This is a genomic window from Verrucosispora sp. CNZ293, from assembly GCF_002754655.1.
The window spans coordinates 3,549,293-3,605,114 of sequence record NZ_PEFR01000001.1 but is presented as its reverse complement, the minus strand read 5'-3'; the positions used below and the strand labels follow the sequence as shown (position 1 = coordinate 3,605,114).

Below are 55,822 nucleotides of genomic sequence, written 5' to 3'. Positions count from 1 at the left end.
GTCTATGGCGTTGCCTCGCGGCGGTGTTCGTGTGGTGCGCGCAGTCAGTCCAGGCCGAGGTCGCGGCGCAGCTTGGCGACGTGACCGGTGGCCTTGACGTTGTAGAGCGCCCGCTCGATCCGGCCCTCCTCGTCGATGACGAAGGTGGAGCGGATCACGCCGGTGACGGTGCGGCCGTACATCTGCTTCTCGCCGTACGCGCCGTAGGCGGTGAGCACCGCCTTGTCGGTGTCGGCGACGAGCGGGAAGGTGATCGCGTCGCGCTCGCGGAACTTCGCCAGCTTCTCCGGCTTGTCCGGTGAGATGCCCACCACCTCGTATCCGGCGGCCTGCAACGAGGCCAACGAGTCGCGGAAGTCGCAGGCCTGCTTGGTGCATCCCGGGGTCATCGCGGCCGGGTAGGCGTACAGGACGACCTTGCGGCCGCGCAGGTCGGCCAGGGTGAGCTGCCCGTCGGTGTCGGTGGGCAGGCTGAACCCGGGCGCCGGGTCACCGGGGGAGAGGCGAGCGGGTGCGGTCATGGCACGACCCTACCGTCGCGCTGCGCCGGCTCGGTCGCACGGCACGGGAGCGAGGCGTACGGCACTGTTGCCAGCTATTGGCAACAGCCTCGTATGGGAAATACGCTCACCCTGCCGGTGGGCACGGGCCCGCCGACACGTGGGAGGTCACGTGGAAACCCTGGCGATGCACATATCCAACGGCATCATCAACGGTCCGGTCGCCGCGGTCTTCGCGGTGATCGCGCTGGCGGCGATGGCGTACTGCGTCATGCGTGGCCGGCAGGACCTGGACGACCGGCTGGCGCCGATGGCCGGCCTGGTCGCGGCGTTCATCTTCGCCGTGCAGATGCTCAACTTTCCGATCTTCACCGCCGGGGTCAGTGGTCACCTGCTCGGCGGTGCGCTCGCCGCCATGCTCGTTGGGCCCTGGGTCGGCGCGCTCTGCGTCGCGGTGGTCCTCGTGGTGCAGGCCCTCGTCTTCGGTGACGGCGGCGTGGCCATGCTCGGGCTCAACATCACGAACATGGCCGTCATCGGCATCGCGGTGGCGTACCTGCTGATCGCGCTGCTGCTGCGGGTGCTGCCGCGCACCCCGGCCGGGTTGGCGGTCACCGCCTTCGTCTCCGCGCTGGTGAGCGTGGTCGTCGCGGCAATGGGCTTCGTGTTGCAGTACCAGCTCGGCGGCACCACCGATCTCGGCGGCAACCTGGCCGGCCTGGCCGGCACCATGGCCGTGTCCCACCTGTTCATCGGCATCGGTGAAGGGCTGATCACGGCCACCACGGTGGTCACCGTGGCGAAGGTCCGCCCCGACCTGGTGTACGCGCTGCGCGCCCTGAAGCCGGCCGCGCCGGTGACCGTGCCGACCGTCGGAGGTGTCCGGTGAGGAAGTGGAGCTTCATCGTCGGCGGGCTCCTCGTCGCCCTGCTGCTGGCCGGCGTGGTCAGCAACTTCGCCTCGTCGCACCCGGACGGGCTGGACTCGTCGCTGCGGGAGGGCTGCACCTTCGACGCCGACGACGAGATCACCGGCGGCAGTTGCCCGGCGCAGCAGGAGCGGGAGCACGAGATCGGTGGACCGCTCGCCGACTACGGCATCGCGGGCCTGAACAACGACTTCCTCTCCACCGGGCTCTCCGGCGTGCTGGGCGTACTGCTGACCTTCGCCGTGGCCGGTGGCGCCTTCTGGCTGGTCCGCCGGCGGGACCGGGCGCCGCAGGACGCGACCGGGGCGGAGCGCACCGACCCGGCCACCACGAGCGGCGGCTGACCCGAGGTGGGAGCCGGTCACGCCCACGTGCTCTACCGGGAGGCCGACTCGCCGGTGCACCGGCTGCCACCCGAGGTCAAGATCGCGGCGATGGTGGCGTTCACCATCGCCGTGGTCGCCACCCCCCGCGAGGCGCTCTGGGCCTTCGGCGCGTACGCCCTGCTGGTCGCGGTCGTCGCGGCGCTGGCCCGGGTGAACGCGCGCTGGCTGCTGCTGCGGTCGACCATCGAGCTGCCGTTCGTGCTCTTCGCAGTGGCTCTGCCGTTCCTCGGCGCGGGCGAACGGGTGGAGGTGGCCGGGCTGCACCTGTCGGTCGACGGTCTCTACGGGGCGTGGAACATCATCGCCAAGGGCACTCTCGGCGTGTGGGCGTCGCTGCTGCTGGCGGCGACCACGAACACCCGTGACCTGATCGTGGGGTTGGACCGGCTGCGCTGCCCGCAGATCCTCACCCAGATCGCCACCTTCATGCTGCGCTACCTCGACGTGCTTGTCGGCGAGGCCCGGCGGATGCGCGTAGCCCGGATCTCGCGCGGCGACGACCCGCGTTTCGTGTGGCAGCTACGCGGCTTCGCCGCCGGCATCGGAGCGCTGTTCCTGCGCGCCTTCGAACGTGGCGAACGGGTCTACCTGGCGATGCTGTCGCGCGGCTACACCGGTCGGATGCCGACGGTGTGGCAGGGCACCGCGGTGGCGACGACCGGGCAGTGGCTGATCGCGGCCACCGTACCGGTCCTGGCCGGCACCGTCGCCGCCACCGCCGCCGTCCTGACATGATCGAAGCGTGCAGTCCACCCCACCCAGTCTGGACGTCCGTGGCGTCCGGTACGCCTATCCCGACGGCCATGTCGCGCTGGACGGCGTCGACCTGACGGTGGGGCGCGGCGAGCGGGTCGCGCTGCTCGGCCCCAACGGTGCCGGCAAGACCACACTTGTGCTGCACCTCAACGGCATCCTGACGGCCACCGAGGGGCAGATCTCGGTCGGTGGCCTGAGCGTCGACCGGGACCGGGCGACGCTTGCGGAGATCCGCCGCCGGGTGGGCATCGTCTTCCAGGATCCGGACGACCAGCTCTTCCTGCCCACCGTCGCCGAGGATGTCGCCTTCGGGCCGGCCAACCTCGGGCTGCGCGGGCCGGAACTGGCCGCCCGGGTGGACGAGGCGCTGGCCGCGGTGGGCATGTCCGAGCACCGTGACCGGACCCCGCACCATCTCTCCTTCGGCCAGCGTCGCCGGGTGGCGGTGGCCACAGTGCTCGCGATGCGTCCGGAGATCCTGGTGCTCGACGAGCCGTCGTCGAACCTCGACCCGGCGGCCCGGCGGGAACTGGCCGGCATCCTGCGTGCCCTGCCGGTGACCCTGCTGATGGTCACCCACGACCTGCCGTACGCGTTCGAACTCTGCGACCGCTCGGTCATCCTCGACGGCGGACGGATCGTGGCCGACGGGCCGACCCCCGAGTTGCTCGACGATGCGGAACTGCTCGCGCGGCACCGCCTCGAACTGCCCTACCCGTTCCGTCCCACCCCGGGCCGCGCGAGGATCAGGGAGTAGCGGCGGCCGGTGCGCGGCGGGCGGCGGCGTGCAGGCGCAGCAACGCGGCGGCCAACCCACCGGCACCGGCCACCAGCACCAGGACCACCAGGACCCGGGCGACAGTCGGCGGCCACGGCACCGGCAGCACGGCCCGGGCGAACCCGGCGGCGTTCGTCAGCCCGGCGAACAGGGCCAGGCAGACGCCGGCCAGCGCCACCACGAAGTCGACGTCGGAGCGGAAGGCCGACGCCTGCCGGCCGGTCCCGGTCGACGCCTGCCGCCCGGCGGACGTCCGTGCACCGATCCCGGCGGGTCCACCTCCGGCACGCACCGTGCGCGCTCCGGCGGCGATCGCACCCAGGCCGGTCAGCAGCGCCCAGACCGGACCGGTCAGCAGGCCCGTCAGCACGCCGCCGAGACCCTGTGACCCGGCGTCCAGGGTCCGCCCGAGGGCGAGCGCGACAGCCGCGACCCCGCCGACGATCAGCAGCCCGCCGAGGGCGACAAGCGCCCGCCGGCCGGGGCCGGAGGCCGCCGGCAGCACCCCGAGGGCACCGACCGCCAGCGCGCCGACGGTGGCCACCACCCACCAGGTGTACGCGTCCGGCGGCGGTACCCAGTCCAGGGTGCCGCGGATCTCCGACGGCCCGTTCGCGTCGCGCAGTGGGACCACCCAGTCGCGTACCCGGTGCTCACGGTCGGGCGCGGCGCGGACCTGGGCGGGCGGTTGCGCCTCGCGCCACAGGGCCCGCTGGTCGTGCCACCGGGCCGTCGTCCCGCCGTCGAGGCGACGCCAGCGCGGCTCGGCGGCCGGGTCGGCCTCGACCGGCAGGGCGGTGTCCCCGACGATCGTGCGGTTGAGGTACGTCGCGGGCGAGCGGGAGTTCTCGTACACGCCGTCCGGTCCGACCCGCAGGTACGGCTCACCCGAGTAGCCGATCACCTCGACCGGAGTGTCGCCGGTGTTCGTCAGCTCCAGCCGGGCACCCGCCTCGATCACCCGTACCCGCAGCTCCGCCCGGCCGGCGGTGACCTCGGTGACGGACACCCGGTAGTCGGTGCCGTTCGGCGCGTCCGCGCCGTGGGCGAGCGCGGGGGCGGCGGTCGCGAGGATCGCGGTGACCGTGGCGGCGAGCAGCAGCCCGGCCCGGGCGAGCACTGTCACCGGCCGGCCGCCTCCACCGCTGCGGTGATGTTCTCCGGCGTCCACTCCCGCACCGGCTCCCCGTCGACCAGGATGCTCGGCGTGCCGGTGATGCCGGCGCGGTTCGCCTCGTCGGTGACGTGTTCCGTCCACGGCTCGTACTTCCCGTCGCGGACACAGCTGCCGAACGCGTCGCGATCCAGCCCGACCTCGGCCCCGATGTCGATCAGCTCGTCGTCGCTCAGTCCGGCACCGCCCTCCGGCGGCTGCCGCTCGAACAGCGCCTTGCTGAACTCGGTGAACCTGCCGCCCTCGGCGGCACAGCCGGACGCGGCCGAGGACCGGGTCGAGTACTCGGTGCTGGAGTAGCGGTTGAGGTAGGCCACCGGGTGGTACACCACCCGCACCTTGCCGTCGGCGGTCAGCTGCTCGATGGTGGCGCCGCTGGTCTGCTCGAACTGCTTGCAGGCCGGGCAGAGGTAGTCCTCGTAGATGTCGATGGTCACCGGCCCGGATCCGACAACGATGCCGGTGCCCGTGTCGTTGGCGCCCGGGGGCGCGGTGAACTCGTCGGACTGCTGGCTCGACCAGACGCTCCAGCCGATCAGGCCGGCGACGGCCAGCACCAGCACCGCGCCCAGCGAGATCCACAGGGATCGCTTGCGGCGCCGCTCCTGGGCCAGTTGTTCCCGGACCACTCGGGCCGCGTCCTTGCGCCCCTTGCGACTACTCATCGTCGTCCTCCACCGGTTCGCCCGTCAGCGCGCCGTCAGCGGAGACGGCGGTGCGGGGCCAGATCAGCAGGAACCCGGCCAGCGCCAGGAAGCCGATGTCCCGGAGGATCTCCGGGAGATAGCTGGGGCTCTCCCCGGCCGGCAGCTCGCCGCCCACCCCGAAACAGCCGCAGTCGATGGCCAACCCACGCGACCAGGCCGAGACGATGCCGGCGATGAAGACCAGCAGCAGCGCCGCGGAGACTCCGGCGGCCAGCCTGGTGGCCAGCCCGAGCAGCAGTAGCAGGCCCAACGCCAGCTCGACGAAGGGCAGTGCCGCGCCTACCACGGTCGCCACGTCGTACGGCAGCACCTGGTAGGCGTTCACCGCGCGACCGGAGGCGGCCAGGTCGCCGACCTTCGACCAACCGGCCCACAGCCAGACGGCGGCCAGGCCGAGCCGGACGGCCAGCCCGAGCCAGGGACGCCAGGTGCGCATCGTGCTGCTCATCCGGCCAACGCCTCGCCGACCGCGTCGACAAGTTCGGCCCGCGCCCGCGCCACCCGGGAGCGGATGGTGCCCACCGGCACCCCCTCCACCGTGGCGGCCTCGGCGTAGGAGAGGCCGAGCAACTGGGTCAGCACGAATGCCCCGCGCCGCTCGGCGGTCAACCGGCGGACCAGGTCGGTCGCGCCGAGCTGGCCGGCCGGGTCGGGGTGCGGCACGTCGGTGTGCGCGTGCGCGCTGAGCCGTTGATCGAGTCGCCGCCGCCGGACCACGGTGCGCAGGTGGTCGGCGCAGGCCCGCCGGGCGATGCCGAGCAGCCAGGTGCGGGCACTGGACCGGCCGGCGAAGGCGGGCAGCGCACGGAACGCCCGCAGGTAGGTCTCCTGGGTGAGATCGTCGGCGCTGTCCGGATCGACGAGCGCCGCGGCGAACCGCCACACCTCGGCCTGGGTGGCGCGCACGAAAGCGGCCTGGGCGACCGGGTCGCCGCCCCGGGCGGCCAGCGCCCACTCGGTGGTCGGGTCGACGGCCGGCTCAGACTCCCCGTCCTGCGGCATCCGGGCAGGTCGCCGAGGTTCGTCGGCGGCGCGGTCGGCGCCGACGATGCCGGTGTCGGCGGTGGCGGAGGCGTCGCGCGGGGCGGGGATCACGACAATTTAGGTTACGCGGCCCGACGGTGGGCAGCAGAGTCCTTCGGCCCTTCCATGGGGTGCGCCACTCCGGGAACTTTTCCGGCCCGGTGACCGACTATCCGCCTATGACGTCCGGTCCGGTTCCCGCGCGCCCGCGCCCGATCATGGGAAATCGGGATCAATCGATGGGTGTGGCTCGCCGGGAACGGGTGTCGTCGGCGACGATGGGCGTCATGACTGCCGCCCATCGTCGCCGGTTCGCCCGGCTGGCCGCGACCGCCGGCCTGTTGGTCACCGTCGTGGCTCTGCTGCTCGTCCCGGCCAGCCCGGCCAGTGCCCACGCCGTGCTGTCCAGCAGCAGCCCGGCCGCCTCGGCCGTGGTGCCCGCCCCGCCGGCCGAGGTGGTGCTCACCTTCAGCGAGACGGTACGCAAGGTGCCGGACCGGATCCGGGTGATCGCGCCGGACGGGTCCCGCGCGGATCAGGGCGAGCCCACCTTCGCCGGCAGCGTGGTCAACATCCCGGTCGACACCGGTCGCGGCAACGGCACCTACCTGGTCACCTACCGGGTCATCTCGGCGGACAGCCACCCGGTCTCCGGCGCGTTCACCTACTCGGTCGGGGCGCCCTCCGAGCCGCCGGTGGACAGCGGCGACGACGGCCGGGCCAACCCGGTGGTCGGCAACGCGGTGAAGGTCGCCAAGTTCGTCGGCTACGCCGGGCTGCTGCTGGTCATCGGGTCGTCGTTGGTGCTCGCCCTGCTCTGGCCGCGCCGGCTGTCCCGACGCGGCCCGGCCCGGCTCGCCTGGACCGGCCTCGGCCTGGTGGCGTTGGCCACGGTGGCGACGGTGCTGCTCCAGGTGCCCTACACGAACGGCGGCGGACTGTTCGACATCACCGGCGAAGGGCTGAGCCTGGTCCTCGGCAGCGCCTTCGGCGCCGCTCACCTGGTTCGTCTCGGGCTGCTGGCCGCCGCGGCGTTGCTGCTCCGTCCGCTGCTGGCCGGGTCGGTCGGCCGGGCCGACCTGGTGATCCTGGGTGTCCTCGCCGTCGGAGCCCTTGTCACCTGGCCGCTGTCCGGGCATCCGGCCGCCTCGCCCGCCCCGGCGGTGTCGGTGCTCGTCGACACGGTGCACCTGGGCGGCATGGCCGTCTGGCTGGGCGGGCTGGTGATGCTCGCCGTGTTCCTGCTGCCCCGGGCCGACGAGCGCGAACTGGGGGCGATCCTGCCGATCTGGTCACGGTGGGCCGCCCTGGCGGTCTCCGCGCTGCTGCTCGCCGGCACTGTCCAGGCCCTGATCGAGGTGGCCACCCCGGCGGCGTTGGTGAACACCACGTACGGGCGGCTGGTGTTGGCCAAGATCGGGCTCTTCGTCCTGGTGATCGCGGTGGCCGCCTACTCCCGTCACCTGGTACGCACCCGGGTCGCGGCCAGCCGGCCGGCCCCGGTACGCCGGGCGATCTGGGCGGAGCTGGCCATCACCGCGATCGTGCTGGGGGTGTCGGCCACCCTGGTCCAGACGACACCCGCCAGGAGCGTGGCCACCGACGTGGCCGCCTCCGACAGCGGATACTTCAGCACCACGGCGACCAGCTCGCTCTACTCGATGCAGATCGAGGTGTCGCCGGCCCGACGCGGCAACAACTCGGTGCACCTGTACGCGTACACGCCCGACAACCAGCCGCAGCCGGTCGCCGAGTGGCAGGTGACAGTCGCCCTGCCCGCAGCCGGGATCGAGCCGATCCAGGTGCCGCTGCTGCCGCTCACCGACAACCACGCCACAGGTGAGATCAGCCTGCCGGCCGCAGGCGAGTGGGAACTGCGGGTCACCGCCCGTACCACCGAGATCGACCAGGCCACGGTGACCGCCACCGTGCCCATCCGATAGAGAGGTTCCATCGATGCTCCGTCACCGGCGTTTCGCCGCCACAGCCGCCGCCCTGACGCTCGGCGCCGTCGCCACGGCCGTGTTCGGCTTCGTGGCCCCGGCGTCGGCGCACGTCACGGTCAATCCGAGCGAGGCAACCCAGGGTGGCTACGGCCGGCTCGCGTTCCGGGTACCGAACGAGAGCGACACCGCGTCGACGACCAAGCTGGAGATCTTCCTGCCGGAGAACGCGCCGGTCGGCTCGGTGTCCACGATGCCGGTGCCCGGCTGGACGGTGGCGGTGGAGAAGCGGAGGGTCGACCCACCGGTGCTGGTGCACGGCAGCGAGGTCACCGAGGTGGTGTCCAAGGTGACCTGGACGGCCGAGGAGGGAGCCGCCATCACCCCCGGCACCTTCCAGGAGTTCCCGGTGTCCATGGGCCCGCTGCCGGAGGCGGACCAGATGGTCTTCAAGGCGTTGCAGACCTACTCCGACGGCGCCGTGGTGCGCTGGATCGACGAGCCGCAGCCCGGTGGTGAGGAGCCGGCCGCCCCGGCGCCGGTGCTCACCCTCGCCGCCGCGACCGCCGACGCGCCGACGGCGGCACCGGCCGACTCACCCGCCGCCGCGCCGTCCGTCGACGACGACGAGGAGGGCGGCGACGGGCTGGCGGTCGGCCTCGGCGTCGCCGGGCTGATCGCCGGACTCGGCGGGCTGGTGCTCGGCGGGCTGGCCTTCGCCCGCACCCGGCGCTCCAGCGCTGCGGCCCCGGGCGACGAGGCGGCGACTCCTACCTCCTGAGCGTCACCGCTGGGCAGGCCCGTCGGGTGATCCCCGGCGGGCCTGCCCGCTTTCTGTGGCCGTGCCGTGGATATCCGCTGATCGGCGGGTCGGCGTAGGTAAGGTCGGCCGGGTATCTGGCTACAGAGGGGAACAGGGCGCATGCGTTTCGTGTGGACGCTGACCGGAATGCTGCTGCTGACCGTCGGCATCGCCGCGCTGATCGGTGCGGCCGCGCTCGGCCTGCTGACCGGTCACGCCGGCCCGGACGGGGCGTTCACCGCCCGGTTCGAGACCGTGCAGACCCCGGGACACGCCGTGGTGGTGACCGACCTCGACGCGCTGGTGCGACAGGAGGTCCCGTTCGCCCGGGGCGGGCAGGCCAGACTGCGGCTCGACGTGCGTACTCCCGACGGGCCGGCCTTCGTCGGGCTGGCCCCGACCGACGAGGCGCAGCGGTGGCTGGCCGGTGCGCCGCACGCCGTGGTCCTGCGGATGTCGCTGGCCCGGGGTCCGCTGCCGGTCCGGCTGGAGCAGGCCACCCCGGCGGCCGGGACCTCGCTCACCGTCCCGGCCGCGCCCGCCGCGCAGACCTTCTGGGTGCGGGCCGGGTACGGCGTGCTCGAATGGCGCCCCGGCGACCTGGCCGGGCAGCGGCTGAGTCTGGTACTGATGCGCCCCGACGGTGCCGCCGGGGTGACCCTCGACCTGCGGGCGGAACTCCGGGCCGGCTGGATCGCCCCGGCCACCTGGGGTTCCCTCACCGGTGGGACGCTCCTGGTGATTCTCGCCGCGCTTGTGCTGCTGCGGCCGGTCCGCCCCCGCGAGGTGGTGTTCGTGGTCGAGCCGGACCAGGTGCCGGTGCTCGCCGGGCGACTCGGGGTCAGCTCACTCACCGGCCTGGGCGCTCCGGCGCCGCCCGGCCCCCGCCGGCTGCCCGAGCGTCAACTCGTCTCGGTCACCGCCACGGTGCCCGCCACCACGAGTCGACAGGCGATCGGCCCCGTCCCGCGCCCAGCCACCCTCGCCGAACTCCCCGACCCCGCCACCCCAAACCGCCCCCTCCGCCCCCCAGCCCCCCCGCCCTAACCCACCCCACCCCACCCCACCCGCCCCGCGCCCCCGCCCTGTTCGGCGATCTTGCACTTATGGTCGCGACAAAAGGCACAAAAGTGTTGTATCGGCGACCACAATTGCAAGATCGTCGAGGGTGGGTGGGTCGAGGGTGGGGAGGGAGCGGGTGGGATGTGCGGGAAGGGGTGGGCGGCCCTCCGTGCTGCCGACGCGGAGGGCCGCCCTTCACCGGGGGATATCGGTGGCCGTGGGGGGTTTGGTAACCCGAGGTGTAGATTACCGATGAATGGGGGTCTCGGGAAGAGTGTCCGACTTTGCGGGCTGCCGCTTCGGCACCTGAGCCTCGCCACGGATCGGTAGGACGACGAGCAGCACCAGGCAGAGCCACACGTACCCGTTGCGGAGTACGAACTCCCACGGGCTGCCGGTGGGCGACGGGGTGATGCCCCAGTCGTAGAACGACACCACCCCGTACACGATGATCGCGGTGACCGCGACGGCGAGGATCACCAGCCGGCGGCGTCGGCGGGCCCCCGCCACGGTGCGCGGATCGGTGCCGAGCGCCGCATCGGCGAGGATCACCACCGCCGGGATGAACCAGTAGATGTGGTGCGTCCAGGTGATCGGGCTGATCAACGCCGCCACCAGGCCGGTGAGCGTCAGGCCGGTGAGCGCGTCCCCGGCCTGCGACGCCCGCACCGCCCGCCACAGCCCGTAACCGATGACCACCGCGACAAGCGCCAGCCAGACCAGCCGGCTCGGCTCCTCCGGGGCGGTGAGCCGGCTCAGCAACCCGAACAGCGACTGGTTGCCTGTGTAGTCGGTCCGGCCGACCCGGTCGGTGGCCCACAACTCGTGCGTCCAGAACCGCCACGAGTCGCCGGGCGCGACCGCCGCGGCGAGCAGGGTCGCCCCGGCCGCCGTCGCTCCGGCCACCACCGCCGCCCGCCACCGCCGGGTGGCCAGCAGGTAGATCACAAAGATGGCCGGGAACAGCTTGAGCGCCGCCGCCACGCCGATGCCCACACCGGCCCAGCGGCTGTCGCGGGGTACGGCGAACAGCAGGTCGGCCAGGATCAGTACCACCAGCAGCATGTTGATCTGCCCGAAGGTGATCGTCTCCCGGGTGCTCTCCACCGCGAGCACGAGCAGCACGCCCACCACGAGGGTGAACAGGTGGGGCAGGCGGTGTCGACGGATCACCGGGTCCAGCAGCCACTTCGTGGTGACCACCACGCCGAACAGGGTCAGCCCGGTGAAGATCGCCACGGTGGCGCCCAGCTTCAACCAGGAGAACGGCAGCAGCAGCAGCGCGGCGAACGGGGGATAGGTGAAGTACAGCTCGCCCTGCACCCGGTCCGGTTGCACGTAGTCGTACAGCGGGTTGCCGGCTGCCCACCAGTCCATGGCCGCCATGTAGATCTTCAGGTCGAAGAAGTTGTGAATGGTCCCGGGCAGGTAGAGGGCCGGAAGCACCGCCGCCAACGCCAACGCTCCCACGACCCGGCGAGCCGTACGGCTACCCGGGTCGTCCAGGTCGACGCTGGGTGGTGTGGCGGGTTCGGCGGGCACGGGGAAGACCCTAGCGGTCGGTGACGGTGACGGCGCGCAGCCACGAGAGTTGCGCTGCGCGTAGGCTGTCCCGGTGGCTGATCTTCTCGTCTGGATCGACTGTGAGATGACCGGGCTGGACCTCGGTGGCGACAAGCTGATCGAAGTCGCCGCACTGGTCACCGATCCCGACCTCAACGTGCTCGGTGACGGTGTCGACGTGGTGATCCACGCCGACGACGCGGCACTCGACGCGATGCCCGAGATCGTCCGGACGATGCACGGCAAGTCTGGGCTGACCGACGAGGTACGCCGCTCCACAGTCACCCTGGCCGAGGCGGAGGAGCGGGTGCTCGACTACGTCACCCGTCACGTCAAGGACCCGCGTACCGCCCCGCTCTGCGGCAACTCGATCGCCACCGACCGTGGCTTCATCGCCCGGGACATGCCCCGCCTCGACGCCCACCTGCACTACCGCATGATCGACGTGTCCTCGATCAAGGAACTGTGCCGGCGCTGGTACCCCCGCGTGTACTTCGGCCAGCCGCAGAAGGGCCTGGCCCACCGGGCCCTGGCGGACATCCGGGAAAGCATCCGGGAGCTGGAGTACTACCGGCGCACCATCTTCGTGCCCCTGCCCGGCCCGGACGTGGAGAGCGCCAAGGCGATAGCCGCCGAGCTCTGACCGCCGCGGTGCCTGCCCGTCCCGGCCCGGCGGCAACCCGCTGGACGTGGTCGGTCGTGGTGGGGGTATGATTTCACCGCACCCGCCCCGGGCGTTCGACCGGGCGCGGCGGCATGGTGGCTGTAGCTCAGTTGGCAGAGCACCGGGTTGTGGTCCCGGTTGTCGTGGGTTCAATTCCCATCAGTCACCCCAAAGGTCAGGCCCCCTCCGCGGAGGGGGCCTGACGCGTTCCTCTGGGTGTTCAGGCGATCGGGGTTTCGCTCGGCGCGACGTCCGGGTCGGTCACCTCGGGCTCCGCCGGCTCGTACGGCACGGCGCTGCCCTTGACGTACTCCTCCCAGCTCATGTTCCAGTCGGTCCAGCCGTTGCCGAGCTGGAGCTTGCGCTCGGTGCCCTTGACGACGATCGGGTCACCGACCTTCGTGTTGTTGAACAGCCAGGCACCGTTGGCCATCGAGACGTTCACGCAGCCGTGTGAGACGTTCGTCGTGCCCTGCTGCCCCTCCGACCAGGGTGCCGCGTGGATGAACTCGCCACCCCAGGTGAGCCGCTGCGCGTAGTCGATCTTCGTGCGGTATCCGTCGTCGGGGCCCAGCTCGTCAAACGTGTCGAAGACCGTCTTGCGCAGCTTCTCCATCACCACCATGGTGCCGCTGGAGGACGGGGTGCTCTTCTTGCCCAGGCTCACCGGGATCGTCTTGATCGTCTCGCCGTCCCGGGTGACCGTCATCCGCTTGGTCCGGTTGTCCACGGTCATGACCAGCTTCGGGCCGACCTTGATGTCCACGGTCAGGTCGGCGCGGCCGTACCAGCCGTCGCCCAGCGGCAGCCCGCCGGCCTGGACCCGGTACGACACCTTGCTGCCGGCCTGCCAGAACTCCTTCGGCCGGTACCGGACCTCGGTCGGGCTGACCCAGTGCCAGATGCCCTCCTGGGCCGGCTCCGAGGTCACAGTCATCCGGCGTTGCAGGTCAGCGCGGTACTTCTCCGGAATGTCCCGGCCGAACTTCACGATCAGCGGCATGGCCACCCCGACCGTCTGGTCGTCACCGAGAAAACTGCTGATCCGTACCTGCTTCTCCGGCTTCTCCATCACGGTGAAGGCGCTTGTCGCGGTCGCCGGCAGGCCGTCGTCCCCGGTCGCGGTGACGGTGGCGGTGTACGAGGCACCGTAGGTCAACGCCTTCGACGGCAGCCAACTGCGGCCGTCGGCGGTGAGGTCGCCCTCGACCGCCTCACCGTCGGCGTCCGTCAGCTTGACCGTGACGTCCTCGGCCTGCTCGGCGGCGAAGGCGATCGCCGCCGACGCCGGCACGTCCTTGGCGTCCGCCGCCGGCTCGCTGATGCTCACCGACGCCTTCGCGGCCGGCTGATCGGCGCCGTCCTGCCAGCCCGGCCCCTTGTCGCCGCCCTTCCCGCCGGTGCAGGCGGAGGTCAGTGCCAACGTCACGGCGAGCAAGCCCGCGGCGAGCACCCCCCGCCGCCGGTTGCGCTGGTCCCGAACTCGCATGGTGTCCTCACAGTCGTGGTCCGCTGCCCGTCCACATCACTGACGCACCAGTTCACCTACCCGTTGCGACAAGTGAACCGAAACACGTGGAAGCGGGATGTCCGGATAGTGACATATTTCGTCCGGTCACACGGCCGGACCGGCGCCACCATCCGGAACTGGCAGCGCACTGCCCTTGACGAACTCCGACCAGCTCAGGTTCCACGCGGTCCAACCATTACCCGACGCCAGCTTCCGTTCGGTGCCGGTGATGGTGATCGGATCGCCGATCTTCGTACGCTTGAAGAGCCAGCGGGCGTTCGCCATCGAGACGTTCACGCAGCCGTGAGAGACATTCTGCCGCCCCTGAACGTGCTCCGACCAGGGGGCCGCGTGGATGTACTCGCCACCCCAGGTGAGGCGCTGGGCGAACTGGATGTCGGTGACGTACCGGTTCTCCGGATCCGGGTCGTCCATCGTGTCGAAGACAGTGGCTTCCTTCTTCTCCATCACCACGAGGGTGCCGCTGGACGAGGGGGTCTTCTTCTTGCCCAGGCTGACCGGCAACGTCTTGATCAGCTGACCGTCCTCGTACACCCGCATCTGCTTGTCCGAGTTGGTCACCTTCATCTCGAAGGCCGAGCCGATCTTCGCGGTGGCGTTACGGTCGACGTTGCCGAACCGGCCGTTGCTCAGCGGAATGCCGGCCAGGGCGATGCGTACGGTCAGCTTGGTGCCGGCCTTCCAGTACTCCGGCGCGCGGTAGTACGCCTGCGTGCCGTTGCTCACCCAGTGCCAGGCACCCGGCTGCGGCGGGTCGGTCTGCACGAACATCCGCTTCTGCACCTTGGCCCGGTCCTTCTTCGGGATGCCCGGGTGGAACTCCGCCACCACCGGCATCGCCACCCCGTACGTCCGGTCGTCGAACAGGTACAACCCGGAGGTGATCATCGAGCCCGGCTTGGCCATCGTGGTGAACGTGCTGGTGCCCTCGCTGACCGCGCCGTCCGGCCCCTTCGCGGAGACCGTTGCGGTGTAGCGGGTGGACCACTTCAGCGGGGCCGACGGAACCCACGAGGACCCGTCCGTACGCAGCTTGCCCTTGACTGTCTTGCCGTCCTCGGTCTTGAGCGTGACCTGCGACACCTCGCCGCCGTCCGGCAGCTTCGCGCCGATCTCCACGCTCACCGGCCGGTCCTTCGCCCCGTCGGCCGGGCTCACCGCCAGCGGCGGGCCACTCGGCACCTCCGGTGCCCCCGGCGTCCCCGGCGTCTCCGTGCCGGTCGCCCCGGGTGTCTGACCAGGTACGAACTCAGCAGCCGCGCGTTCCTCGCCGCAGCCCGACAATGCCAGCGACGCCACCAGCCCCAAGGCGCTCAACAACGCCCCGGCCCGCGCGAACCTGCCCATCCCCACCCCTGTCCTAGCGCACCCTGGCGGACATCGTGCCGTATCGCTGCCGCCCGGCATCACCCCGGTCCCACACTTTGCGAGTGGTTTTTGTCAAATGTCCGGAAAGCTCGACCGAAGGGGGGACCCGGGGATCGGATTGGAACCCGGTTCAGGGTGCGTGCTAGTGTTTCCCCCGTTGTCAGCGAGCGCCGCTAGCTCAACTGGCAGAGCAGCGGACTCTTAATCCGCGGGTTCGGGGTTCGAGTCCCTGGCGGCGCACCAACGAGCAAGGCCCTGACCTGGTAGAACTCTGCCAGTCGGGGCCTTTTTCGCGTACGCGGGTACGGCAGCCCATCCGTCGGAGCTTGATCAACGCAGGGCTGGGATGTTGTCGAGCTGATCGGGGCGAAGGTTCTCCCTGATGATGCCGGGCGGTCGGGCCCGGTCAGGCGCGCACACGACGACCTCCTCAGGAGTGATCGCGTAGTCGACGCTGAAGTCGTGATCGGCGTGGGGAAGTTCCTCGTCAAGGAGTTGGCTCTGGTGAACGGTGGTGGCTATGGCGGTGTGCCTGGTGACCAACCCGGCCTCGGTCAGGAGCGCGATCTCGAGGTCGGAGTAGCCGGCGCCCTTGCCGACCCGTACGCCGTTGCGTCGGCTGATCGCGACGCTGCCGCACACGATCATGTCCACCGGCCGCATGTCGTCGGTGCCGACTGTGGGGGCGATCTCCGGTGCGCCTGTGCTCGTGGCGGCAGTCTCGAACGGGACTGTCAGCACCGCCGGGTCGAGCAGATAGAAGGGCTTCGGTGTGGCGAGTCGCGGGACCGCCATGTAGAGCAGCTTGCCCTCTTGGAGAGCGCGCACCCGGACAGGCAACTGGGCTCGGTCGGGGTTGCACTTGATGACCCGTGCCTGCTTCCAGATTTCCAGGTCCGTGAGCCGGGCTGCGGCGTCGTCCTTGCCGACGAAGTCTGGAATGTGGCCTCGAACCCCTGGCGGTGCCGCGCCTTCGCGTTCGAGGAAATCCCAGACGCGTCGGCGAACGGCCTGCTTGGCCTGGTCGGTGCTTGTCACGCTGTTGCTCCTATGGAGTCATGAGAGTGAGGAGTCGGTCGTTGACCTCCTGGACCGCGGGTCGATCGCTCCAGGGACGCAGTTCGCGGGCTGCAGCGAAGGCGAGGTTCAGTCCACCTCCCGCGCGGGTCCGCTCAATGACGTTTATGGCTTGATGTAGGTAGGAGATGGCGGTATCGAGGTCGCGATGACGGATGTTGGCGAGGGTGAGGTTGCCGAGGACGACGGCCGTCGACTTGCGGCGTGCGGCGACAAGTTGGTGCGCCTTCTCCAACGCCGTGATCGCGTCCGCCGACCTGTTCAACGACAACCAGCACGAGCCTGCGAGTCGGGCGTGGTGGCTGGGACAGTAGAGGACGGAGGCAGGGTCCTGCGGGCCCACCGAGGCGAAGGAGTCTTCAGCCGCTCCGAGCGCCTCAGCGCAGTCCCGAACCTCGCCGAGCATCGCGTGTGCCTCGGCGCGGTGTAGTTGGGCGAGGCCCGCAAGCACAGGGCTGATGCGAAGGCTCACCTCAGTGGCATGCGCGGTCAACGCGATGGCAGCGGTTGGCCGCCTGACGCCATAGAGCGCCAGGTAGCTCTTGCGGAGTAGCGCGTTGGCTTCGGCGACAGGATCGCGGGCTTCCTTCGCGGCGTTCATCGCCTGGTCGAAGTATGCGGCGCTGGCGGCGTGATCGTGTCGCTGCGTGGCGTCCCATACCAGTTGGCCCATCAGCGTGGCCGATTCGGCGATCGCGGCAGCCAGCTCGCGCTGAACTGAGCCGGCGTCGGCGTACTGACGGAGGAAGACCACTTGGCCATGCAACTGTGCCGCTTCAGCGAGCAGAAGGGTCGAGGGTGTCTGGTCGTAGCGTTCGTCAAGAAGCCGCACGCGCTCCCGTAGGTACGCCACCGCGATCAGGTCGACGCGACCGGGCTGTCGCAGCGCATGGTCGAGACGTTTGTCGGGCGTGGCGGGCGGCTGACGGGTGTCGGCCAACAAATCGGCCAGCTCCTCCATGGACACTTTGAGAGCCGTGGCCAGGTGCGGGCGGTGCCAGGGTTGAGGATCCGTCTCTGCCCGTTCCCACCGAACGACTGTGGAACGGTCCACGGCGACGATCTCGGCGAGGCGCTCCTGGCTGAGACCGATGGTCTTACGTCGCTGCGCCAGTCGATACCGGCGTGAGCCCGACGTGCGCCGCTCATTTCCGCCACCGTGCATCACAGAGCCATTCATTCAGCTCACGGCATACACCGCAATAGGGATGCATCGGTTTTGCGTCATTGCCGCACTGGGATCGGCCAGCGAACAGCGGTTGGGTGGAAGGCAGGTAACCAAAGTCTGACCTGCTGAGCCGGGGGTGCGAGGTGAGTTGTCCGAAGCGGAGTGATTCTCAGGGCTCGGCCAAATGGGCCGACCACGAGTATCAGCTGCGGCCACCGCATCCTTGCGCTCGCAGACGTAGGACTCCTCGCCTGCGTACCGCCATCGGGGCTGCGTGGGTGGGTGATCGGCGGCTTACCCCAAGCCGCCGTGCGGCGGCGGTGGGCTCGCCATTCCCCCGGCGAGCCCACCGTCGGCCTTTTCGAAAGGGTGCGCCGGCATGACCTTGTACCTCTCGCATAACACGATTGTCGGCCAGTCTCGGCAGCCCGGGCTCCAGCGAACGTCTTCGCAGTGGCTGACGCGGCCGACGGATTCGCCGTTGCTGACCTGCGTGTGGCGTCGGCTGTTCGGGCAGCAGGCGAGAGAGAACGATCGGTGGTGACCAGGCAGCCGCGCCGCTTGTCGGTGCGCCGGACCGTTGCCGTTGAGGGCGAGCATCTGCCGAAGCGTCCGCTGTGGCTGTGCCGCCGGTGTGGGCATCCGTGGCCGTGCGGGTCGGCAAAGCTGGCTCTGGTGGCCGAGTACCGGGACATGCCGGTCAGCCTGTTCCTCTACCTGGCCAGTTGCCTGCACGATGCCATCGATGACCTGCACCGGCTCAACCCCAGCGTGACCGGCAACCCGGCTGATATGTTCGATCGGTTTCTCGGCTGGCCCGGCCGTCGCGCCCGAGGCTATCAAGCCTCTATTGCGCCGCCGAGCATCGAATAAGCCTCGCTGTGAACGGCATCAGCCTGGTCAATCCCACCCTTCGAGCCGGCGATCGCGGGATGGTCACGTCGGTGGCGGGGCCGGCGGCGCAGACGAGCCGCCGGCCCTTGCCTCGGGTATCAGCGGTTCGTCGGCGCGCTGCTCGGGGCTGGCGGGACGTGCTCGAACCGTACCCGGCTCAGCCAGCCGGGCAGGTCGCTGAGCACGTACAGCTCGCCGTGCACGTCGGCGTCGATGGCTGTCGGCTGGATGGGGAAGTTGCCGATGATGGCGTTCTCGTAGCCACCCCTGGGGTTGGGGCGTACGGCGAAGGCGGTGGTCGAGCAGTAGTCGCTCGCGACGTAGGTGCCCCATGCCTCGGGGGTGGCGGAGCCTCGGTACACCACGCCGCCGGTCACCGAGCAGCTCTCGGTCATGTAGTGCTCGTACTCGAAGACCGGGTCGGTGTATTTCACGCCCGGCCGGCACTGCTCCGGGTCGAACACCGGGGTGCCTTCCCGGCAGGACCAGCCGAGGTTCGCCCCACCCTGCCAGGGGCGGATGTGGTTGATCTCCTCGACCAGGCCCTGGCCGACGTCACCGATCCAGAGTGAGTTGTCGACCTTGTCGACGGAGAACCGCCACGGGTTGCGCAGCCCGTAGAGCCAGATCTCCGGACGCGCGTCGCGCTTGCGGACGAAGGGGTTGTCGGCGGGTATGCAGTAGGGCTTGGCCCCGCAGCTGCGGTTGACGTCGATCCGCACGATCTTGCCGAGCAGGGTGCCGAGGTCCTGACCGGCCTTGTACGGGTCGTTGGCGTGGCCGCCGTCGCCGAGGGACCAGTAGAGGTAGCCGTCGCGGCCGAACGCCACCTGTCCGCCGTTGTGGTTGTTGTACTCGGCGTGCTCCTGGGTGAGCAGCACCTGTAGCCGATCGGGAGCGTTGATCGGCAGTCGCGCCAGGGTCAGTGCGCCGGCCGGGAGGCTCGTGTAGGCCACGTAGAGCATGCCGGTGCGCGCGAAGTTCGGCGCGGGGGTGATGCCGAGCAGGCCACGTTCGTTGCCCGAGGTGTCGACCCGGGCGGTCAGGTCGAGCACCGGGTCGGCCGCCAGGCCGGTGTCGGGGTGGTAGGAGCGGACGGTGCCGTTCTTCTCCGCGATGAGCATCCGGCCGTCCGGCAGCCCGGTGAGCGCGATCGGACGCTGTAGACCGAAGGCCACCTGTTCGTACGCCACGGTCAGCTCGGTGAGTGGCACTCTGCTGGGGCGGGGCGCGCCGGCCGTGGTGGTGCCGGCCGCCGACGACTGTGGCACCAGGAGTACGGACAGGACCAGAACGAGCAACCCGGCCAGGGTGGGGGCCGGGCGCCAACGCCGTCGCGACATGTTCTCAGCTCCTCGAGCAGGTAGGGTGGGGTACGCGGTCTGGGAGCGCTTCCACCTTACATCAACTCGCATCTATGTCTAATCTGGCGGCCCAGGGTCGGCGACAGAGGACCCTCGGCGGCGCGTGGTGTGGCGTTCGTACGATGACCGCCATGGACGTGGCGATCGTGACGAATGCGCTCGTGGCCGCGGTCTCGGTGATCACCGTCGGTGTCTCGGTGTTCTTCGCGCTGCGGCAACTGCGGCTGTCGCAGAGTGCGAACCACACTCTGGTCGCGATCGAGTTGCTCACCCGGGACCGGATGAGTGACGCCTTTCTGGACAGCCAGCAGTTCGTGCTCACCGAGCTGAGGGCGAGCTGTGCGCCGGAGCTGCGGGTGAGCGAGCTGCCGCCCGACGCCCGTAAGCACGTGAACCGGATCGCGTTGTACTACAACGGGCTGGGGCAGATGCTCGCCTTCAACGTGGTCGACCCGGCGTTGCTGCTCGGCACCGGTGGGTTCCGCGCCCGGGAGGCGTGGGCGGTGTTGGAGCCGTACATCCTCGCCGAGCGCGCGGCGCGCGGCGAGTCGTACCTGGCGAACTTCGAGCATCTCGTCGTGCTGGCCACCGAGACACCGTGGCCGGTCGCGGTACGCAAGCTGGGCCTGCGCCGGTTCGGCAGCTACCCGGCCGCCCTGGGCCTGGCGGGCGGGACAGGTGGGACCGACCCGGTGTCGTCGGTGCCGGCCGCTGATCGGGACGGCGAACGCGGCGGCGGCTCGGCGGGCACGGCGTCGCGGCCGAGTTGAGGTCGCGGGGTCGCAGCAGAGCCTGTTGCCGACACGGAGCCCGGGTCTGGCGGGACGGCGACCCACGGGTTCGGCCGGGCCGTCGGCGACAGCGTGGAGGCCGGCGGCCAGCGTCCGGGTGACGTCCCACGCGATGACTCTCCGAGGGGGCTGCGGGTGCCTCCGTGGCACCGTCCTGAGTGGTTGACGACCCCGTGATGTTCGCGTGCACATTGCGTGCGGAGGTCGGGGACGCCGTAGGTGGGTGAGCCGCCGCGGATCTCCCTGGCCGTGAGTCGTCCAGATCGACATCGCTCTGGGCGATCCGGGTAGGTGCGGCGTTGACCTTGGCAAACGTGGATTCTTTCAGGTCATCGGGCTGAACTTCTTGAGCGCTCCGTAACTTTGTGGCAATCTCACTTTCATCGATGCGTAGCGTTCTCTGGTGCCCTGTGGTCCGCCCGACGAGCGCCTGAACCGACCAGTGGTGTTAGCGCTAACTCGTCGACGTGACGCGACTCTGGAGGTGTTGGGACAGATGAAGAAGCTCGTACATCCGAGCGGTTCTCCGCGACGACGGTGGTCCACCGGAGCGTCGCTGCGTGGGCTGGCGGTCGGGTTGCTGGTGGCCAGCATGACGCTTGTGGTGCCCAGCGGCGCCGCCAACGCGGGCACCACGTTGGGCACCGCCGCGGCGGAGAAGGGCCGCTACTTCGGTGCCGCCGTCGGGACCTACAAGTTCAACGACAACACGTACATGACGGTGCTGAACCGCGAGTTCAACAGCCTCGTCGCCGAGAACGAGATGAAGTGGGACGCGACCGAGCCGCAGCGGGGCGTGTTCAACTACAGCGCCGGCGACCGCATCGTCAACCACGCCCGCTCGCGGGGGATGAAGGTGCGGGGGCACACCCTGCTGTGGCACGCCCAGCAGCCCGGCTGGGCACAGGGCCTCTCCGGCGGCGACCTGCGCAACGCCGCCATCAACCATGTCACCCAGGTGGCCAGCCACTTCCGGGGGCAGATCTACTCGTGGGACGTGGTGAACGAGGCGTTCGCCGACGGTGGCAGTGGCGCGCGGCGGGACTCGAACCTGCAGCGCACCGGCAACGACTGGATCGAGGCCGCGTTCCGGGCCGCCCGCGCGGCCGACCCCGGCGCCAAACTCTGCTACAACGACTACAACACCGACGGCATCAACGCGAAGTCGACAGGCATCTACAACATGGTGCGCGACTTCAAACAGCGCGGCGTACCCATCGACTGCGTCGGCTTCCAGTCCCACCTGGGCACCACGATCGCCGGTGACTACCAGGCCAACCTGCAACGCTTCGCCGACCTCGGCGTGGACGTGGAGATCACCGAGCTGGACGTCACCCAGGGTGGCAACCAGGCGAACATCTACGCCACCGTCACCCGGGCCTGCCTGGCGATCTCGCGCTGCACCGGCATCACGGTGTGGGGCGTACGGGACTGTGACTCCTGGCGCGGCGGCGACAACGCCCTGCTGTTCGACTGCGCGGGTAACAAGAAGCCCGCGTACACGGCGGTCCTCGACACCCTCAACGGCGGCAGCACCCCGACCCCGACCGGCAACAGGTTCCGTAACGAGGCATCCGGCCGGTGCCTGGACGTCAACGGGGCGAGTTCGGCAAACGGCGCACAGATGATCATCTGGGACTGCCACAGCAACGCCAACCAGCAGTTCACCCAGAACGGGCGAGCGTTGCAGGTGATGGGCAAGTGCCTGGACGTGCCGAACAACGCCGCCGCCGGAACCCGGGTGCAGATCTACGACTGCCACGGTGGGGCTAACCAGCAGTGGGTGATCAACAGCAACGCCACGATCAGCAACGCCCAGACCGGGTTGTGCCTGGACGTCAACGGCGCCGCCACCGCCAACGGCTCCGCGGTCATCGTGTGGGGCTGCCACGGCGGCGCCAACCAACGCTGGTCCCGAGCCTGAGCTGACGAACGCGACAGTCGGCACCGCACAGAAGGAGAACGAGAATGGCCCGTTCCCACTCACGTCGCCACCTGAGGCGGTTGCTCACAGGTGCCCTGGCCGTTTTCCTTGCGGTGCCGACCGTCGTGCTCGGTGGTGTCTCGCCCGCTGCTGCGGACACCACCCAGTTCCGGGGGGTCAACTGGGCCCGGCTGGGTGACAACTTCCACGGTGGGCCACTGGTGCTGCACGGCCTGAGCAGCTCCGACAGCTACGCCACAGTGGTGGCCAAGGCCAACGCGATCTACACCGGCTTCCAGAACAACCTGGGCGCCAACACGGTCCGGCTGCCGATCAACACCTACACCGTGGGTACGAGCTGGTGGAACGCGTACACCGGCACGATCGACGCGGCCACGGCGAAGGGCCTCAAGGTGGTCCTCTCCTACTGGGACGACGGCGTGGCCGCCAGCGGTGGCCGGATCGTCAACACCGCAGCCTTCAACACCATGTGGAACACGGTGGTCGCCAGGTACGGGGGCAACGACCTGGTGTACTTCGAGCCGATGAACGAGCCGGGCGGACACAGCGCCGCGGACTGGGCGAACGTGGTGAACAACTGGCTCACCGCCCGCCCGTCGATTCCCCGCCACCGGGTCTTCGTCAGCGGTGCCGGCCTGAACACCGACATCAAGTCGATGTGTGCCGACCGCCGGCTCGACGGGACGATCGTCTCGCTGCACCACTACACCTTCTTCAGCGGCGCGAAGACCTACGACCAGTGGGTGACGTTCCTGCGGGACGCGATCGGCTCCTGCGCCGCCCGTACCGTGATGGACGAGTTCGGCGCGCCGATGGACACCGGGCTCAACTACCTCGACGCCACGAGCACCGACAACTTCGTGCGCTACTTCCGCGCCACCGCCGACGTGCTGCGGGAACTGCGGATCGGCTCGGTCTACTGGCCGGGCCTGGGTGGCAAGGTCACCGCCGGTCAGGGCGACGACTGGTACGCCATGCAGAAACTGCACGGCACCGGCACCAACCTGACCCTCAGCACCCCGAACGCGAGCGGGCTCAACCGCCTCCGGTATGCCTGGGGACTGAACGACGGCGGCGTTCCGGACGAGGTCAGCCAGCTCCGCAACGTCGGCACCGGGCAGTGCCTGGACATCCCCGGCGCCACCACCGCCAACATCCAGGTCCAGGTGTACGCCTGCAACAACACCGCAGCCCAGCGGTGGACCGTGACGGCTGGTGGGCAGATCACCGCCCTCGCCGGACAGCGGTGCCTCGACGCGTACAACCGGGGGACCACGAACGGCACGGTCGTCGGCACGTACGCGTGCAACGGCGGCGACAACCAGCGCTGGACCGTTGGCGGCGACGGCACGATCCGCAGTGCGCAGTCCGGCCTCTGCCTGGACGTGAACACCAGCACGTCGAAGGTCCAACTCTGGGCCTGCTGGGGCGGCGACAACCAGAAGTGGCAGGTGCAGAAAGTCTGACTCGGCGCGTACGGCACCGCATTCATCAAGGCTGTTTCCGGTAGGCGAAAACCGTCCTGCCGATCAGCGTCTCCGGCCCGTTCTCCATACTGCGGCCGAAGTGTGTGTCACCGTGTCGTACTGCCGATTGAGCTGCGCATTCACCGCTGCGCGGAACCGTTTTCCCTGGTTGCATCGGGCATGCTCGACGCCTACGCTACAGGCAGACTTTCCTCATTGTGGAAGAAAGTCTGCAACCTGGCAGCGGAAGTTCCCTGTCGATCAGCATAAGTGTCGTTAATCCGGTGCCCGTCGCTCAATCGACGGGCGGCTTCGTGCTGTCCGTGGCCACCATTTGACGGCGCATCAGGTCAATGGCTTCCGGATGGCGACCCGACTGCCGCACGGGCAGGCGTAACGCCTCAGCGAGGGCGCGTTTCGTCGACGGGAGTGGAGGGAGCAGAGATGAAATCCTTTGTCCATGCCGGTAGAGGTTCCCTGGTGGCGTTGGCGGTGCTTGTCTCCGCCACGGTGCCGGCCGTGATCGCGGGCCAGACTCCGGCGCAGGCCGCCATCCAGGAGACGCTCTATGTCGCGCCCGGTGGAAACGACGCGAACCCGGGCACACTCGCATCACCGTTTCGCACCCTGCAGCGGGCCCGGGACGTGGTCCGCACGAAGACCGCGACGATGACCGGCGACATCCAGGTCCAGTTGCGCGGTGGAAGCTATCCGGTGACCAGCACCATCGAGTTCGGAGCGAGCGACTCCGGCACCAACGGCCACCGGGTGATCTACGCCGCGTACCCCGGCGAGACCCCGGTTCTCGAGGCCGGTGTTCAGGTGACCGGCTGGACCCAGCACAGCGGCAACATCTGGAAGGCACCGCTGGACCGGGCCAACAAACTGCGAGCGCTCTACGTCAACGGCCAGCGGGCCTACATGGCGGCCAAGACGATCACCTCGGCGGGCTGCCACGGCACGTACAACATCACCGCGGGACAGGCCGACTGGGCGTGGGAATCGGGCTCGCAGTGTGAGGGCGCGAGATACAACCCGGCCGACTTCCCGGCCATTCCACGGAACCAGGACGACATCGAGATCGAGACGGCCACCACCTGGACCACGGCCATCGTGGGAGTGCGGCAGGTGACCACGAGTGGTGACGGTCAGAGCCGCATCGCCCTGTTCCAGCAACCGGGGGCCGCCATCGCCCAGGGTGCGTTCAACGGCAACGCCCAGATCAACGGCAGCCACAAGGTCATGAACGCCTACGAGTTCCTGGACACGCCTGGCGAGTTCTACTTCGACAAGTCCAGCCGGACGGTCTACTACTACAAGGCCGGCGCCGACAACATGTCCACCGCGACGGTCTTCGCACCCAACAACGTGGCGACGGTGCTGCGGATCGCCGGCACCTCGACAAGCAACCACGCCCGCAACATCACGTTCTCCGGCCTCACCGTGCGGCACTCCGACTGGAACCTGTTCAACGTCGGCGGCTCGGTCTACAAGCAGGCCCAGCAGGGCAATCTCGGTGCGCAGGCGTACGCCCGGGGTAATTTCCACGTCTACTACTACCGCAATGTCGACGTCACGCCCGGAATCATCCACATGCAGAACGCCAGTGGAATCCGGTTGGAGCGGAACCGGATCGCGCACACCGGCGCCGACGGAATCAACATGATCAACGATGTGACGAACACGCAGTTGGTCGGCAACTACACAAACGACATCGCCGGCTCGGCGATAAGCGTGGGTCACCCGCAGCACGTCTACGTCGGCGATCACACGTCGAGCAACCGGGAGAAGTACCCACCGCAGGTGGAGGGACTTCCGAAGAACATCGAGATCAGGAACAACTACATCCACGACAGTGCGGTGCTGTTCAACGGGCACGGCGCGGTCGCGGCGTACTTCGCCGACACCCTCACGGTGCAGAACAACCGCATCGAGAAGGCCCCGTGGGCGGGCATCACGATGGGTTGGGGATGGTGGAACTTCGACGGATCCTCAGGATCGATCGCGCCCAACCGGCCGACCACCACCGCGAAGAACAACACAATCAGTCACAACCACATCATCGACACGGTGCAGCGGCTCAGCGACACGGCGCCCATCTACACGCTTGGCAGCCAGCCGGGCACCACGATCCACAACAACTATCTGCACGGTGTACCGGCCGGCCACAAGTACGGACTCCACCCGGACGAGGGCTCGGCGTTCATCACCTTCCGGGACAACGTCCTGAGCGTGGACAAGAACATCACCTGGATGATCAACTCCGACGACTTCGGCCGTAAGCACGACCTGAGCATCACGTCTACGTACGGCCCGATCAACAAGGTCTCAAACAAGAACCTGCCCAACAGCACCATCCACGACATCCTCGTCTCCTCCGACTACGTCTGGCCGGCTGCGGCCTACGGGATCGCTGTCAACTCCGGGCTCCAGGACTCGTTCCGGGACATCACCCAGCCGCGCAACCTGCCCATGCAGGACTACGTCCTACCGGCCAGCACGTTCGTCGGCAGCGGCACGTCCTCGATCCCGATCCGCAGCGGCGGCGACCCGACCAGGTCGCTCTGGTTGGCCCCCTCCGGCACCACCACGTTCGCCGCCGGCCCCACGATGACCAGGGCGGACGCCAACGCCACGTCCATCGCGGTGCCGACGTCGTCGGGTGACTACCGGCTCTACGTCGTTGACGCGCAGGGCAACCGATCCGCCGAGTCGAAGTCTCTGGTCAGGCGGCAGGGCACCGGCAGCACGGGTGACGCACAGATCGTGGGCGGCCAGTCGGGTCGCTGCGTCGAGTCACCGAACGCCGCCACCAGCAACGGCACCCAGATGCAGCTCTGGGACTGCTCCGGCGGCACCCACCAGCGGTGGACCTACACCGCCAGCAAGCAGTTCACCGTGTACGGCAACAAGTGCCTGGACGCGAACGGTGCGGGCACCACGAACGGCACCACTGTCATCATCTGGGACTGCCACGGCGGGCTCAACCAGCAGTGGAACGTCAACGCCAACGGCACCATCACGAACGTCCAGTCCGGACTCTGCCTGGATGCCAACGGCGCCGCCACCGCCAACGGCACAAAGATCATTCTTTGGTCCTGCAACGGCGGTGCGAACCAGCAGTGGAGCCGACGCGCCTGATGGACAGCCCTGGGGCCAGGCACGTGCCTGCCTGGTCCCGGGGCCAATCACTACCGGCCGTCGCCTGGGCTCCTCGGGCCAGCGAGGACACCGACGAAGCTCCTAGGATCGGCACGTGGCCCGATCCCTCGACCGCATCGCCCTCATCTCCGACGTCCACGGCAACCTGACCGCGCTGGAGGCCGTGCTCGCCGACATCGACGGACGTGGCATCGAACGGATCTACAACCTCGGTGACTACGTCGGCAAGGGGCCGCGTGGCCGCGAGGTGATCGAGGTCTGCCGGGCACGCTGCGAGGTCAACATCCTCGGCAACTGGGACGACTTCCTCCCCGACCCGGACCGGACCTACGACAGCGAGGCGATCGCCTGGTGGCTGGCGCAGCTCGCCGACGGCCAGGGGGAGTGGCTGCGCGGCCTGCCGTTCAGTCACGACTTTCTGCTCAGCGGGCGGCGGGTCCGACTCTTCCACGCGTCGGCGACGAGTGTGCACCGTCGGGTGCGGTTCGACCACGACGAGGCCGAGTTCCTCGGCATGTTCGCCAACACCCCGGCGACCGGCGACGGGCCGGCGCCCTCGGTGGTGGGCTACGGCGACACCCACGATCCGTTCTACGAGGTGGACCGCGAACGCCGCACCCTGTTCAACACCGGCAGCGTCGGCAACGCCATGGACGATCCGACCCCGGTCTACGTGATCCTCGAAGGTGTCCTGGGCTCCGAGGTCGACGCGCCGTTCTCGATCCAGTTCGTCCGCGTGCCGTACGACGTCGAGGCCGAGCTGGCCGTGGCGGCCCGGCTGGGCATGCCCGAGCTGGAGGGGTACGTCTCCGAGCTGCGGCACGGCATCTACCGGGGCGAGATGCACGCCCCGGGCGGACCGAGATACCACAGGCAGCCGAGACCGCGACAGCCGGCGGCGTGACCGGAGCGTACGCCGTCATGGCGAGAGCGTCGGGTCGAGCATCTCGATGAGGTGCTCGGCCGCCGCAGCCGTGTCGTAGTCGGGATCGTGGAGCTGCTCGGCGACGATCGCGTCGATGCCGCCACCGATGATGATCGCCGTGGTGCGGGCGTCGGTGTCGCCGCTGCCGCCGCGCGCGACCCGGGCCGCGCTGATGAGGTCGGCCAGTGGACCCCAGCGGGCGGCCGGATCGCTGTCGCGGTCGTCGTGCACCATCGCCTCGATGATCATGCGGGTGTGCCGCGGATGCTCCCGTAGGTGCCCCACCATCGACCTGACGTACGCGGCGGGCCGGCTCGCCGCGTCGGCGGCCTCGACCGCACCGGCGACGTCTGCGACGAGGGCGGCGAGGGCGTGCCCGTGTGCTGCGCGTACCACGGCGTCCTTGGTCGGGAAGTGGTAGAGCACGGCGGCCTTCGTGATCCCGGCGCGCTCGGCGATGGCGGCGAGTGAGGCACCGCCGTAGCCCCGGTCGGCGACCAGCTCGATGGTTACCTCGATCAGTTGGGCGCGGCGGGCACGCTCGATCAGGGTCAGTTCGCCCGTCGCGCCCTCTCGTCTCCTTGTCACCCGCCAGATTCTACCGTACGGTCGAAAAATCTACCGATCGGTTAGGAGCGTGTCATGCGGACCAGGCTGATGAAGGCTCTCAACCGGCTGCGGCCCAGGTCACGATGGCTGCGCCTGGTCCTGGCCGGCCTCGCACTGGCCGCGCTGGTGGTCACCTTCGCCATCCGCCAGCCCGCTCCGATCGGTCACTGGGACAGCGCCGACGGCCAGGACCGGTTCCTCCGGGCCTACACGGAGGCCTTCGCCGCCCTGCCCGACCCGGCGGAGACCATCGACGTACGCACCGACTTCGGCATCGTCCGCGTCTACCGATTCGCCGGCACGGCGGACGGCGGCGGTACGAGCACCCCGTTGCTACTGCTGCCTGGGCGCGCCTCGGCCACCCCGGTCTGGGCCGACAACCTGCCGCTGCTGCTGCCGATGGGCGACGTCTACACCGTCGACCTGCTCGGCGAGCCGGGCATGAGCGTGCAGAACCGCCCGATCGGCAGCGACGAGGAGCAGGCCGAGTGGCTGCACCAGACCCTCCAGGCGCTTCCGCCGGACGAGTTCCACCTGGTCGGCCTGTCGATAGGTGGCTGGACCGCGGTCAACCTAGCCCTGCACCGGCCGGACCACATCGCGTCGATGACCGTCATCGACCCGGTGTACGTCTTCGCCGACATGCCGCTCGGCACCATCGTGCGCTCCATCCCCGCCGCGCTGCCCTGGCTGCCGAAGGCGTGGCGGGACAGCTTCAACTCCTACACCGCCGGCGGCGCCCCGGTCGAGGATGAGCCGGTCGCCGACATGATCGAGGCCGGTATGCAGCACTACCGGCTCCGGCTGCCGCAGCCCACGCGGATCAGCGAGGAACGACTCCGTCGAATCGACCTGCCGGTCCTGGCGATCATCGCCGGGGAATCGGTGATGCACGACGCGCGGTCGGCAGCCGAGACCGCGCGACGCAACCTCCCCCGTGGCACCGTACGGCTCTACCCGGGCGCCTCCCACGCCGTCAACGGCGAGCAGCCCGAACAGATTGCCGCCGACATCGCCGGTTTCATCGAGGAGAAAGCCTGACCACCGCGCCACGGCCGGTCCACCACCGCGAACCGTTTGCCCCGGGGCGTCCCGGGTAGTCGCCGTCTCCGCGCGAAGGTGGGAGGACGGGGTGGACCGCTACCCGGCGATCGAGGAACACGGCCTGATCGGTGACCTCCAGACCGCCGCGTTGATCAGCGACGACGGCACGGTGGACTGGTTCTGCGCACCCCGGTTCGACTCGCCGAGCATCTTCGGTGCCTTGCTGGACCATCGCAAGGGCGGCCACTTCCGGTTCGCGCCGGAGGGGGTCGACTACGTCAGCAAACAGCTCTACCTGCCCGGAACCCCGATCCTGATCACGCGGTTTCTCAGCCGGGACGGGGTGGGTGAGCTTATCGACTTCATGCCCGTGACCGGGGAACGGGTCACCGACCGGCACCGGTTTATCCGCATCGTCCGGGTGGTGCGTGGCACCATGCGGTTCCACTTCGACTGCCGCCCACGGTTCAACTACGGACGCGACAGGTACGAGCTTGAGGTGCACCCGCACGGCGACGTCTTCCGCAGCGGCGCGCTCACGCTCAGCCTGACCCCCTTCGAGAACCGGGACGATCTGATCGATCGAAGTCGCATCCGGCGCGACGAGGCGGGTGTGCGCGCGACGTACCTCCTCCGCGAGGGAGACGTCGGGGGTGTCGTCCTGGAGACGGCGTGTCCGCACCCACCGCGTCCCATCGACCTCGCGGAGGTGAACGAACTGCACGACCGGACCGGTGAGTTCTGGCGGCGCTGGCTGGCGCGCTCCTCGTACCGGGGACGTTGGCGGGAGATGGTCGAGCGGTCGGCGATCACCCTCAAGCTGATGACGTACGCCCCCACCGGCGCTCTGGTCGCCGCGCCCACCGCGGGCCTGCCGGAGCAGGTCGGTGGCACCCGGAACTGGGACTACCGGTACACCTGGATCAGGGACGCGTCCTTCTCCGTGCACGCGCTGCTGCGGCTGGGTTTCGGAGAGGAGGCCCGGCGGTACCTGGCCTGGCTCGACGACCGGATCCGGGACGCGCACGACGCCGGCCGGCCGCTTCAGATCATGTATCGGGTCGACGGCTCACCCGACCTACCCGAGGAACTGCTGGGCCACCTGGAGGGATACCGGGGCTCCGCGCCGGTGCGGGTGGGCAACGGCGCGGCCGACCAGGTTCAGCTCGACATCTACGGCGAGGCGCTCAACTCGCTGCACTTCGCCGACCGCAACGGGCTGTTCGTGCCGCACGAGGGGTGGCGGAACACCGCGCGGCTGATGGACTGGCTCTGCGAACACTGGGACCAGCCGGAGGACGGCATCTGGGAAACCCGTTCCGGCCGGCGGGACTTCACCTACGGGCGACTGATGTGCTGGGTGGCGCTCGACCGGGCGATACGTCTGGCGGCAAGCCGTGGGCGGCCCGCCGACACCGGTCACTGGACGCAGGCCCGGGACGCCATCTACGACCAGATCATGAGCCGGGGCTTTCACCGGAAGCGGGGCGCGTTCGTGCAGCACTACGACACGGACATCCTGGACGCGTCACTGCTGGCGATGCCGTCCGTCGGTTTCGTCTCGCCGGTCGACCCGATGTGGCAGTCGACGCTGCGCGCCATGGACCAGACGCTCGTCTCCGACAGCCTCGTCTACCGCTACGACCCGGCCGCCTCTCCGGACGGTCTGCCCGGTGCCGAGGGCACCTTCAGCATGTGCACCTTCTGGTACGTGCAGGCGCTCGCCGCCTCGGGGCGGCTCGACGAGGCACAGCTCACCCTGGAGAAGATGTTCACCTACAGCAGTCGCCTGGGCCTGTACTCCGAGGAGATCGCCCCGACCGGGGAACAGGTCGGCAACTTCCCGCAGGCGTTCAGCCACCTCTCGCTGATCAGCACCGCGGTCAACCTCGACCAGCACCTCGACGCTCCGCGCTGACCGGCCCCACGAGGGGCTGCGCTGCCGGCCGGGAGGCCGTAGCGGAAGCGTCGGCAATTCCCGTGGAATTCTCATCTTTGTCGCCGCTGGGTGCCGGAAACCGAAAGAGCGCCGTCATTGGACCCGGAGTGGCTGTCCGCTCTGCACCAACTGCCGGAATCAATGAGTCGGCGGCAGGCAAATCGGTGCGGAACCGGGTGGCGTGGCGGTATTCACCGGAGTAAGGTCTGCCCCTACCGCAGAGTGGTTCATTGACTGAAACGCGGCCCTGTCTGCTTCCGGGAAAACAGTTCCGAGCGGACCGGGCCACCATTTTGCCCTGTTCAGCCCCATGGAGGAGTCCCGGTGCAGCAGGATGCGGTGCAGCCTTCCGGCGATCAGCAGAATCAGATCACCGACAATTCGTCGCCGGTGCGGACGCGGCCGTCGGTGCCCGAAGGTGACGTCACCCGGCACGACGCCGAGAGGGGGCGACTGGCCAACCGCCCGCCCGGCTACCCGAACGCGATCGTCTGGCTCCGCGTCGGGATCCTGCGTGACTGGCGCGGCGTCCTGGGCTCCTTCATCGCCGCCTGGTTCTATGTGCCTGTCGCGTTGTTCACCGCGGTGGTGCTCGCGGTGGTCGCTGGTCTCACCTTGGCGTTCACCGGCGGTGGAATGTTCGCGGATCTCGTTCCCGACGAGGTTCGGGACGCTCCGATCATCGGGCGACTGGTCAGTTCCTTCCTGGAGCAGTCCGGTGGTGCGATCGGTGCCTTCGTCGGTGCCGCAATCGCGTTCCTGGTTGGCCTGCTCATGGTGCCGGTCCTCCGTTTCAACGGAGCGGACAGCGGGGTCTCCCTGCTCGCCCAGTTGGTCGGAATAGCGGCTGCCGCCATTCTGGTGGGTGTGCTCTACACCCTGTACCGGGTGCTGTTCGAACATCGACTGCTGCGGGTGTCGGGCGCGCGTGAGCTCAGCCGTCGGGAGAAGGAACTGGTCATGCCGATTCTGCACGAGTGTGCGGAACGGCTGGGGCTGCCCGGAATGCCGCGACTGCTGGTCGAGGACGATCCGGTCAGCACGAATGCGCGCACCTATGCCCGGCACATCGTCGTCACCACCGGTCTGCTCGCCGACCCGCCGGACGAGATCGCCGCGCTACTGAGCCACGAGCTGGTGCACTGGCGTACCGGTGACGAGATCACCTCGGCCTTCGTCCGGGGTGTCGGGCTTCCACTCGTGCTGGTGCACGCCGTACCGACCTGGCTGATGCGCACGTTTCCCCACCCGGCGACGAACATGTTCGTCTTCGTCTTCTTCTGGCCGGTCCTGCTGACCATGAAGTACCTGGTGCAGCCGTTGCACCGGGCGGACGTCCGGGCGGCGGAGTACCGGGCGGACCTCGGCGCGGTGATGACCGGGCACACCGAGGGCCTGCGCGCCGTCCTTGAGCGCCGCAAGTCGTTCGAGAGTGGGCGCAGCGGCTGGGACGAGGCCGTCTGCGCCGAACACCCCCCGAACGAGCTGCGTCTGGAACGGCTGGAATCGGTCCGGGCCGATGGCGACACCGACGGACCGGAGATCCCGCCTCGGCGGGTGATCGCCACCGCGGAACTCTTCGGCGGCGACGACCCGGTCGACCTGCGCCGGCCGGCCGTCATCGGCGGGGTCGCTCTGCTGTCCTTCTGTCTGCTCTCCAGCCTGCTGGGCGTCGTGCAATGGGGCTTCTTCCGGCCGGAGAACGCCGTCGACGGGTACTTCTCCGCCCTGGCGGACCGCAACGTCGACGACCTTGCCGGGTGGCTGAACCCGGAGGCCGGCGCCGCCGTACGCGACGACGCTCTGCTCGGCGAGTTGATCAGGTCGGCGGATTACCAGCCGCCCACCGATATCGACATCCGGGCGATCGAACGGGAGGACGACGACGCGACCGCCACTGTCTCGTTCGTCGTGGGCGAGAGCCGGATGGAGGCGGACGTGATGCTCCGTCGCGACGAGGAGTCGACGCTCGGGGTGTTCAAGGGCTGGTACGTCGTCGGCGGTGTCTCGGCCCTCTCCGTCCTCGCCGGACAGCAGGGCCTCATGATCAACGGAGTGCCGGTGCCGGAGGGCCCGGAGGAGCAGACGGTGCTCTCGGTGCCCGGTGTTCATGTCGTGACCGCTGCCGCGAACCCGCTCACCGAGGTGGTGCCGCAGCACATCACCGTGCTGCCCGGCACCGACGTCGACACGCCGATCCACGCCGTTCCGGAATTGAAGCCCTCCGCCCAGGGCCGCATCGACGCCCAGGTGAAGACGTACCTGGACGAGTGTGCGCGGCAGACCGTGGCCGCACCGCAGGGCTGCCCCTTCCAGCTGTACGGGTACCAGGACGCCAAAGGTCTCAAGTGGACGATCGACGAGTACCCGACCACGCAGATTGACGTGATGGGTCCGTCGGTCGCTCAGGTCTCGACGCCGTACGAGGGCCGGGGCGCGGTGCGGGTGAGCGGTACCTACGAGTCCTTCTACGGCAAGGAGACGTTCACCGAGAACTACGTCGTGGACGTCACCGGCATCGTCACCGTCACCGGGGACGAGTTCTCCTTCCAGCCCGGCGTCGACGAGTGATGAGGAGCATCGGGTGACCGACACGTACCCGACGGCCAGACAGCCCGTGCGGCTTCAGATGATCGTCGATCGGCGACGGCCCGCCGCAGTCTCGCTCGTCGACTGGATCCACCGTCGTCCGGAGTTCCGCACCGGTGTGCGGGACCTGGGCGCACGGACCGGTGGCCGGGCCGGCTTCAGCGAAGCTGTGATCATCGCGGTGGTCGCGCAGAGCCTGCTGCCCGGTCTCTTCGCCCTGTTGCAGACCTGGCTGAGCCAGCAGCCCAGCGGCGCCACCGTCCGGATGCGCATCGGTGAGTCGGAGGTGGAGATCCAGGTGACCGGACGCACGGATCCCAGGCAACTGCTGGAGCAGGTCACCCGGACCATCCAGGAGAACCCCGGCCCCGAACCACCGCACCCGGGGCGGGACGCCACCGCCTAGCTCTCCCGGCTCGACGAGCCGACGGTCAGAAGAGGGTTGTCGGTTCGACAGGCACCGGCTCGGGCAGTGGTGCCAGCGCCGGTACGCGGGCGCGTACCTCGTCGTGGAAGCGGCGGGCCAGGGTCGGCGCGTCGGCGTTGTCCGGGGTGTGGATGAAGACGGTGGGCGACCGGCCCTCGCGCAGCCAGTTCACGGTCAGGTCCACCCACTGCCGCCAGCCCTCGACGGTACGCGCCGGATCGTCGCGACCGAGGTAGCGGATGATCGGCCGGTCGGTGAGTGCCACCGTACGCGGCGGCATCCTGGGTTTCTTCGTCCACGCGTCGCGTTCGGCGTCGCTTGTCGGCGGATCGGCGAAGAACACGGTGGTGTCGAACGGGATCCACTCGGCGTCGGTCTCGGCGAGCGCCGTCTCCAGCAGCCGGGTCGCGTGAGGGTCGGTGAAGAACGCTGGATCGCGCACCTCCACGGCGGGTCGGTGGGCGGCGGGCAGCCGGCGCAGGAACCGGGCGAGCGTGGGTACGTCGTCCGGGCCGAAGGAGCCGGGCAACTGGACCCAGAGGGCGTACGCCCGCGAGCCGAGCGGCTCGATCGCGTCGAGGAAGGCGCGCATCGGCGTGTCGACGTCGGTGAGGCGGCGTTCGTGGGTGACCACCTTCGGCAGCTTGACCACGAAGCGGAAATCGGGGTCTGTCTGCTCCGCCCAGGAGGCGACCGTCTCACGGGCCGGGGTGGCGTAGAAGGTGGTGTTGCCCTCGACCGCGTCGCACCAGCCGGCGTAGTGCCGGAGCCGCTCGTGTGCCGGCAGGGGATGGGGGAGCAGTCTGCCCTGCCACGACCGATGGGTCCACATCGCACATCCGACGTGCAGTCGCATGGCCACGCCGGCTCCTCCAGCCTCGGTACACCGCAGTCGTTTTCGCTCGAAACGGCGATCGGACGTACCGTATCCGGCGGCCGGATGCCAGCCGGCGGGCGGGCGTCGGGACGGGGCAGGCGGGTTCCCGGCACCGCCCCGCGTTGTCACCGACCGGGCTGGTCGCGCTGGACGGCGTCGTCCGACGTGCGGTCGGCGATGAAGCCGAGCACGCGCGTGTTGACCAGCTCGGGACGCTCCAGCGAAAGACCGTGGCCGGCACCGCGCACCATCTCCGCCCGCACCGACGGGATCAGCGCCTGGGCCCGGGCCACCGCCTGCCGTGGTCGTAGCAGCGAACTGCGCTCGGCCACCAGGAGCAGCACCGGTACCCGGATCGCCCGCAGCTCGTCGTCGTCGAACCGGCGGGCGGCAGGACGACGGGTCCGCCAGTGCCGTGCGGCGATCATGACGGGGGCCAGTTGCTCGGCCGACTCGACAAGTGCGTGGTTGGCCAGCCGGTGGGCGAACCAGGCCCGGGTGCGGCGCGGCGCCAACGTGGCCAGGGCACCCGCGAGGACATTTGCGTAGAACTTGACCGGGACCTTCTGGAGGCCGCCCGGGTCGAGCAGGGTCACCGAGGCCAACCGGTCGGGTCGGTGTACGGCCAGGGCCAGCGCCAGGAAGCCGCCGTACGACATCCCGACCAGGTGGACGTCGCTCAGGTCGAGGGCGGCGAGCGTCTCGTCGAGCCAGGCGGCGCTCTCGGTCGAGCCCACCACCGGACGCCGTTGCACGCTGCGTCCCGGGTCGTCGATGGTGTCAAGCGCGTACACCGGGTGGTGCTCGCCGAGCGCGGCGACCTGCGGATACCAGTTCGAGGAGTTGCCCTGGGCGCCGTGCAGCAGCACCACAGGTGCGCCCTGCCCGGCACCGTGGCGGTGCACGTGGACGGTGCCGAAGCTCGTCTCGACGTCGAACTCCTGTCGGGGCTGCGGCCAGGACCGCATCGCCACGTCGTACGCCTGGAGGAATCTCTCTCGCGCCTGATCGTTGACGAACCGTCCGACGCCGGGATCTCTGGTGGCTGTCACCGGGCCTCCTCACCGAGCTTTGATAGTACGATCGTACAATACAAGCGTACTAGCAAAGCGAGAAGGGTGAGGTGCCACATGCCCCGGCTGGCCGACCACGACGAACGGCGGGCTCTGATCGTCTCCGCGCTCCTGCGCATCGCCGCGAGCCGAGGTCTGCACGCCGCGAGCATGCGAACGGTCGCGGCCGAGGCGGGCGTCTCGGTCAGCACCGTGCAGTACTACTTCCACACCAAGGAGCAACTGCTCTTCGCGGGGCTGCAACACCAGGCCGAGGCGGTCGGCCGGCGGATCGAGGCCGGGCTGGCGGACAGCGCGACGGCCGGTGTCCGCGACCGCCTGCACGCCTGGTTGGTGCAGCTCATCCCCGTCGACGAACAGCAACGCGCCTCGTACACCGTCTTCGCCGCCTACCACGCCCTGGCGCTTACCGACCCGGCGCTGGCCGAGCTCTCCTACACCCGAGGCTCCGGGGAACTGGAGAACGTGCTCCGGGCGCTGCTGGCCGACGCGCAGCAGGCCGGTGAGTTTTCCTCGGCCCGGGACGTCGGCGCCGAGGCGGGCAACCTGCTGGCGCTGGCGACCGGCCTGGCCGACAGCGTGATGGCGAACATGCGCGGGCCGGAGGCCGCGATCGCCCTGTTGCGCTATCAGCTGGACCAGTTGTTCGACGCCTGACTCCCCGGTCGGCGGCGACGAGCACGTCGGGTCTGCGGATGCTCAGCCGGCGGCGGTGCGGTCGACGGTGATGGCGGAGACGCCGCTGGTGGCGTCGATGTCGTAGCGGTCCGTCGCGGAGTTCCACTCCGGCGGGGTGAATGTCGTTCCGCCGGCCACCCCGAGTGGGTGGTGCCGTCGACGGTGACCGATCCGGCGCCGCCACCGGCGCGTACCTGCACGGGAGCGTCGCCGGCCAGGTGGACGACGACCTGGCTCGCGCCGCCGCCGAGCACTGTCCGCTGCGTCCCCTCCGGCGCGGGCAGCGTCAGTTCGACCCGGTTGGCACCGGCGGTGAACTCGACGTCGCCGACCCGCGCGCCGCGCAGGTCGAGGTGCTGCTCCTTGGCGCCGCCGTTGAGTCGGACGTGCCAGCGGACCGATTCGGCAAGCACCACCTCCACCACCGCCGGACCGTCCCGGTCGGTGCCGCGCAGGCTGGTCAGCAGGCTCCCGTCGGTGAGCGAGACCGCGGGCCGGACGCTCGCGTCGCGGGGGTGGACACCCGGTACGCGTCCTCGCCGAGGTCGGCGGTGCCTATCCGGACCACGTCGGCGCCGTCGAGCAGCACGAAGGTGGCCTCCCGCAGGTCGCCGACCGCTCCGGTGACGACGTGCCCGTTGCGGCCGTCGCCCCGGACCGTCACCCAGGTCCAGGTGGCCACCACCACGACGACCACGACCAGCAGGATCGCCCCGATCCACCACCACAACCGTCGTCCGCCGGCTACCTGAGTGCTCTCCACGTCGCCTCCCGCACATCGATGACCGCATGGGTTACTACCCGCCTGTCACCGACTCTTACGCGCGGGACGCCCGGCGGGCTCACCGCGGGCAGCGCCCGACGTGCTTGCGGGCGCTGCCCGGTCCCCGTGCCGATCCGGGTCTGGTGGCGGGTGCCGTCAGGCTCGGGACCACTTCTGGTTGGGGGTGCCGGCGCAGTCCCACAGTTGCAGCCGGCCGCCGTTGTTCGGGTTGTTCTCGCGTACGTCGACGCAGCGGTTCGCGTTGAGGTTGACCAGGTCGCCGGCGGCGTTGAGGGTGAAGCGTTGCGCCGGGTTGCCGTTGCAGGTGACCAGGTTGACCTCGGTGCCGTTGGCGGTGCCAGCCCAGGCCGGGTCCATGCACTTGCCCATCGCGCGGATGGTGCCGTCGGCGGCGAAGGTCCACGCCTGCGCGGCCGTGGTGTTGCAGTCCCAGATCTGCAACGGCGCTCCGTCGACCGGGTTCGCGCTGGGAATGTCGATGCACCTGCCGCTCTGCTGTCCCCGGATCCGGGTGGTGCCGGTGTTGCCGCCGTCCGGGACGTAGCTGGAGACCCGGACGTAGTCGACGAGCATCTGCTGCGGGAACTGGGTGCTGCCGTCGGGGTAGCCGGGCCAGTTACCGCCGACCGCCACGTTGAGGATCATGAAGAACGGGTGGTCGAAGACCCAGCGGTTGCCGCCGAGTCGGCTCGGGTCGACCCGGAAGAACTCCGACCCGTCGAGGTACCAGCGGATGATGTTCGGTTCCCAGTCCACCCGGTAGGTGTGGAAGGTGTCGGCCAATGGCTGCCCGATGGTGCGGCTGCCGGTGATCCCGCCACCACCGGAGTAGCCCGGCCCGTGGATGGTGCCGTGCACGGTGTTCGGTTCCCGCCCGACGTTCTCCATGATGTCGATCTCGCCGGAGGCCGGCCAGCCGACGTCGCCGAAGTCCCGACCGAGCATCCAGAACGCCGGCCAGATGCCCTGACCTCGGGGGATCTTGATGCGCGCCTCGAACCGGCCGTACGCCTGGCTGAAGGTGGCCGCGGTCAGCAGCCGGGCCGAGGTGTACTCACACCGACCGTAGTGGCACTGGTAGTTGGCCGGATTCTCCCGGCGGGCGGTGATGACCAGGTTGCCCTGACCGTCGTGCACGGCGTTGCTCGTGCTGTTCGTGTAGTACTGCCGTTCGTTGTTGCCCCAGCCGTGACCGCCGATGTCGAAGCGCCACTTGGACTGGTCGACAGGGGTGCCGGCCGGCGAGTTGAACTCGTCCTGCCAGGTGATCCCGCCGATGGCGGCGGCGGCCGGTGCGGTCTGCACGGGTAGCAGGAGTGCGCTGGTGACGAGGGCCGCGCTCAGGGCGGCGGCGGCCCGCCGGAGGCTGCGGGAGATGGCGTACACGATGGGATCTCCTCGGGGGTGGAGGGACGGATGCGCTGGCGAGGCGGGTGGAGAGCGCTCTCCAAATCCGAGTCTGTCGATTTCGACAGAATTAGTCAAGGTTGTTAACAGCGATCATCGGCCGATGCTGCTGCGACGACGGGCGTCAACCTTGGGTTGACGGCAGAGCATCGTCAACCTAGAGTTGACGCATGACTGAACCCGTGCAGATGAGCAACCCGGTCCGGCTCGACGACCTGATCCAGGCCATCAAGCGGACCCGTACCGACGCCCTCGACCAGCTCAGTGACGCCGTCATGATCGCCGACCACATCGGTGAGGTCGCCGACCACCTGATCGGCCACTTCGTGGACCAGGCCCGCCGCTCCGGGGCGTCCTGGACCGAGATCGGGCGCAGCATGGGGGTGAGCAAGCAGGCCGCCCAGAAGCGTTTCGTGGCCTCGGCGTTGGATCCGCAGGAGGGCTTTCAGCGGTTCACCCCACGCGCCCGCAACGTGGTGATGGCCTCGCAGAACGAGGCGAAGGCCGCCGGTAACGCCGAGATCACCCCGGCGCACCTGGTGCTCGGCCTGCTGGCCGAGCCGGAGGCGCTGGCCGCCAGGGCACTGGCCGCCGGTGGTGTGTCGGTGGAAGCCGTGCGCGAGGCCGCCACGGCGGCGCTGCCGCCGTCCTCGGCGGAGGTCCCGGACCTGATCCCGTACGACACCGCCGGCAAGAAGGCCCTGGAGCTGACCTTCCGCGAGGCGCTGCGGCTCGGGCACAACTACATCGGCACCGAGCACATTCTGCTGGCGCTGCTGGAACAGGAGAACGGCGAAGGCGTGCTCACCGGACTCGGCGTGGACAAGGCCGCCACCGAGGCGAACATCGCGGCGGCCCTGGCCAAACTGCGGACGTTCGAGTAGCCGCTCAGGGCTCGACGGGGAAGCCGTACCGGGCGGCGTGCTCCGGGTCGGCCGGATCGATCTGGCGCAGCCCGGCGTCGGCGAGGCGCTTGTTCACCTCGTCGAGTCGCTCCCGCACCAACCGCCCCTCATCCTCGGTCACCCGCCCCCGGTGCGGCCGGCCAGCGTGCTCGATGGTGCCGTAGTCGATCTTCTCGGCGCCGCGACGGGTCTTCGGCGGGCGGACCCGCTCCGCGGTCTTCAGCAACTGCGCCATCGGCACGTCGGTGGCCATCGCGTCGAACTCGCTGGCGGTCAGCACCACCCGCCGCGGCTCGCCGTGGCCGTGCCGGTCGTGGATCTCGACCACCGCCACGTCAAGCGCCGCGTCGTCGATGCTCTCCACCTCCACCGGGGTGGCGTCCAGTTGCACGGGCCCGGCCACCAGGTCAGGGTGCTCCAGCACGACGACGCGGACGGCCTCGTCGTCGGCACCCAGCACCGTGCCGCTGAAGTCGGAGACGTGGATCGTCTTCTTGCCCATGGATGTGCCAGCTCCTGTCGTGACCCGTCGAAGGACCAGCAGACGTTACCCGACAGGTGTGCGAAAGCGCGCGCTGGCTCGCCGCGCTAGAGACTTCCTCGGCGCGCCACCCACTCGGTCGGCTGGCCGGTGATCGCGGCTATCCGCAGCTGGTGCGTCACTGGGGATTCAGGTGGTGACGGACGGCACCGGCCGGCAGGCTGTTCAGCTCGCACCAGGAGAGCGCGCCGGGCCGGGTGCGGTGACCCTGGTACGGCGCCTGGGCCGGGAATCGGCCGGTGGTTCGGAGGCCGCGCCAGGCGCACCCGGTGTCCTGCTGATAACGGTCCTGCGGCTGTTTCGGCATACCCCCACCGTTTCAAAGAAAGTTGTCCATGTATGGAAATGGATATGACGGTCGATCGATCGTTAAGGTTCCCCGGATCACCCCCACCTACCCACCGAACTCACCTCGCCGTCGTACGGTGAGCGGCATCGGCGGTGACGGACCCGGAGGTGTTGATGCTCGACCGGCGTCTCCACCTGCACCTGGCGACCTGGCTGGGACAGTGGCCGGCCGGCCCGGGCCTGCACGTGGTCGGGTCGGGGCGGCGCACCAGGCCCGCCTGGGACGGCCGGCCGCGTCCTGCCATCGCGGTCCACGCCGGAGGCAGCGGTGTGCTCTCCGTGGCACCCGACCGGGTCGGGACCGTACGCGATCTGGCGCACCACCCGGAGGGGCTGCTGAGCGCCTTGCCTTCGGCTGTGGGATATCCCGGCTGGGCGGTGCACGACGACGTGTTCCGGTGGAGCGTGGCGCCGGCGGCGCTGCCGGAGGTCGGTGAATGGGTACCGCCCACCACCGCTGGTCTGCCCTCCTGGCTGCGCCTGTTCGACAGGTCGGTGCTCGTCGTGCGGGACCACCGGGGCCGCTACCTGGCCGGCGTCGGGATCAAGCGGCACGACCAGCACGGACACGAGTTGGCGGTGGGCACCGTCCCGGCTGCGCGGGGGCGCGGCCTGGCCCGGCGTCTGGTGGCCCAGGCCGCCCGTCGGGTGCTCGACGACGGTGCGGTGCCGACCTATCTGCACGACCGGCGCAACGGCGCCTCGGCGCGGGTGGCGGAAGCCGCGGGATTCCCCGACCGTGGCTGGCGGTCCTACGGCGTCTATCCGAGCTGACCGCTCACCGGCAGGGCGCGGACCGTGGATCCCGGGCCGGATCCACGGTCCGCAGCCTCCCCCCAGGTCCGCGTGAAGCTCCAGTGACGATCACGCTACGTATCGAGAACCCGCTCTGCAAGCCGCCGCCACTGTCTCGTTGCTGTCCAATTGTGGACTTGACCTGCGGATAAGCGTGTCGCTCAGTCCGCCCCGGTCAGTGACGCAGGGTGTGAATAAGGCCGACGACCTGTTGGGTCACCGGCCGCAGCACGCGTAGCCGCGACAGCTTCACCAGCCGGTCGACAAGTGGCACCGCGCCGTCGATCAGTTGCCGGGTCCGGGTCTGCCCCGGCGAGCGGTCGTAGACCCAGAAGAGCACCACCCCCATGTAGGCGAGCCAGAGCAGCTCGGGCAGTTGGGGGCGCAGTTCCGCGTCGACCTTGGCGGTGGAGCCGGTGAGCACCTCGGCGTAGAGGTCGATGGCCGCCTCGCGGGGTCCGGAGGACTCCGGGGAGAACGGGCTCAGTGGCGAGGTGGGTTCGGCGGCGGTCTTGAAGAAGCTCGCCGCGAACTCGTGCGACGGGGTCAGCACGTCGATGCCCGCGTGCAGCACCCCGGCCAGCCGGGCAGCGAAGTCGGATTCGCGGTCGAGCACCGGCTGTGCCGCCGCCCGGTGTTCCGTCTGGGTGCGGGCGTAGAACTCCTGGATCAGGTGTTCCTTCGACTGGAAGTAGTAGTAGGCGTTGCCGACCGCCACCCCGGCCTCCGTCGCGATGGCGCGCATCGTGGTGCGGGCGTAACCACGTTCGCGGAACAACCGCATCGCGGTCTCCAGGATCAGCTGCCGCGTCTGCTCGCCCCGGGCGGTCGCCGCCTCACCCGCAGCGGTCGTCGGCACAGTCTGGTCGGTCATTCCGGTCACCGTATCCCGCCGTGCCGTCGGTCGGCGCCGGCGACGGCTCACGGACCCGCTCCCGGACCGCGGAGGCGGCGGCCACCATCGTGCGGGCCAGCGGCAGCAGGTGCGGGCGGGCGAGGCGCTGGGCCGTCTCCCGATGGTCGGCGAGCGCCCACAGGCAGGCGAACCAGGCACCGTCGCCCGCGTACACCTCACCGGTGTCGGCGATCACCGTGAGATCGCGCAGCGTCGCGTCGTGGTCCAGGCCCGGGAAGCGCAGCCGGGCGGTCGCCGAACCGGCTGGCAGAAACTCCAGTGGTACGAGCTGGGCGCGCGACGCCAGCCAGCCGCGCGCGGCCCGGCACAGTGGGCAGTGCGCGTCGTAGAGGACGGTGAGACGCCGGATGCCACCGCCCCCGTGTGCGGTGGCATCCGGCAGTCCGTCTGTCCCGGCCCGACCCGGCGTTGTCATCGGGCCGGCGGCGTGGGCGGGGCCGGCGGAGTGCCCTGGCCGGGTACGGCGGGTGGGGCCCCCTGGCCCGGCGCGGCGGGTGGGGTGCTCTGGCCCGGCGCGGTGGGTCCGGTGCGCGGGCCGTGCGGCACCGGCGGGTAGGCGTGCTGCATCGGGAGCCGACCGACCGGAGCCAGGGGCGGATGGGTGGCGAGCTGGCGCAGCCGGTTCCGCCGGTAACGGCCCAGGGCGAAGACGTTGAAGAAGTGCAGCGCGCCGAGCACGAGCAGGACCAGCCCGATCTTCAACGAGAGTTCCTCCATTGCGACGCTTGTCGAGCCGACCGGCCCGGAGTGCCGCATCGCCACCGTGACGTAGCCGAGGTTGAGCAGGTAGAAGCCGACCACGAGCAGGTTGTTCACCGCTCGGGCCAGCCGTTCGTCGGCGAACACCTCATCGAGGAAGACCAGCCCGTTACGAGTGAGCGCCCGCGCCACCCAGATGGTCAGCCCGATGCTGACTGCCAGGTAGACCAGGTACATCCAGACCTTGATGTCCATGCGTCGGCCCAATCTTGAACGTGTTCAACATGATGGACGTCAGCGTACGACAGAAGTTGAACGCGTTCAAGATGGCTGGATGTCAGCCGGTCAGGCCGAGCACCTCGGCAGCGGCGCGGCCGTTGGCGTGGCTCGCGCCGTAGGTGGTGACGAAGGCCCGCACGCCGTCCGGCCGCCAGGTTGCCGGCCAGCCCATCTCCACCACGGCCACCGGATGCGTGGCGGCCAGCGCGGTTGCCAGCTCCGGGCCGCCGGGTAGCCGGTGCAGGTGGCGGCCGACCAGGATGATCGGGCGGTCACCGGCGCGTCGGCGCAGGTCGGCCGGGTCGGTCTCGGCGGCCACCACCCGGATCTGTTCGGTGCCGTTGAGGTGCGGTCCGAGCCCCCACGGCACCCGGCCCTCGGCGATCGTGGAGGTGGCGTGCAGGTGCACCACGAGCGACCGGTCCAGTCCGGTCGGCACGCCCTCCACCCGGACGGCTCGGCGGGCCGCCGCGTACCCCAGGTCGGTGGGGCTGGCGGCGGCGCGGTCGGCGGTCCGGGTCCAGGCGGCGAGTTCCGCGGTGCGGCCGGCTGCCTGTTCGACCCGGGCCCGCTCCAGCCGGCCGTCGCCGAGCGCGGCCACGATCTCGGCGACGACCTGCTCGACCAGGCCGGCGTCGACCTTAGCCCCGATGCAGAGCAGGTCGGCGCCGGCGGCCAGGGCCCGCACCGCGCCGGGGGCGATACCACCGGCGGCCAGGGCCGCGCCCTTCATCTCCAGCGCGTCGGTGACGACCACGCCGTCGAAGCCGTACTCGTGCCGCAGCAGGTCCACAAGCACGGTACGGCTGAACGTGGCCGGCCCGTCGCCGGTAAGCGCGGGTACCCGGATGTGTGCGGTCATCACCGCCCTGGCACCGGCGGCGACCACCGCGGCGAACGGGGGCAGGTCCCGTCGGCGCAGCAGGTCGGGTGTGACGTCCACGGTGGGCAGTTCGTGGTGGGAGTCGGTCACCGTCGCCCCGTGGCCAGGGAAGTGCTTGGCGCAGGCGGCCACCCCGGCGGCCTGGAGCCCGACGGTCGCGGCGGCGGCGTGCGCGGCGACGCTCACCGGGTCGGCGCCGAAGGACCGGGTACCGATGATCGGGTTGTCGTCGGCGGTGTTGACGTCGACGGTCGGGGCCAGGTCGACGGTGATGCCGAGGCTTGCCAGTTCGGCACCGATGGCCTGGTAGACCTGGCGGGTGAGGGCCAGGTCGCCGATCGCGCCGAGCGCGGCGTTGCCCGGGTACGGGCTGCCGGTGGCGTGCGCCAGTCGGGTGACGTCGCCGCCCTCCTCGTCGATGGCGATCAGCACGTCGGGCCGGCCGGCGCGCAACGCCGCGGTGCTGGCCGACACCTGCGCCGGCTCGTGGACATTGCTGCCGAACAGGGTGTGCCCGGCGAGCCCGTCGGCGACCAGATCCACGGCCCAGTCCGGCGGCACCGGCCCCGGGTACGCGGCCAGCAGGGTGCCGAGCGCCAGCCGGCGTAGTCCTGGATCCAGCCCCACGTACTCTCTCCTCTCGATGCCGGCCGGCGAGGATCTCGTACCGGGTCGGTGGAGGGTCGCGTTCCCACGTGGCCGATACGCTACGGCTTACCCGTTCGCCTGTCGGTCTACAGTTACTTAAAAGCTTAAAGGTTAGCAAAGTTTACTAATACTTGAGGACAGATGGCATGAGCGCGACCCGGCTGCCCGGCACCCCACGTCTGTTGCGGGCCCTCAACGACCGTGCGGCGCTGGAACTGCTGCTGGAGCGCGGGCCACTGACCCGGGCCCGGATCGGCGAGCTGACCGGCCTGTCCAAGGTCACCGCCTCGCAACTGGTGGAGCGCCTGGAGGAACGTGGGCTTGTCGCCCGGGTCGGCGAGCAGGCCGGCGGGCGGGGACCGAACGCCCAGCTCTACGCCGTACGGCCCGGCAGCGCCCATGTGGTCGGCGTGGACGTGGGTCCGGAGCGGGTGGTGGCCGCCTGCGCCGACATCACAGGTGCCGTCATCGGCCGGGTCGAGCAGTCCACCCAGGACACCGACGACCCGGTGGGCGTGGTGCACAACGCAGTCGTCCGGGTGGCCGGCAGCGCCGGAGCTCAGCTGTCGAGCGTCCGCCGGATCGTGCTCGGCACCCCCGGTCTGGTCGACCCGGGCACCGGGGACATCACCTTCGCGTACAACCTGCCCCGCTGGCACCGCGGGCTGCTCGCCGCGCTCCGCGACGACCTGGACACCCCTGTCGTCTTCGAGAACGACGTGAACCTCGCCGCGGTGGCCGAGGCGCAGTCCGGCTCGGCCCAGGGCCTGGCGGACTTCGTCCTGGTGTGGGTCGGTGCCGGCGTCGGTCTGGCCATCGTGCTGGGCGGGCGGTTGCACCACGGCAGCAGCGGCGCCGCAGGTGAGATCGGCTACCTGCCGGTGCCGGGCGCACCCATCCCGCGCGACGTCTCGCGCCGGGCGAAGCCGGCCTTCCAGCAGTTGGCCGGCGCCGACGCGATCCGCGCCCTGGCCCGGGAACACGGCTACCCGGACGGCGCCGCCGCCGACGCGGTCCGGGCCGCCATCGCCGACGGCACCTCGGGCGGGCCGATGCTCGACGAGGTGGCCCGCCGGCTCGCCCTCGGTGTGGCGAGCACCTGCGTGGTGCTGGACCCGCCGCTCGTGGTGCTCGCCGGGGAGGTGGGGCAGGCAGGCGGGGCAGCCCTGGCCGAGCGGGTGCAGCACGAGGTCGCCGCGATCACCCTGGTGCGCCCCCGGGTGGTGCCCACCGGCCTGACCGAGGAGCCGATCCTGCACGGTGCCCTCCGCACCGCGCTGGACGCCGTCCGCGACGAAGTCTTCGGCTCCACTGTCGCCTGACCCTCCACCCGGTTCGCCGCGATCTTGCACTTTTCGTCTCCACAAATGCCATCGAAACCGACATTAGGGCGACCAAAAGTGCAAGATCGCCGGGGTGGGGGTGGGGGTGGGTTAGAGCAGGTCGCGGCGGCGGAAGAGGGCGAAGGCGGAGGCGGCGAGGCCGGCGGTGAGCAGCAGGAGCACCACGATGGCGGGTTGCCAGGTCAGCGTGTAGCTGCCGTCGCAGTAGCCGCTCGTGACGGTCCGGCAGGCGGTGCTGTCCCAGAACCTGACCTCTCCGGCCAGCCAGGCGCCGATGTAGCTGGCGAGCATGAGCTGGTCGGGTCGGGCCACCTCGAGGATCTGCAACACGATCCGCCCGCCCAGCTCCCACACCACCAGGTACGCGGCCACCGCGCCGAGGGCCGCCGCGGTGTGCCGCCCCATCGTCGCGATGGCGAAGCCGATCGCCGCCGCGAGCAGCACAAGCGTCAACCCGCGACCCCAGATCGCGCCCAACTCGGCCCAGAAGGCCGCGTTCGTCGGGCCGGGATAGCCGGCGATCTGCGCGATGACCCAGAAGGTGACGAGATAGGCCAGGGAGGCGAGCACCGAGACGGTCAGCACCGTACCGAGCAGCGTGCCGAGCTTGGCGCCGAGCACGGTCAGCCGGCGCGGTCGCCACAGCAGCAGGTTGACCACTCCGCCGGAGTTCAGGTCGGCGCCGATGTACGAGGCACCGACCAGGAACCCGAAGAGCACCAGGTATGCGACCAGGAAGTAGAGCAGCGGCTCGGCCTGCCGGGTGAAGGTGAACACCCCGGTCAGGTAGTCGGCGGCCACCGGCAACCGGTCCTGTAGCGCCGGATCCAGTTCGGAGCAGTCCGGCGGCAGATAGAGACCCGGGTCGTCGCGGAACGGCTCGCCCCGATCCCGGGCGAGGCACCGCGCGTGCTCCAGCTCCATGCCGCGAATGTTCGCGGTGGCCTGCCGCTGCGCCTCGGCCAGCTCGACGGCTGTGGGTTGGTGCGAGCCGGCGAGGGTGGTCGCGGCGGTCACCCCGAAGGCCAGCATCAGCAGCACGATCATCAGCTGGACGAAGCGGCGGGCACTGAGCCGCTCCACCTCGGCACGGATGAGGTTCACGCGTCCACTCCCCGCATCCCGAGGTCGATCTCCTGGTCGGTGGTCGGTTGGCCCGGCGGTGTGGAGCCGTCGACCTGCCGGGGGACTCCCGGGTGCGCCGGGGTGCCGGTCAGCTCCAGGAAGACGCTCTCCAGATCCGGCCGCAGCGGCGTCAGCTCGCGAACCCAGACACCCTGCTCGCCAAGCGTCCGGCTGACCGCTGTCGGGTCCGGCACTCCGCTCACCACCAGGTGGTCGGCGTGCCCGGTGACCGTCAGCCCGGCGGCCAGCAGCAGCTCCTCGGCCCGGGCCAGGTCGTCGACCCGGACCAGGTGCTCGTTGTGGTCGAAGCCGGCGAGCACCTCCGCCACCGGACCGGCCGTCACCCGCCGGCCCCGCGAAATGATCGTGACGTGGTCGCAGATCAACTGGATCTCGGCCAGGATGTGGCTGGAGATCAGCACCGTCACGCCGTTCGCCGCCAGCGACCGGACGAGATCCCGCATCTCCCGGATGCCCGCCGGGTCGAGCCCGTTCGCCGGCTCGTCCAGGATCAGCAGCTCGGGTCGCTTGAGCAGCGCCGAGGCCACCGCCAGTCGCTGCTTCATGCCCAGCGAGTAGCCCTTGACCCGCTCGTCGCCCCGGTCGGCCAGCCCGACCTGCGCCAGCACCTCGTCGACCCGGGCGACAGGTACGCCGCCGGCGAGGGCGAGCAACCGCAGCGTCCGGTAGCCGGTGAAGTTGCCGTAGAACTGCGGACTCTCCACGATCGCACCGACCCGGCCGGCGACCTGCGGCAACTGTTCCGGCGCGTTGGCACCGAGCACGCGCATCCGGCCGTCGTCGGCGCGTACCAGCCCGAGCAGGGCGCGCAGGGTGGTGGTCTTACCCGAACCGTTCGGCCCGAGGAAGCCGTGCACCTGGCCGGCCTCGACCAGCAGGTCGAAACCGTCCACCGCGATCCGTCGCCCGCGACGCAGGCTGTGGAAGGTCTTGCGGAGACCCTCGATCTCGATGACCCCACTGGTCATGGGCGCGGTCCTCCGGGCGGGGTGAGCAACGACACGGCGCCTCACCCTACGGCGGCAGCGCCCGCCCGTGGGGGCACCTCGGCGGTGCGTGGTTGGATGGGCTGGTGACTGGTGACCTGATCCCTGGCGCCGCCGGCGCCGCACCCGCCCCCTCGCCCGTGGACGCGGATCTGGTGGTCAGCCTCGACGGCGTCGCCGTACGCCGGTCCGGCACCGCCCTGCTGCACGACGTCGACTGGCGGGTGGAGCTGGACGAACGCTGGGTGGTGCTGGGGCCCAACGGGGCCGGCAAGACCACCCTGCTCAACCTCGCGTCCGGGCGGCTGCATCCGACCACCGGCACCGCGCACGTGCTGGGTGAGCGGATCGGCCGCACCGACGTCATGGAGCTGCGTACCCGGATCGGCCTGTCCACCGCCGCGCTCGCCGAGCGGCTGCCCGCCCAGGAGCGGGTCGTCGACGTGGTGATGACCGCTGCCTGGTCGGTGGTCGGCCGGTGGCGGGAGACGTACGACCCGGCCGACGAGGCCCGCGCCCGGGCGCTGCTGGACCAGCTCGGGGTCAGCGGGTTGGCCGACCGGGCGTACGGCACCCTGTCGGAGGGGGAACGCAAGCGGACGCAGATCGCCCGGGCCCTGATGACCGACCCGGAGCTGCTGCTGCTCGACGAGCCGGCGGCCGGGCTTGACCTGGGCGGCCGGGAGGATCTGGTCGCCCGCCTCGCCGACCTGGCGCAGGACCCGGACGCTCCCGCCCTGGTCCTGGTCACCCACCACGTCGAGGAGATTCCGCCGGGCTTCACCCACGCGCTGCTGCTGCGCGACGGGGCCGTGATGGCGCAGGGCCTGCTGCACGACACCCTCACCGCCGACAACCTCACCAAGACCTTCGGGTTGCCGCTGCTCGTCGAGCGCAACGGCGACCGCTACACCGCCCGCGCCGCCTGAGGCGACGCCCCCGCGATCCCGGGAGGTGACCGTGCGACAGACCCGCGTCGTGGTGGTGGGCAGCGCGAACATGGACCTGGTCGCCACCGCCGAGGCGCTTCCCCGACCGGGGGAGACCCGGCTCGGCACCGACTTCGTCACCGTGCCCGGTGGCAAGGGAGCCAACCAGGCCATCGCCGCCGCGCGGGCGGGTGCCGCAAGCGTCTTCCTCGGCGCGATCGGCTCGGACGCGTTCGGGGTGACCCTGCGGGCCCGGATCACCGCCGCCGGGGTCGACGCCAGCCAGTTGCGCACCACCTACGGCGCGTCCGGAGTGGCCCTGGTCATGGTCAACGCGGCGGGTGAGAACGCGATCCTGGTGACCCCGGGGGCGAACACCTCGTTCACCGAGCTGACCGAGACCGAACTCGCCGCCGTACGCGACGCCGACGTCCTGGTCGCGCAGCTGGAGATTCCGGTGGAGACGGTGACCGCCGCGGCGGTGGCGGCCCGGGCCGCCGGCACCCGGGTGGTGCTCAACGCGGCGCCGGCCGTCCCGCTCCCGCCGGAGTTGCTCGCCGCCGTGGACCTGCTCGTGGTCAACGAGAACGAGGCGCAGGCGTACACCGGACGGGGCCGGGAGGAGCCGCGCGCGCTGCTCGACCTGGTGGCCCGGGCGGTGCTGACGCTCGGCGCGGAGGGTGCCTGGTACGGCGACCGGGACGGCACGGCGGTGCACGTGCCGGCGGTCACTGTGGACACTGTCGACTCGACGGCCGCCGGGGACGCCTTCACCGGTGCGCTCGCGGTGGCCTGGGGTGAGGGGCGTGACCTGGTGGACGCGGTCCGTTGGGCCTCGGCGGCCGGTGCCGCCTGCGTCCGGCGACTGGGAGCGAGCGTCTCGCTGCCGCACCGGGTCGAGATCGACAAGCTCTACGTACCCGGGCCCTGACCTCGCTCGGCCGGGCCGTGCCCGCTTACCCGCCGCCCACCCGGAACGGTGTCGACGCCGGTCCGGAACGCGCGACGGTACGCCGACGGTGAGGTCCGCATCGCCCGGCTGAAGTGGTGCCGGTAGGTCACCGGGGCGTCGAAGCCGACCGCCGTCGCGATCTGCCCGATCGGCGCGTCGGTGGTCTCCAGCAGCGCCAGGCTGGCCCGGATCCGTTGCTCGACGAGCCACCGGATGGGGCTGGTGCCGGTGGCCTTCGCGAAGTGCCGCAGGTAGGTGCGGGGCGACATGTGGGCCTGTCGGGCCAGCCGGGCCACCGTGAGCGGCTCCGCCAGATGGGCCAGGGCCCAGGCGATGCTGCCGGCGATCCGGTCGTCGTCCGGGTCGACAGCCACCGGCGTCTCGATGAACTGCGCCTGACCGCCGTCGCGATGCGGCGGGATCACCAGCCGGCGGGCCACCGCGTTGGCGACGACCGCGCCGTGGTCACGTCGAATCACGTGCACGCACAGGTCGAGCCCGGCGGCGCTGCCGGCGCTGGTGAGGATGTCCCCGTCGTCGAGGTACAGCACGTCGGCGTCCACTGTGACGTGTGGGTACCGGCGGGCCAGCAGGTCCGCGTACCGCCAGTGGGTGGTGGCCCGCCGGCCGTCGAGCAGCCCGGCACCGGCCAGCGCGAAGGCGCCCGAGCAGATGGAGAGCAGCCGCGCGCCGGCCCGGTGTGCCCGGCGCAGGGCCGCGACCAGGCCCGGCGACGGTGTGCCGTGCACGTCCGGCACCCCGGGAACGATGACTGTCGCGGCGGCGGCCAGCACGTCGAGGCCGTACGGGCTGTGCAGGCTGGCACCGCCGAGCAGCGGGACGGGGCCGGGGCGCTCGGCGCAGAGCCGCAGGTCGTACCAGGGCACGTCGAGTTCCGGTCGGGGCAGCCCGAAGACCTCCGTGACGATCCCGGTCTCGAAACCCGACATCCCGGGGTACGCGAGCACGGCCACGCTGCGGCCGACCGGGTCCATGGCCGGATGTTAGCGGAGTACGGCGTCACCGCCACTCGTCCACCGGCCGGCTCGGGCCGACGATCGGGAACATGACCCGTGCATTCGCCGTACCGGCCGCTGATCCGCCCACCGCCGTCGCCCATTTCCTCGCCCGGCTGAGCTTCGAGACCGACGTGGCCGACGTGCACGCCGACCTCACCGCCGTGGTGCCCGACCTCGTCGTGGTGGACTCGCGCGGCGACGCGGCCTGGGCGCAGGGCCACCTGCCCGGTGCGGTGCACCTGCCCACCGCCCTGATCGGCGCGCGGGCCGCCGGGGCGGTGCCGTCCGGCGCGCGGGTGGTCACCTACTGCTGGGGGCCGGGCTGTGACGGTGCCACCCGGGCGGCGTTGGAGTTCGCCCGGCTCGGCTACCCGGTGAAGGAGATGCGCGGCGGCTACGAGTACTGGGTCCGGGAAGGACTGCCCGTGGTGACCGCCAGCGGAGTCACCCACCGGCCGGTGGACGACCTGACCGCCCCGCGCGCCTCCGCCGTCTGTGACTGCTGACCGCCGGGGCGGGACGCCGTTCCACCCGGGGCGTCAGCCGGCGTCGTCGTTGAGCTTCTCGCCCCGCTTGCGCAGCATCGACAGCCCGGGGATGCCCGCCACCGCGAGCTTGAGGTCCCGGGTGACGTCGAGCAGGTCGTGCAGGTCCGGGCCGACCCGGTCGAGGGTGGCCAGGATCGGCAGGACGTCGGCGGTGAGGTGCTGGCGCAGCTTGGGCAGCTCGTCGACCAGCCGGACCGCCGCTGTCACCTCCTCGTGGCTGAGCTGCTCGACGAAGTGGTTGGCCATCGGGGCGGCCCGCCGCAGCGCCGGTTCGTACGCCGACAACAGCTCGGCCGCGGTGGCGGCAGCCTCGGCCGCCGTGCCCACCGTCTCGGCGGCCCGCCCGGCCACCGACCGGGCCGACTCCACCACGACCGCCGCAGCGCCGGCCACCGCTGTGGCGTTGTCCACGGCGGCGGTGGCGGCGGCACTGATCACCGCGACCTCACGGACCGCCACCTCGGCGTCGGTGACCATGCGGTCGGTCCGGTCCAAGGTCTGTTCGACCCGGTCAACCACCCCGTTGATCCGGGCCAGCAACGCCTCCACCTCGTCGAGCACCGCGAACGCGCGGGCCGGGATGGCGGCGAAGGACGCGGCCTGGTCGAGGGCGGAACGGGTGAGACCGAGCACCGCTGTCGGCCGGGGAAGGGGGAGAGCCATGGGATCAAGTGTGCGCCGGGCGCGCCAGGACCGCCGGACGACGGGTCAATGATCGGTCTGCTGCTCGACGGCGCGCTGCACCGCGCGGTAGATCTGCCCGAAGCGCAGCGCGTCCGGGGTGCGCAGCACCATCACCTCCTGCCGCCGGTACTGCACCCACAGCTCCAGCACCCGGTTGCCGCGTTCGTAGGAGCGGTCCAGCCAGCCGAGGGGAATCTCCAGGAACGGGACCAGGGCGAGCGGGATGATCACGCACGCGGCGAGCACGATCAGCGCCGGCAGCCACTCGCCCCGGTCCTGCGCGGACCAGGCCAGGGAGAGCACACAGACCAGCGCCACCAGCGGGGGCAGGGACAGCAGCAGTACCAGGACGCCCCGACCGAACACCCGACCGCGTACGGCGAGTGTGGTGCGGCCCTTGGCATGCCAGACGTAGGTGACCTCGGCGATCGGAATGACGTGCCCGCCGGCCCGGATCGCCTCGGAGGTCACCTGCACCGCGTCGTCCCGGTAATAGAGCGCCATCACTAAGCCTAAGCACCCCCGGACAACTTCGCGTAGCCGGGCGGTCGCTCAGCGTCGGCGGGGAGGTATCGGTCGGCCGGCCTCCATGGCCCGTTGCACGGCACGGTAGATCTGCCCGAAACGCAGCGCGTCCGGGGTGCGGAGCAGTTGCACGGGCCGACCTCGCCAGCGGAGCCAGATCTCGCGCTGCCGGCTGCCCCGGGCGTAGGAGCGGTCGAGGTGCTCGAAGAGGAAGTCGGCGACCGGCCCGACGGCCAGCCCGACAAGCACCGAAGCCCCGATGACCGCGATCGTGACGGTCGCCGAGCGGTCCAGCCAGATGGCCAGGGCGACTCCGGCGGCGGCGGCGACGAGCGGGGCGACCAGCGCCGCGCCGATGGCACCCCGCCCGGCCAGCACCCGCCAGGAGAGGGTGCCGTGCTGGTGCCAGATTTCGGTGATCTCGGCCAGCGGGTAGATCCGGCCCTCGACTGTCACCGCGGCGGAGGTGACCCGCACCAGCCGGTCGTCGTAGTAGGTGACCACGGAACGCCTGTCGGCCGACCCGTGCGCCGCTCGCGGGCGGGCGGCCGGCGTCCCGGCTCGGCCGCCGCGCGGCTCAGGCTGACCAGGCTTCATCGTGCGACTCCCGACTGACGGGGCTGGCACCAGACTACTTACCCCAACGAGCCGGGTCGTAAGGTTGGCACGCGACTTCGACGAGGAAGTGAGGCTCAGCGTGGGCGAGTTCGTGCGGCTGGAGACCCGGGACGGCATCGGCACCATCCGGCTGGAGCGGCCACCGATGAACGCCCTCAACACCCAGGTGCAGGAGGAGTTGCGCGCCGCCGCGACCGCCGCCACCGCCGACGCCGGCGTCCGCGCGGTCATCGTGTACGGCGGGGAGAAGGTCTTCGCCGCCGGCGCGGACATCAAGGAGATGGCGGACATGTCCTATGTGGACATGGCGGGGCGGGCCGCCGACCTGTCCAGCGCGCTCGGCGCGATCGCCCGGATCCCCAAGCCCGTCGTGGCCGCGATCACCGGCTACGCCCTCGGCGGCGGCTGCGAGCTGGCGCTCGCCTGTGACTGGCGGGTGGTGGCCGAGGACGCCAAGCTCGGCCAGCCCGAGATCAAGCTCGGCATCATCCCCGGCGCCGGGGGCACCCAGCGGTTGGCCCGGCTGGTCGGCCCGGCCCGGGCCAAGGATCTGATCATGTCGGGCCGGATGGTGGACGCGCAGGAGGCGCTGCGGATCGGCCTGGCCGACCGGATCGCCCCGGCGGCCGAGGTGTACGACACCGCGGTGGCGATGATGCGGCCGTATCTCAACGGGCCGGTGCAGGCGCTGCGGGCGGCGAAACTGGCCGTCGACGGCGGCCTGGACATGGATCTGGCCTCGGGTCTGGCCTGGGAGAGTCAGCTCTTCGCGGCGCTGTTCGCCACCGACGACCGGAGCGAGGGGATGGCGGCTTTCGTGGCGAAGCGGAAGCCGGACTTCACCGGACGCTGAGCGCGCGAGAACGGTTCACATTCCTCCTACCGGCCAGTAGCGTGTGACTCCGGTCAGGCGACGAGAAGGAGCGGGAATGACGGAGCGGATCGAAGGCCACGGTGGGGAACTCGCCCTCGCGGCGCTGCGCGCGTACGGGGTGCGGGAGATGTTCACCCTCTCCGGTGGGCACGTGTTCCCGCTCTACGACGCCGCGCACAAGACCGACTTCCCGATCTACGACGTGCGGCACGAGCAGTCCGCAGTCTTCGCCGCCGAGGCGGTGGCCAAGCTCCAGCGCCGACCCGGGCTGGCCGTACTCACCGCCGGCCCCGGCGTGACAAACGGCATCTCCGGGCTCACCAGCGCCTTCTTCAACGCCTCGCCGGTGCTGGTGCTCGGCGGTCGGGCACCCCAGTTCCGCTGGGGCTCGGGCAGCCTCCAGGAGATGGACCACCTCCCACTCGTCGCCCCGGTCACCAAGCACGCGGAGACGGTGTTCAGCGCGGACGACATCCCCCGGGCGGTGGCCGCCGCGCTGACCACCGCCCTCACCCCGCACCGGGGCCCGGTGTTCCTGGACTTCCCGCTGGAGGCGATCTTCTCGGTCGGCGACGCGGAGCTTGCGGCCGGCCCGCAGCTCAGCCCGCTCGACGCCGACCCCGACGAGGTGGCCAGCGCCGCCCGCCTGATCGCGGGCGCGGCCCGTCCGGTGATCATCGCCGGATCGGACGTCTGGACCGGCGACGCGGTGGACGAGCTGCGCGCTGCCGCCGAGGCGCTCACCGTGCCGGTCTTCACAAACGGCATGGGCCGGGGCGC

Annotated in this window: 56 protein-coding genes, 2 tRNA genes and 1 pseudogene (1 of these 59 only partly in view); 30 read left to right on the top strand and 29 right to left on the bottom strand. The window is 70.4% G+C overall.

Annotated features, from left to right (window positions below; genetic code table 11):
• Positions 1–44 precede the first annotated feature (44 nt).
• Positions 45–521: a thioredoxin-dependent thiol peroxidase gene (gene bcp, locus CLT74_RS16320; protein ID WP_099847306.1), complete on the bottom strand. Its 477-nt coding sequence runs from the start codon at positions 519–521 to the stop codon at positions 45–47.
• Between the two features lie 151 nt (positions 522–672).
• Between bcp and CLT74_RS16315 the strand changes: the two genes are divergently transcribed.
• From CLT74_RS16315 to CLT74_RS16300, 4 genes are read left to right on the top strand one after another with little or no spacing between them, the layout of a single operon-like run.
• The gene (locus CLT74_RS16315; protein WP_099847305.1) at positions 673–1,389 is read left to right on the top strand and encodes an energy-coupling factor ABC transporter permease; all 717 of its coding nucleotides are present in this window, start codon (positions 673–675) and stop codon (positions 1,387–1,389) included.
• On the top strand, positions 1,386–1,772 hold the full coding sequence (locus CLT74_RS16310) for a PDGLE domain-containing protein (RefSeq protein WP_099847304.1): 387 nt from the start codon (positions 1,386–1,388) through the stop codon (positions 1,770–1,772). Before CLT74_RS16315 ends, CLT74_RS16310 begins: the two co-directional genes overlap by 4 nt.
• Positions 1,773–1,778: 6 nt before the next feature.
• The gene (gene cbiQ, locus CLT74_RS16305; RefSeq protein ID WP_099847303.1) at positions 1,779–2,549 is read left to right on the top strand and encodes a cobalt ECF transporter T component CbiQ; all 771 of its coding nucleotides are present in this window, start codon (positions 1,779–1,781) and stop codon (positions 2,547–2,549) included.
• A gap of 7 nt (positions 2,550–2,556) precedes the next feature.
• Positions 2,557–3,327 (top strand): ABC transporter ATP-binding protein, encoded by a 771-nt coding sequence (locus tag CLT74_RS16300; protein WP_099847302.1) that lies wholly within the window; start codon positions 2,557–2,559, stop codon positions 3,325–3,327.
• Here the strand turns inward: CLT74_RS16300 and CLT74_RS16295 are convergent.
• From CLT74_RS16295 to CLT74_RS16280, 4 genes are read right to left on the bottom strand one after another with little or no spacing between them, the layout of a single operon-like run.
• Positions 3,317–4,474 (bottom strand): hypothetical protein, encoded by a 1,158-nt coding sequence (locus CLT74_RS16295; RefSeq protein WP_486582344.1) that lies wholly within the window; start codon positions 4,472–4,474, stop codon positions 3,317–3,319. The two genes, CLT74_RS16300 and CLT74_RS16295, sit on opposite strands and share 11 nt — an antisense overlap.
• Positions 4,471–5,187 (bottom strand): thioredoxin domain-containing protein, encoded by a 717-nt coding sequence (locus CLT74_RS16290; RefSeq protein WP_099847300.1) that lies wholly within the window; start codon positions 5,185–5,187, stop codon positions 4,471–4,473. Before CLT74_RS16290 ends, CLT74_RS16295 begins: the two co-directional genes overlap by 4 nt.
• Positions 5,180–5,677, bottom strand: coding sequence for a MauE/DoxX family redox-associated membrane protein (locus tag CLT74_RS16285; protein ID WP_099847299.1), 498 nt, complete (start codon positions 5,675–5,677; stop codon positions 5,180–5,182). Before CLT74_RS16285 ends, CLT74_RS16290 begins: the two co-directional genes overlap by 8 nt.
• Complete coding sequence (locus CLT74_RS16280; RefSeq protein WP_486582342.1) at positions 5,674–6,324, bottom strand: sigma-70 family RNA polymerase sigma factor; 651 nt, start codon at positions 6,322–6,324, stop codon at positions 5,674–5,676. The genes CLT74_RS16285 and CLT74_RS16280 overlap by 4 nt, the downstream gene beginning before the upstream one ends.
• A 215-nt stretch (positions 6,325–6,539) precedes the next feature.
• On the opposite strand from CLT74_RS16280, the gene CLT74_RS16275 reads away from it, so the two are divergent.
• The 3 genes and pseudogenes from CLT74_RS16275 to CLT74_RS31395 all read left to right on the top strand — a co-directional run.
• The gene (locus CLT74_RS16275; RefSeq protein WP_486582341.1) at positions 6,540–8,195 is read left to right on the top strand and encodes a copper resistance CopC/CopD family protein; all 1,656 of its coding nucleotides are present in this window, start codon (positions 6,540–6,542) and stop codon (positions 8,193–8,195) included.
• Positions 8,196–8,208: 13 nt separating this feature from the next.
• Positions 8,209–8,976, top strand: a complete 768-nt coding sequence (locus tag CLT74_RS16270; protein ID WP_099847298.1) for a YcnI family protein — start codon at positions 8,209–8,211, stop codon at positions 8,974–8,976.
• 669 nt (positions 8,977–9,645) lie between these two features.
• Positions 9,646–10,044, top strand: a pseudogene (locus CLT74_RS31395) (hypothetical protein); the annotation flags it as partial.
• A 261-nt stretch (positions 10,045–10,305) separates the two neighbouring features.
• Here CLT74_RS31395 and CLT74_RS16260 read toward each other — a convergent pair.
• Positions 10,306–11,601: a glycosyltransferase family 87 protein gene (locus CLT74_RS16260; RefSeq protein ID WP_099847296.1), complete on the bottom strand. Its 1,296-nt coding sequence runs from the start codon at positions 11,599–11,601 to the stop codon at positions 10,306–10,308.
• A gap of 73 nt (positions 11,602–11,674) precedes the next feature.
• On the opposite strand from CLT74_RS16260, the gene orn reads away from it, so the two are divergent.
• Entirely contained in the window at positions 11,675–12,265 is a 591-nt protein-coding gene (gene orn / locus CLT74_RS16255) for an oligoribonuclease (protein WP_099847295.1), read from the top strand.
• A 116-nt stretch (positions 12,266–12,381) separates the two neighbouring features.
• Positions 12,382–12,457: transfer RNA gene (locus tag CLT74_RS16250), tRNA-His, on the top strand.
• Positions 12,458–12,506: 49 nt separating this feature from the next.
• Here the strand turns inward: CLT74_RS16250 and CLT74_RS16245 are convergent.
• Both CLT74_RS16245 and CLT74_RS16240 read right to left on the bottom strand, forming a co-directional pair.
• On the bottom strand, positions 12,507–13,775 hold the full coding sequence (locus tag CLT74_RS16245) for an Ig-like domain-containing protein (RefSeq protein WP_099847294.1): 1,269 nt from the start codon (positions 13,773–13,775) through the stop codon (positions 12,507–12,509).
• Between the two features lie 126 nt (positions 13,776–13,901).
• Positions 13,902–15,164 carry an Ig-like domain-containing protein gene (locus CLT74_RS16240; protein WP_099847293.1) on the bottom strand — a complete coding sequence of 421 codons (1,263 nt, stop codon included), beginning with the start codon at positions 15,162–15,164 and terminating at the stop codon, positions 13,902–13,904.
• A gap of 188 nt (positions 15,165–15,352) precedes the next feature.
• On the opposite strand from CLT74_RS16240, the gene CLT74_RS16235 reads away from it, so the two are divergent.
• A tRNA-Lys gene (locus CLT74_RS16235) sits at positions 15,353–15,428 on the top strand.
• 87 nt (positions 15,429–15,515) lie between these two features.
• Here the strand turns inward: CLT74_RS16235 and CLT74_RS16230 are convergent.
• Together CLT74_RS16230 and CLT74_RS16225 are read right to left on the bottom strand one after the other, a co-directional pair.
• Entirely contained in the window at positions 15,516–16,223 is a 708-nt protein-coding gene (locus CLT74_RS16230) for a 5-formyltetrahydrofolate cyclo-ligase (RefSeq protein WP_099847292.1), read from the bottom strand.
• 10 nt (positions 16,224–16,233) lie between these two features.
• A complete protein-coding gene (locus CLT74_RS16225; protein ID WP_099852141.1) occupies positions 16,234–17,427 on the bottom strand; it encodes a helix-turn-helix domain-containing protein in 1,194 nt (397 codons plus the stop codon).
• Positions 17,428–17,809: 382 nt separating this feature from the next.
• Here CLT74_RS16225 and amcA point away from each other — a divergent pair, with 382 nt between their 5' ends.
• Both amcA and CLT74_RS16220 read left to right on the top strand, forming a co-directional pair.
• Complete coding sequence (amcA, locus tag CLT74_RS31390; RefSeq protein ID WP_486582340.1) at positions 17,810–17,974, top strand: multiple cyclophane-containing RiPP AmcA; 165 nt, start codon at positions 17,810–17,812, stop codon at positions 17,972–17,974.
• A complete protein-coding gene (locus CLT74_RS16220; RefSeq protein WP_486582339.1) occupies positions 17,971–18,303 on the top strand; it encodes a hypothetical protein in 333 nt (110 codons plus the stop codon). The genes amcA and CLT74_RS16220 overlap by 4 nt, the downstream gene beginning before the upstream one ends.
• A 119-nt stretch (positions 18,304–18,422) precedes the next feature.
• Here the strand turns inward: CLT74_RS16220 and CLT74_RS16215 are convergent, their stop codons facing one another.
• Positions 18,423–19,667 (bottom strand): PQQ-dependent sugar dehydrogenase, encoded by a 1,245-nt coding sequence (locus CLT74_RS16215; protein WP_486582337.1) that lies wholly within the window; start codon positions 19,665–19,667, stop codon positions 18,423–18,425.
• 152 nt (positions 19,668–19,819) lie between these two features.
• Here CLT74_RS16215 and CLT74_RS16210 point away from each other — a divergent pair, with 152 nt between their 5' ends.
• The 5 genes from CLT74_RS16210 to CLT74_RS16190 all read left to right on the top strand — a co-directional run bounded on the left by CLT74_RS16210 (position 19,820) and on the right by CLT74_RS16190 (position 27,956).
• Entirely contained in the window at positions 19,820–20,458 is a 639-nt protein-coding gene (locus CLT74_RS16210) for a DUF4760 domain-containing protein (RefSeq protein ID WP_143697173.1), read from the top strand.
• Positions 20,459–21,071: 613 nt separating this feature from the next.
• Positions 21,072–22,403 (top strand): endo-1,4-beta-xylanase, encoded by a 1,332-nt coding sequence (locus CLT74_RS16205; RefSeq protein WP_486582737.1) that lies wholly within the window; start codon positions 21,072–21,074, stop codon positions 22,401–22,403.
• A 44-nt stretch (positions 22,404–22,447) separates the two neighbouring features.
• Positions 22,448–23,890, top strand: coding sequence for a ricin-type beta-trefoil lectin domain protein (locus CLT74_RS16200; RefSeq protein ID WP_099847288.1), 1,443 nt, complete (start codon positions 22,448–22,450; stop codon positions 23,888–23,890).
• Positions 23,891–24,334: 444 nt separating this feature from the next.
• Entirely contained in the window at positions 24,335–27,031 is a 2,697-nt protein-coding gene (locus CLT74_RS16195) for an RICIN domain-containing protein (RefSeq protein WP_099847287.1), read from the top strand.
• A gap of 115 nt (positions 27,032–27,146) precedes the next feature.
• Positions 27,147–27,956 carry a metallophosphoesterase family protein gene (locus tag CLT74_RS16190; RefSeq protein WP_099847286.1) on the top strand — a complete coding sequence of 270 codons (810 nt, stop codon included), beginning with the start codon at positions 27,147–27,149 and terminating at the stop codon, positions 27,954–27,956.
• A gap of 15 nt (positions 27,957–27,971) precedes the next feature.
• Here CLT74_RS16190 and CLT74_RS16185 read toward each other — a convergent pair whose 3' ends face one another.
• The gene (locus CLT74_RS16185) at positions 27,972–28,565 is read right to left on the bottom strand and encodes a TetR/AcrR family transcriptional regulator (RefSeq protein WP_099847285.1); all 594 of its coding nucleotides are present in this window, start codon (positions 28,563–28,565) and stop codon (positions 27,972–27,974) included.
• A gap of 54 nt (positions 28,566–28,619) precedes the next feature.
• Between CLT74_RS16185 and CLT74_RS16180 the strand changes: the two genes are divergently transcribed.
• From CLT74_RS16180 to CLT74_RS16165, 4 genes are all read left to right on the top strand, one after another.
• The gene (locus tag CLT74_RS16180) at positions 28,620–29,627 is read left to right on the top strand and encodes an alpha/beta fold hydrolase (RefSeq protein ID WP_486582335.1); all 1,008 of its coding nucleotides are present in this window, start codon (positions 28,620–28,622) and stop codon (positions 29,625–29,627) included.
• A 91-nt stretch (positions 29,628–29,718) separates the two neighbouring features.
• On the top strand, positions 29,719–31,548 hold the full coding sequence (locus CLT74_RS16175) for a glycoside hydrolase family 15 protein (protein ID WP_099847284.1): 1,830 nt from the start codon (positions 29,719–29,721) through the stop codon (positions 31,546–31,548).
• 345 nt (positions 31,549–31,893) lie between these two features.
• On the top strand, positions 31,894–34,140 hold the full coding sequence (locus CLT74_RS16170) for a M48 family metalloprotease (protein ID WP_099847283.1): 2,247 nt from the start codon (positions 31,894–31,896) through the stop codon (positions 34,138–34,140).
• 13 nt (positions 34,141–34,153) lie between these two features.
• Positions 34,154–34,564: an effector-associated constant component EACC1 gene (locus tag CLT74_RS16165; RefSeq protein WP_099847282.1), complete on the top strand. Its 411-nt coding sequence runs from the start codon at positions 34,154–34,156 to the stop codon at positions 34,562–34,564.
• Between the two features lie 25 nt (positions 34,565–34,589).
• Here CLT74_RS16165 and CLT74_RS16160 read toward each other — a convergent pair whose 3' ends face one another.
• Positions 34,590–35,417 carry a DUF72 domain-containing protein gene (locus tag CLT74_RS16160; RefSeq protein WP_199172392.1) on the bottom strand — a complete coding sequence of 276 codons (828 nt, stop codon included), beginning with the start codon at positions 35,415–35,417 and terminating at the stop codon, positions 34,590–34,592.
• A 170-nt stretch (positions 35,418–35,587) separates the two neighbouring features.
• Positions 35,588–36,514, bottom strand: coding sequence for an alpha/beta fold hydrolase (locus CLT74_RS16155; protein WP_486582334.1), 927 nt, complete (start codon positions 36,512–36,514; stop codon positions 35,588–35,590).
• A gap of 78 nt (positions 36,515–36,592) precedes the next feature.
• Here CLT74_RS16155 and CLT74_RS16150 point away from each other — a divergent pair, with 78 nt between their 5' ends.
• Positions 36,593–37,192, top strand: coding sequence for a TetR/AcrR family transcriptional regulator (locus CLT74_RS16150; protein ID WP_099847281.1), 600 nt, complete (start codon positions 36,593–36,595; stop codon positions 37,190–37,192).
• Here the strand turns inward: CLT74_RS16150 and CLT74_RS30240 are convergent.
• The 3 genes from CLT74_RS30240 to CLT74_RS16140 all read right to left on the bottom strand — a co-directional run bounded on the left by CLT74_RS30240 (position 37,165) and on the right by CLT74_RS16140 (position 39,383).
• Positions 37,165–37,638 carry a hypothetical protein gene (locus CLT74_RS30240; protein ID WP_143697172.1) on the bottom strand — a complete coding sequence of 158 codons (474 nt, stop codon included), beginning with the start codon at positions 37,636–37,638 and terminating at the stop codon, positions 37,165–37,167. The genes CLT74_RS16150 and CLT74_RS30240 overlap by 28 nt on opposite strands.
• A 35-nt stretch (positions 37,639–37,673) precedes the next feature.
• Positions 37,674–37,976 (bottom strand): hypothetical protein, encoded by a 303-nt coding sequence (locus CLT74_RS30235; RefSeq protein WP_143697171.1) that lies wholly within the window; start codon positions 37,974–37,976, stop codon positions 37,674–37,676.
• 156 nt (positions 37,977–38,132) lie between these two features.
• A complete protein-coding gene (locus CLT74_RS16140; RefSeq protein ID WP_099847279.1) occupies positions 38,133–39,383 on the bottom strand; it encodes a ricin-type beta-trefoil lectin domain protein in 1,251 nt (416 codons plus the stop codon).
• A 191-nt stretch (positions 39,384–39,574) separates the two neighbouring features.
• Between CLT74_RS16140 and CLT74_RS16135 the strand changes: the two genes are divergently transcribed.
• Positions 39,575–40,288 (top strand): Clp protease N-terminal domain-containing protein, encoded by a 714-nt coding sequence (locus CLT74_RS16135; RefSeq protein ID WP_099847278.1) that lies wholly within the window; start codon positions 39,575–39,577, stop codon positions 40,286–40,288.
• 4 nt (positions 40,289–40,292) lie between these two features.
• Here the strand turns inward: CLT74_RS16135 and CLT74_RS16130 are convergent, their stop codons facing one another.
• Both CLT74_RS16130 and CLT74_RS16125 read right to left on the bottom strand, forming a co-directional pair.
• Positions 40,293–40,811 carry a hypothetical protein gene (locus CLT74_RS16130; protein WP_099847277.1) on the bottom strand — a complete coding sequence of 173 codons (519 nt, stop codon included), beginning with the start codon at positions 40,809–40,811 and terminating at the stop codon, positions 40,293–40,295.
• A gap of 157 nt (positions 40,812–40,968) precedes the next feature.
• Positions 40,969–41,157, bottom strand: a complete 189-nt coding sequence (locus CLT74_RS16125) for a DNA repair protein (protein WP_099847276.1) — start codon at positions 41,155–41,157, stop codon at positions 40,969–40,971.
• 155 nt (positions 41,158–41,312) lie between these two features.
• On the opposite strand from CLT74_RS16125, the gene CLT74_RS16120 reads away from it, so the two are divergent.
• A complete protein-coding gene (locus tag CLT74_RS16120) occupies positions 41,313–41,972 on the top strand; it encodes a GNAT family N-acetyltransferase (RefSeq protein WP_099852123.1) in 660 nt (219 codons plus the stop codon).
• 196 nt (positions 41,973–42,168) lie between these two features.
• On the opposite strand, the gene CLT74_RS16115 is transcribed toward CLT74_RS16120, so the two are convergent.
• The 4 genes from CLT74_RS16115 to CLT74_RS16100 all read right to left on the bottom strand — a co-directional run bounded on the left by CLT74_RS16115 (position 42,169) and on the right by CLT74_RS16100 (position 45,397).
• Entirely contained in the window at positions 42,169–42,867 is a 699-nt protein-coding gene (locus tag CLT74_RS16115) for a TetR family transcriptional regulator (RefSeq protein ID WP_099847275.1), read from the bottom strand.
• Complete coding sequence (locus tag CLT74_RS16110) at positions 42,830–43,324, bottom strand: DCC1-like thiol-disulfide oxidoreductase family protein (RefSeq protein WP_099847274.1); 495 nt, start codon at positions 43,322–43,324, stop codon at positions 42,830–42,832. The genes CLT74_RS16115 and CLT74_RS16110 overlap by 38 nt, the downstream gene beginning before the upstream one ends.
• Positions 43,321–43,863, bottom strand: a complete 543-nt coding sequence (locus CLT74_RS16105; protein WP_099847273.1) for a hypothetical protein — start codon at positions 43,861–43,863, stop codon at positions 43,321–43,323. The genes CLT74_RS16110 and CLT74_RS16105 overlap by 4 nt, the downstream gene beginning before the upstream one ends.
• Before the next feature lie 82 nt (positions 43,864–43,945).
• On the bottom strand, positions 43,946–45,397 hold the full coding sequence (locus CLT74_RS16100) for a glycoside hydrolase family 3 N-terminal domain-containing protein (protein WP_099847272.1): 1,452 nt from the start codon (positions 45,395–45,397) through the stop codon (positions 43,946–43,948).
• Between the two features lie 167 nt (positions 45,398–45,564).
• Between CLT74_RS16100 and CLT74_RS16095 the strand changes: the two genes are divergently transcribed.
• Entirely contained in the window at positions 45,565–46,740 is a 1,176-nt protein-coding gene (locus tag CLT74_RS16095; protein WP_099847271.1) for an ROK family protein, read from the top strand.
• A 111-nt stretch (positions 46,741–46,851) separates the two neighbouring features.
• Here the strand turns inward: CLT74_RS16095 and CLT74_RS16090 are convergent, their stop codons facing one another.
• Complete coding sequence (locus CLT74_RS16090; protein WP_099847270.1) at positions 46,852–47,865, bottom strand: ABC transporter permease subunit; 1,014 nt, start codon at positions 47,863–47,865, stop codon at positions 46,852–46,854.
• Positions 47,862–48,875, bottom strand: a complete 1,014-nt coding sequence (locus CLT74_RS16085; protein WP_099847269.1) for an ABC transporter ATP-binding protein — start codon at positions 48,873–48,875, stop codon at positions 47,862–47,864. The genes CLT74_RS16090 and CLT74_RS16085 overlap by 4 nt, the downstream gene beginning before the upstream one ends.
• Before the next feature lie 104 nt (positions 48,876–48,979).
• On the opposite strand from CLT74_RS16085, the gene CLT74_RS16080 reads away from it, so the two are divergent.
• Both CLT74_RS16080 and CLT74_RS16075 read left to right on the top strand, forming a co-directional pair.
• The gene (locus CLT74_RS16080; protein ID WP_099847268.1) at positions 48,980–49,822 is read left to right on the top strand and encodes an ABC transporter ATP-binding protein; all 843 of its coding nucleotides are present in this window, start codon (positions 48,980–48,982) and stop codon (positions 49,820–49,822) included.
• 31 nt (positions 49,823–49,853) lie between these two features.
• Positions 49,854–50,753, top strand: a complete 900-nt coding sequence (locus CLT74_RS16075; RefSeq protein ID WP_099852120.1) for a ribokinase — start codon at positions 49,854–49,856, stop codon at positions 50,751–50,753.
• Here CLT74_RS16075 and CLT74_RS16070 read toward each other — a convergent pair.
• A complete protein-coding gene (locus CLT74_RS16070; RefSeq protein ID WP_099847267.1) occupies positions 50,735–51,769 on the bottom strand; it encodes a helix-turn-helix domain-containing protein in 1,035 nt (344 codons plus the stop codon). The two genes, CLT74_RS16075 and CLT74_RS16070, sit on opposite strands and share 19 nt — an antisense overlap.
• A gap of 71 nt (positions 51,770–51,840) precedes the next feature.
• Here CLT74_RS16070 and CLT74_RS16065 point away from each other — a divergent pair, with 71 nt between their 5' ends.
• Positions 51,841–52,299, top strand: coding sequence for a rhodanese-like domain-containing protein (locus CLT74_RS16065; protein ID WP_099847266.1), 459 nt, complete (start codon positions 51,841–51,843; stop codon positions 52,297–52,299).
• Between the two features lie 33 nt (positions 52,300–52,332).
• Here CLT74_RS16065 and CLT74_RS16060 read toward each other — a convergent pair whose 3' ends face one another.
• From CLT74_RS16060 to CLT74_RS16050, 3 genes are read right to left on the bottom strand one after another with little or no spacing between them, the layout of a single operon-like run.
• A complete protein-coding gene (locus CLT74_RS16060; protein ID WP_099847265.1) occupies positions 52,333–53,004 on the bottom strand; it encodes a hypothetical protein in 672 nt (223 codons plus the stop codon).
• 45 nt (positions 53,005–53,049) lie between these two features.
• Positions 53,050–53,529, bottom strand: a complete 480-nt coding sequence (locus CLT74_RS16055) for a DUF6232 family protein (RefSeq protein ID WP_099847264.1) — start codon at positions 53,527–53,529, stop codon at positions 53,050–53,052.
• 48 nt (positions 53,530–53,577) lie between these two features.
• Positions 53,578–54,054: a DUF6232 family protein gene (locus CLT74_RS16050; protein WP_099847263.1), complete on the bottom strand. Its 477-nt coding sequence runs from the start codon at positions 54,052–54,054 to the stop codon at positions 53,578–53,580.
• Positions 54,055–54,247: 193 nt separating this feature from the next.
• On the opposite strand from CLT74_RS16050, the gene CLT74_RS16045 reads away from it, so the two are divergent.
• Positions 54,248–55,021, top strand: a complete 774-nt coding sequence (locus CLT74_RS16045) for an enoyl-CoA hydratase-related protein (RefSeq protein WP_099847262.1) — start codon at positions 54,248–54,250, stop codon at positions 55,019–55,021.
• Between the two features lie 76 nt (positions 55,022–55,097).
• A protein-coding gene (locus tag CLT74_RS16040; RefSeq protein ID WP_099847261.1) for an acetolactate synthase crosses the window boundary here: on the top strand, positions 55,098–55,822 show its beginning. 898 nt of this gene lie beyond the right edge of the window; only the first 725 of its 1,623 coding nucleotides appear in the window; the start codon lies at positions 55,098–55,100; its stop codon lies beyond the right edge, outside the window.

What these genes read in the sequence shown, in the direction of transcription:
- bcp (WP_099847306.1), bottom strand. Translation starts at nt 521, where the DNA reads ATGACCGCACCCGCTCGCCTCTCCCCCGGTGACCCGGCGCCCGGGTTC.
- CLT74_RS16290 (WP_099847300.1), bottom strand. Translation starts at nt 5,187, where the DNA reads ATGAGTAGTCGCAAGGGGCGCAAGGACGCGGCCCGAGTGGTCCGGGAA.
- CLT74_RS16285 (WP_099847299.1), bottom strand. Translation starts at nt 5,677, where the DNA reads ATGAGCAGCACGATGCGCACCTGGCGTCCCTGGCTCGGGCTGGCCGTC.
- CLT74_RS16275 (WP_486582341.1), top strand. Translation starts at nt 6,540, where the DNA reads ATGACTGCCGCCCATCGTCGCCGGTTCGCCCGGCTGGCCGCGACCGCC.
- CLT74_RS16270 (WP_099847298.1), top strand. Translation starts at nt 8,209, where the DNA reads ATGCTCCGTCACCGGCGTTTCGCCGCCACAGCCGCCGCCCTGACGCTC.
- CLT74_RS16245 (WP_099847294.1), bottom strand. Translation starts at nt 13,775, where the DNA reads ATGCGAGTTCGGGACCAGCGCAACCGGCGGCGGGGGGTGCTCGCCGCG.
- CLT74_RS16240 (WP_099847293.1), bottom strand. Translation starts at nt 15,164, where the DNA reads ATGGGCAGGTTCGCGCGGGCCGGGGCGTTGTTGAGCGCCTTGGGGCTG.
- CLT74_RS16225 (WP_099852141.1), bottom strand. Translation starts at nt 17,427, where the DNA reads ATGCACGGTGGCGGAAATGAGCGGCGCACGTCGGGCTCACGCCGGTAT.
- amcA (WP_486582340.1), top strand. Translation starts at nt 17,810, where the DNA reads ATGACCTTGTACCTCTCGCATAACACGATTGTCGGCCAGTCTCGGCAG.
- CLT74_RS16215 (WP_486582337.1), bottom strand. Translation starts at nt 19,667, where the DNA reads ATGTCGCGACGGCGTTGGCGCCCGGCCCCCACCCTGGCCGGGTTGCTC.
- CLT74_RS16210 (WP_143697173.1), top strand. Translation starts at nt 19,820, where the DNA reads ATGGACGTGGCGATCGTGACGAATGCGCTCGTGGCCGCGGTCTCGGTG.
- CLT74_RS16205 (WP_486582737.1), top strand. Translation starts at nt 21,072, where the DNA reads ATGACGCTTGTGGTGCCCAGCGGCGCCGCCAACGCGGGCACCACGTTG.
- CLT74_RS16200 (WP_099847288.1), top strand. Translation starts at nt 22,448, where the DNA reads ATGGCCCGTTCCCACTCACGTCGCCACCTGAGGCGGTTGCTCACAGGT.
- CLT74_RS16195 (WP_099847287.1), top strand. Translation starts at nt 24,335, where the DNA reads ATGAAATCCTTTGTCCATGCCGGTAGAGGTTCCCTGGTGGCGTTGGCG.
- CLT74_RS16180 (WP_486582335.1), top strand. Translation starts at nt 28,620, where the DNA reads ATGCGGACCAGGCTGATGAAGGCTCTCAACCGGCTGCGGCCCAGGTCA.
- CLT74_RS16160 (WP_199172392.1), bottom strand. Translation starts at nt 35,417, where the DNA reads ATGTGGACCCATCGGTCGTGGCAGGGCAGACTGCTCCCCCATCCCCTG.
- CLT74_RS16150 (WP_099847281.1), top strand. Translation starts at nt 36,593, where the DNA reads ATGCCCCGGCTGGCCGACCACGACGAACGGCGGGCTCTGATCGTCTCC.
- CLT74_RS16135 (WP_099847278.1), top strand. Translation starts at nt 39,575, where the DNA reads ATGACTGAACCCGTGCAGATGAGCAACCCGGTCCGGCTCGACGACCTG.
- CLT74_RS16130 (WP_099847277.1), bottom strand. Translation starts at nt 40,811, where the DNA reads ATGGGCAAGAAGACGATCCACGTCTCCGACTTCAGCGGCACGGTGCTG.
- CLT74_RS16125 (WP_099847276.1), bottom strand. Translation starts at nt 41,157, where the DNA reads ATGCCGAAACAGCCGCAGGACCGTTATCAGCAGGACACCGGGTGCGCC.
- CLT74_RS16120 (WP_099852123.1), top strand. Translation starts at nt 41,313, where the DNA reads ATGCTCGACCGGCGTCTCCACCTGCACCTGGCGACCTGGCTGGGACAG.
- CLT74_RS16115 (WP_099847275.1), bottom strand. Translation starts at nt 42,867, where the DNA reads ATGACCGACCAGACTGTGCCGACGACCGCTGCGGGTGAGGCGGCGACC.
- CLT74_RS16110 (WP_099847274.1), bottom strand. Translation starts at nt 43,324, where the DNA reads ATGACAACGCCGGGTCGGGCCGGGACAGACGGACTGCCGGATGCCACC.
- CLT74_RS16105 (WP_099847273.1), bottom strand. Translation starts at nt 43,863, where the DNA reads ATGGACATCAAGGTCTGGATGTACCTGGTCTACCTGGCAGTCAGCATC.
- CLT74_RS16095 (WP_099847271.1), top strand. Translation starts at nt 45,565, where the DNA reads ATGAGCGCGACCCGGCTGCCCGGCACCCCACGTCTGTTGCGGGCCCTC.
- CLT74_RS16085 (WP_099847269.1), bottom strand. Translation starts at nt 48,875, where the DNA reads ATGACCAGTGGGGTCATCGAGATCGAGGGTCTCCGCAAGACCTTCCAC.
- CLT74_RS16070 (WP_099847267.1), bottom strand. Translation starts at nt 51,769, where the DNA reads ATGGACCCGGTCGGCCGCAGCGTGGCCGTGCTCGCGTACCCCGGGATG.
- CLT74_RS16065 (WP_099847266.1), top strand. Translation starts at nt 51,841, where the DNA reads ATGACCCGTGCATTCGCCGTACCGGCCGCTGATCCGCCCACCGCCGTC.
- CLT74_RS16060 (WP_099847265.1), bottom strand. Translation starts at nt 53,004, where the DNA reads ATGGCTCTCCCCCTTCCCCGGCCGACAGCGGTGCTCGGTCTCACCCGT.
- CLT74_RS16055 (WP_099847264.1), bottom strand. Translation starts at nt 53,529, where the DNA reads ATGGCGCTCTATTACCGGGACGACGCGGTGCAGGTGACCTCCGAGGCG.